A 57,671-nucleotide genomic window follows, 5' to 3' on the forward strand; every position below is an offset into this window, starting at 1 on the left:
AAACGCCCGGTTACATTCCGAACCCGGAAGCTAAGCCTTACAGCGCCGATGGTACTGCAGGGGGGACCCTGTGGGAGAGTAGGACACCGCCGAACAATTATTAGAGGGCTGGATCCGAAACTTAGGTTTTGGGTCCAGCCCTTTTTTATTGCCCGTCATCTGGCGTTCACGTGTCGCGCGCAGCATCCATGGCATGGGTACTGCTGCAATGCTCCGGGCCGCCGGCATAGGTGTCGGTGACGAGGTCGTCGTACCGGCCTTCGGAAACGTCGAGTTGGCCGAAGCCCTGGTGCTCGGGGGTGCGCTGCCCGTGTTCGCCGACATAGACCCGGTGACGTACTGCCTGGACGCCGCTGCCGTGGACGCGGTCGTCGGTCCGCGGACGGCCGGTGTCGTCGCCGTGCACCGCTTCGGGAGGACTGCTGATGTCGCGCGGCTGCGGGCCGTCGGGCGGCGGCATGGGCTGCTGGTGCTGGAGCAGGGGGAGTCCGAGGCGCCGTACGACGAGGTCGCGCAGCGCCGGCAGCGGGCGGCCTATCTGGACGCCAAGTTGAAGGGCGTGCTGGTGCCCGACGGGGGTGACGGGCACACCTATCAGCAGTACGTGGTGCGGGTGCCGGGGAACGGGCGGCCCGACCGGGACGCGTTCGCACGGGCCCTGCGCGTCAGGGGAGTCGAGTGCCGCGTGCCGGTGAAGACGCCGGTGCACCGGCTGCCCCAGTACCGGAGGTGTGTGTCCCTGCCGGAGACCGAGCGGGCCGCCGACGAGACTCTGGCGCTGCCCGTCGACGCCTCCCTCACCAAGCGGGAGTTGCAGCGCGTGGTGTCGGCCTGCAATGCGCTGGGCGGACTGCTCCAGCCCGCCTTCTGACGGAATTTGGGAGCACGGGCGCGTTCAGGGTACGATCTCTTTCGTTGCCGCGAGGGAAACCCCGCAAGGCAGCCGGCCCCTATAGCTCAGTCGGTAGAGCGTCTCCATGGTAAGGAGAAGGTCAACGGTTCGATTCCGTTTGGGGGCTCAGAAGATAAGGCCCCGCCCCTTCGGGCGGGGCCTTTTTCATGCCCGTCTTCCGTCTTCTCTCAGTCCTGGTGGACTTCCGGGACGCGCATGGCCAGGATCGCCATGTCGTCGGAGGGGGCGTCGGAGGCGAAGCGTTCGACCGCGCGCATGATGCGGGCGGCGACCGCGCCGGCCGTCAGGCCCGTGCAGGTGGTGAGGACGTCGGCGAGACCGTCGTCGCCCAGCATGCGGGTGCCTTCGCGGCGTTCGGTGACGCCGTCGGTGACGCACAGCAGGACGTCGCCCGGGTCGAGGGTGACCGTCTGCTCGTAGAGCTCCAGGTCCTCCATGACGCCCAGGAGCGGCTGGGGTTCGGCCGCCGGTTCGACCGTGCCGTCCTGGCGCAGGCGAAGGGGGAGCGGGTGGCCGGCGCAGACCACCTTCAGTTCCGCGCTGCCGTCCTCCTGCGGGCGCATCTCGCCGTAGAGGAGGGTCAGGAAGCGGCTGCGGGCTCCCTCGTCGAGGATCGCGGAGTTCAGGCGCTCCAGGACCGCGGGGCCGCTGAGGCCCTCACGGGCGAGCAGGCGCAGTGCGTGCCGGGCGAGGCCGGTGACCGCGGCGGCGTTGGGGCCGGTGCCGCAGACGTCGCCGATGGCGAAGCCGTAGGCGCCGTCGCTGATGGGGAAGAGGTCGTAGAAGTCGCCGCCGACCTCGTTGCCCTCGCCGGCGGCGCGGTAGATGACCTCGACCTCCACGCCGTCGATCTCGGGCAGCTCGGGCGGGAGGAGGCTGCGCTGGAGGGACTGGCTGATGGCCGTGCGCTCGGAGTAGAGGCGGGCGTTGTCCAGGGCGAGGGCGGCCCGTCTGCTGAGGTCCTCGGCGAGTTCGAGGATCTCCTGGCGGAAGTGCTCGTCGGTCGGCTTGCCGAGGGTCAGCATGCCGATGACGCGGTTGCGGGCGACGAGCGGCAGGACGACGGTCTCGCCGCCCACGGCGGAGGCGGTGGCGAGCGTGGGGCCGATGCCCGCGCTGACGCGGCGGACCGGTTCGCCGAGGCCGAGGCTGCGCATGGAGGTGCGCAGGGCGGCCTGGTGTGCCGACTCGGCGGGGGCCGACCAGACGCGGGCGCCCGGGGTGGGTACCGGGTCCGGCGGGGGGATCTTCGACAGCAACGACTTGATGCCGTCGATGAGTTCCTCGTCCTCGTGCAGGACGTACGACAGGTAGGGCTCGGAGGCCTGGTCGGCGATCGTGTAGACCGCGCACCAGGTGGCGAGGGTCGGGACCGTCATCTGGGCCATGAGGGCCAGGGTCTGGTCGCGGTCCAGGGTGCCGGCGAGCAGGTCGGACGCCTCGACCAGGAAGCTGAGGGAGCCTCTGCGCAGCCGTTCGAGCTCGCCGAGGCGGGCGGACTCGACGGCCAGGGCGATGCGGTCGGCGGCGAACTGGAGGCGCAGGGCCTCCTCGTTGGAGTACCGGCCGGGTCCCTCCGCGGCGACGCCGAGGGAGCCCGTGAGGCGGCCCTCGACCTTGAGGGGGACGGTGACCACGGAGCGCATGCCGGTGCCGCGCAGCAGGGGGACGGCGCCGGGCACCATCGTGAGGTCCTCGTGGACCGCGGGCATTCTGGCGGAGCCGTAGCGGCCGGGGCCGGCCTCGACCGGGACGCGGGCGAAGCGCTGGCGGGCGGAGGGCAGGCCGGTGGAGGCGCGGACCTCCAGTTCGGTCTCGTCGTCGGTGGCGAGCAGCAGGAAGGCGGAGTCGCCGTCGAGCATGTCGCGGGCGCGTTCCACGGTGCGCTGGAGGAGGCCGTCGAGGTCGTCGGGGGCGGGGGAGCCGATGAACACCTCGAACGGGTCGGTGCTCGTGGAGTCCGAGGAGGAGTCGCCGGCCGGTACGCGCAGGGGCGTCTGCAGGACGGCCCGCTCGTGGTTGCGGACCAGGAGACAGACGGTGGAGGGCTCGCCGTCGGTGTCGCGGACGCGCAGGTGGGAGGCGTACACGGGGGTGACGCGGCCGTCGGCGCCCCTTATGCCGTAGCTGCCCTCCCAGCGGGAGAGCTGGAGGGCCTCGGCGATGCCGGTGCTGGTGCCGGGGGTGTGCGGCCAGGCCGCGAAGTCGGTGAGGGGCTTGCCGACGACCTGCTCCGACGCGTAGCCGAAGAGGTCCTCGGCGTCCTCGTTCCACGAGGAGATGGCGCCGGTCCGGTCGATCTGCACCACGGCGACGCGGACGCGGCCGTCGGCGAGCGGAAGGAGGTCGAGGGGGAGCGCCGGCCCGGCGGCGCGGGTGCCGACGGGGCGCTCGGGAAGGTCGAGCTGGAACCAGACCTGCTTGTGGGTGGGGGAGTAGTCGACGCCCCAGCGGCCGGCGAGCGCCGCGCACAGCTGGAGGCCGCGGCCTCCCTCGCGGTCGGGGCTGCCCATGTTGACGGGGGAGCCCTGGAGCGGGATCTCGCGCTCCGGGTAGCGGTCGGCCACTTCGATCCGTACGCCGTCCTCGCTGCGCAGGCACAGGACGTCCGCGGAGGTGCCCGCGTGGACGACGGCGTTCGTCACCAGTTCGCTGGTGAGGACCACGGCGTCGTCGACGATGTCGGCGAAGCCCCAGCCCTGCAGGGTGTCGCGGACGAAGGAGCGGGCGCTCGCGACGGACCGCCCCACGGGCTCGAAGCTGGCTGCCGCGCGCGCGGTGATCACTGAACTCCTCGTCCGGTCGTCGACATGCAGGGCTTCGCGGCCGGCCGGGTCGTGCCGCTGGTGCGGCATCTGTCCGCCCGTCGGCCCGTCCGGGGTCGGTGCCCCCGGAATCAGTCCGGTGGTCATGTCCGGCTGCCCCTCCGTTGCCCGCTCGTGCTCCTCCTGCCACCGCCCAGGCCGGACGGACCGGCGCGGCTGGACAGCCGCATGCAAGGTTACTTACCTTCGCGGCCCCTGCGGATGCCGGTCTGCAGTGTTTCCGTCCGGAGGGTGTGCGGACGATGTGCGAAGCTGCCGAACTGTTATGGCCGGGTTCAGCCGGGGTGAAACACTGGGCAGGCTTCTGGTGAAGGTCCGGGCAGGCCGAGTGCGAGGCGGGTCCGGTGGGCAGCAGCCCCTGGTGCGGCCGGGTTCGTCCGGGCGGGCCACCCGGTGGACAACGGGTACGCGGAAGCAGCAGCACCGAGCACGACAGTGATGGTCGACCCCTGCGGGAGGGACACAGTGGAGTCTGGCGCAGCGACGCGGGGCACTAAGACGCGCGCGAAAGGCGGACAGTCCCTGAAGAGCGAACGCAAGAGTCGTGGCGGTACCACCGCGGTGGACACGGCGGCCCTGAACCGGCTGCTGGCGGCCCTGGTGTCGATGCGTGACGGGAACTTCCGCAAGCGGCTCACGGTGTCCGGGGACGGCGTGATGTCGGAGATCGCGGCCGTCTTCAACGAGGTGGCCGACCGGAATCTCCACCTCACGGGTGAGCTGGCGCGGGTGCGCCGGATGGTCGGCCGGGAGGGCAAGCTGACCGAGCGGCTGGAGACCGGGGCCTGTGAGGGTTCCTGGGCGGCCGCGGTCGACAACTCGAACGCCCTGGTGGACGACCTGGTCCGGCCGGTGTCCGAGGTCGGGCGGGTGCTGTCGGCGGTGGCCGAGGGTGATCTGTCGCCGCGGATGGAGCTGCGGACGCAGGCCTCGGACGGCACGGGGCATCCGCTGCGGGGCGAGTTCCTGAAGGTCGGCCGTACCGTCAACAATCTGGTCGACCAGCTGTCCACGTTCACCGACGAGGTCACGCGCGTGGCCAGCGAGGTGGGCACCGAGGGCAAGCTCGGCGGGCAGGCCCGGGTGCGGGGCATGTCGGGTTCGTGGAAGGACCTGACGGACTCCGTCAACACGATGGCGTACCGGCTGACCGCTCAGGTGCGGGACATCGCTCTGGTGACGACGGCGGTCGCCAAGGGCGATCTGTCGCGCAAGGTCACCGTGCACGTGGCCGGCGAGATGCTGGAGCTGAAGAACACCGTCAACACGATGGTGGACCAGCTGTCGTCGTTCTCGTCCGAGGTGACGCGCGTCGCCCGTGAGGTGGGTACCGAGGGCGAGCTGGGCGGCCAGGCGCAGGTGCCCGGTGTGGCGGGTGTGTGGAAGGACCTCACCGATTCGGTGAACCTGATGGCCGGCAACCTGACGGCCCAGGTGCGGGGTATCTCACAGGTGACGACGGCGGTCGCCAACGGTGACCTGTCGCAGAAGGTGACGGTGTCGGCGCGGGGCGAGGTCGCCCAGCTCGCGGACACGATCAACCAGATGACCGAGACGCTGCGGATCTTCGCGGACGAGGTCACGCGCGTGGCCAACGAGGTCGGCGCGGAGGGCCAGCTGGGCGGTCAGGCGAATGTGCCGGGCGCGGCCGGCACGTGGAAGGACCTGACGGACTCCGTCAACACGGTGTTCCGGAATCTGACCATCCAGGTGAGGGACATCGCGGCGGTCACGACCGCGGTGGCCAGTGGTGACCTCTCTCAGAAGGTCACGGTCGACGTGGCCGGCGAGATGCTGGAGCTGAAGAACACCGTCAACGGCATGGTCGACCAGCTGTCGTCGTTCGGCAGCGAGGTGACCCGGGTCGCGCGTGAGGTCGGTGTCGAGGGTGAGCTCGGCGGTCAGGCGCAGGTGCCGGGGGCCGCGGGGACGTGGAAGGACCTGACGGACTCCGTCAACACGGCGTTCCGGAACCTCACCGGACAGGTGAGGAACATCGCGCAGGTGACGACGGCGGTCGCCAACGGTGACCTGTCGCAGAAGGTCACCGTGGACGTGTCCGGCGAGATGCTCCAGCTGAAGAACACCGTGAACACGATGGTGGACCAGCTGTCGTCGTTCGCCGACCAGGTGACGCGGATGGCCCGGGACGTGGGCACGGAGGGCCGTCTGGGCGGTCAGGCCGTCGTACCGGGGGTGTCGGGCACCTGGAAGGAGCTCACCGACTCCGTCAACTTCATGGCCGGCAACCTGACGTCCCAGGTGCGGCAGATCGCCCAGGTGACGACGGCGGTGGCGCGCGGCGACCTGTCGCAGAAGATCGACGTCGACGCGCGCGGGGAGATCCTCGAGCTGAAGAACACCATCAACACGATGGTCGACCAGCTCTCCGGCTTCGCCGACCAGGTGACCCGGGTGGCCCGGGACGTGGGCACCGAGGGCCGGCTCGGCGGGCAGGCGCAGGTGCCCGGCGTCGCCGGTGTGTGGCGGGACCTCACCGACTCCGTGAACGGCATGGCCGGCAACCTCACGGCCCAGGTGCGCAACATCGCGCAGGTCGCGACCGCGGTGGCGCGCGGTGACCTCTCGCAGAAGATCACCGTGGACGCGCGCGGGGAGATCCTGGAGCTGAAGAACACGCTGAACACGATGGTGGACCAGCTGTCGTCGTTCGCGGAGGAGGTCACCCGGGTCGCCCGTGAGGTGGGCACCGAGGGCGAGCTGGGCGGTCAGGCCGAGGTGCAGGGGGTCTCCGGCACCTGGAAGGACCTCACCCAGTCCGTGAACTTCATGGCGAACAACCTGACCATCCAGGTGCGCCAGATCGCCGAGGTCACGACCGCGGTCGCCAAGGGCGACCTGTCCAAGAAGATCACCGTCGACGCCAAGGGCGAGATCCTCGAACTGGTGACGACCGTGAACACGATGGTCGACCAGCTGTCGTCGTTCGCCGAGCAGGTGACCCGGGTGGCCCGTGAGGTGGGCACCGAGGGCATCCTGGGCGGCCAGGCGCACGTCCCGGGTGTCACGGGCATCTGGAAGGACCTCAGCGGCAATGTGAACCTGATGGCGAAGAACCTCACCATGCAGGTGCGGAACATCTCGCAGGTCGCCGCCGCCGTCGCCAACGGCGATCTGACGCGGACGGTGACGATCGAGGCGCGCGGCGAGGTCGCGCAGCTCGCGGACACGTTCAACACGATGGTGAAGACGCTGAGTTCGTTCGCCGACCAGGTCACGAAGGTGGCCCGTGAGGTGGGAACGGACGGCATCCTGGGCGGTCAGGCGCATGTGCCGGGTGTGGCCGGCACCTGGAAGGACCTCACCGAGTCCGTGAACCAGATGGCGTCCAACCTGACCGGCCAGGTGCGCAACATCGCCATGGTGACGACGGCCATCGCCAAGGGCGACCTGACGAAGAAGATCGACATCGACGCCCGGGGCGAGATCCTGGAGCTGAAGACCACGATCAACACGATGGTCGACCAGCTGTCGTCGTTCGCCGAGGAGGTCACCCGCGTCGCCCGCGAGGTGGGCACGGAGGGGCAGCTCGGCGGCCAGGCACGCGTGCGTGACGTGGACGGCACCTGGCGCGACCTGACCGAGTCCGTGAACGAGATGGCCGGGAACCTCACCCGGCAGGTGCGCGCCATCGCGCGCGTGGCGACCGCGGTGACCCGCGGCGACCTGAACCTGAAGATCGACGTCGACGCGTCCGGCGAGATCCAGGAGCTCCAGGACTACATCAACAAGATGATCGCCAACCTGCGCGACACCACGATCGCCAACAAGGAGCAGGACTGGCTCAAGGGCAATCTGGCCCGGATCTCGGCGCTGATGCAGGGCCGCCGGGACCTGGAGGACGTGGCCTCGCTGATCATGAGCGAGCTGACGCCGGTCGTGTCCGCGCAGCACGGCGCGTTCTTCCTGGTGATGCCGCTGGTGGACGGCAAGGACATCAGCGCGGAGGGCGAGGACCAGTACGAGCTGCGGATGCTGGGGTCGTACGCCTACTCGATGGGGTCGATGCCGACCTCGTTCCGGCCGGGCGAGGGGCTGATCGGGACGGCCGCCCTGGAGAAGCGCACGATCCTGGTGGAGAACGCGCCCAGCGGCTATCTGAAGATCTCCTCCGGTCTCGGCGAGGCGCCGCCCGCGCAGGTGATCGTGCTGCCGGTGCTGTTCGAGGGCAAGGTGCTCGGCGTGATCGAGCTGGCCTCCTTCACGCCGTTCACGCAGATCCAGAAGGACTTCCTCAACCAGATCGCCGAGATGATCGCGACCAGCGTCAACACCATCTCGGTGAACACCAAGACCGAGGTGCTGCTGCGCCAGTCGCAGGAGCTGACCGAGCAACTGCGTGAGCGCTCCGCCGAGTTGGAGAACCGGCAGAAGGCCCTCCAGGCGTCCAACGCCGAACTGGAGGAGAAGGCCGAACTGCTGGCCCAGCAGAACCGCGACATCGAGGTGAAGAACACCGAGATCGAGGAGGCGCGGCAGGTCCTGGAGGAGCGCGCCGAGCAGCTCGCGGTGTCGATGCGCTACAAGAGCGAGTTCCTCGCCAACATGTCGCACGAGCTGCGCACGCCGCTCAACTCGCTGCTGATCCTGGCGAAGCTGCTCGCCGACAACGCCGAGGGGAACCTCTCGCCGAAGCAGGTCGAGTTCGCCGAGACCATCCACGGCGCGGGCTCCGACCTGCTCCAGCTGATCAACGACATCCTGGACCTGTCGAAGGTCGAGGCCGGCAAGATGGACGTCTCGCCGACCCGGATCGCGCTGGTGCAGCTGGTGGACTACGTCGAGGCCACGTTCCGGCCGCTGACCGCGGAGAAGGGCCTGGACCTGTCCGTGCGGGTCTCGCCCGAGCTGCCGGCGACGCTCCACACCGACGAGCAGCGCCTGCTCCAGGTGCTGCGGAACCTGCTGTCCAACGCGGTGAAGTTCACCGACTCCGGGTCGGTCGAGCTGGTCATCCGGCCGGCGGCCTCGGACGTGCCGCAGTCGATCCGGGAGCAGCTGCTGGAGGCGGGGTCGCTGGCCGAGGCGGACGCCCCGCTGATCGCGTTCTCGGTGACGGACACCGGCATCGGGATCGCGGCGAGCAAGATGCGGGTGATCTTCGAGGCGTTCAAGCAGGCGGACGGCACCACGAGCCGCAAGTACGGCGGTACGGGTCTGGGGCTGTCGATCTCGCGGGAGATCGCCCAGCTGCTCGGCGGGGAGATCCACGCGCAGAGCGAGCCGGGGCGTGGTTCGACGTTCACGCTGTATTTGCCTCTGCACCCCAGCGAACTGCCTCCGCAGGGGTACCAGCAGCAGCTGCCGCCGCTGGACCCGGGTGACCTGGTGGTGGCGTCGGCGGCCGATCTGGCGGAGCGGTCCGACGCCGAGATCGAGACGCCGGCCGAGGTGCGGTCGTACCGGGAGACGCAGAACGGCGCCGCCGCGCTCTTCCGGCGCAGGCGCCGGGCGGCGGAGCTGGAGCAGCGGCCCGCCCAGCCGGAGCTGCGCCCCGCGGTCACCGACGACGGCGTGACGGGCCGGACCCACCGGGGCATCCGCTTCGGCGGCGAGAAGGTCCTGATCGTCGACGACGACATCCGCAACGTCTTCGCGCTGACCAGCGTGCTGGAGCAGCACGGGCTGTCCGTGCTGTACGCGGAGAACGGCCGGGAGGGCATCGAGGTCCTGGAGCAGCACGACGACGTGGCGGTCGTGCTGATGGACATCATGATGCCCGAGATGGACGGGTACGCGACGACCACGGCGATCCGCCGGATGCCGCAGTTCGCCGGGCTGCCGATCATCGCGCTCACCGCGAAGGCGATGAAGGGCGACCGGGAGAAGGCCATCGAGTCGGGTGCTTCCGACTACGTGACCAAGCCGGTGGACCCCGATCACCTCCTCACGGTGATGAACCAGTGGATGAGGGAGCAGTGACAGGAACAGACCGGCGTGCCGTGGTTTTGTTGACTCAGGGTGCTCGAAGCTGTGTAGAAGTGCGGGATTCGGGGAACCTTCTGGTCTCCCACTACGTTTCTGCTACGTGCACAGTGACATCGCGGTGACAGGGTGTGGCGACAGGCGGGGTGCGGCTACCATGACCGGCACGAGGGCGGACGGCGTAAGGGAGCTGTCCCCTGGGGCGGAGCCCGGTGCACTGCCGGGGCGAGGAGGGCGGGCCATGGTGCAGAAGGCCAAGATCCTCCTGGTCGATGACCGGCCGGAGAATCTGCTGGCGCTGGAGGCGATCCTCTCTGCGCTCGATCAGACCCTGGTGCGGGCATCGTCCGGGGAGGAAGCGCTCAAAGCACTGCTGACGGACGACTTCGCGGTCATTCTGCTGGACGTCCAGATGCCGGGAATGGACGGTTTCGAAACCGCGGCGCACATCAAGCGACGGGAACGGACCCGGGACATCCCGATCATCTTCCTCACCGCGATCAACCACGGTCCGCACCACACCTTCCGCGGATACGCGGCGGGCGCGGTGGACTACATCTCGAAGCCGTTCGACCCGTGGGTGCTGCGGGCGAAGGTCTCGGTGTTCGTCGAGCTGTACATGAAGAACTGCCAGCTGCGCGAGCAGGCGGCACTCCTGCGGCTCCAGTTGGAGGGCAACGGCGGGAAGGCGGCCGGCGCCGAGTCCAAGGAGCCCGCCGGACTGCTCGCCGAGCTGTCGGCGCGCCTGGCGGCCGTCGAGGAGCAGGCCGAGGCGCTCTCGAAGCAGCTCGACGACGACTCGGCCGACGCGGCCGCGGTGGCCACGGCGGCCCATCTCGAACGCAAACTCACGGGTCTGCGGCGGGCGCTGGACGCGCTGGAGCCGGGCGCCGGAAACGCGTCGTCGGTGTCCTCGCAGAACTGACCGCGAGGCGGCCCCGGTTGGTGACGGGCGGCGCTATGTCCCGATGTGTGATCCGGCGTCAGTTCGCCGCCTCCGCACGGGCGACACGAACGGGTGAAGCAGTGGGCACACGTGTCCACTGTCACCTCCACCGGTAACCTCACCTCCATGGCCTCACGTTCCTCCGCAGCCAAGAAGCCGCCCGCGAAGAAGGCGGCCGCTCCGGCGAAGGCTCCGGCGAAGAAGGCCGCCGCCAGGAAAGCCCCCGCGAAGAAGGCGCCGGCGAAGAAGGCCGCGGCCCGCAGAGCCGCGCCCCCGCCCAAGCCCGCGCCCAGCCCCACGGGGGGCGTGTACCGGTTCGTGCGCGCGATCTGGCTCGGGCTCGCGCACGCCGTCGGCGCGGTGTTCCGCGGGATAGGGCAGGGCGCGAAGAACCTCGACCCCGCTCACCGCAAGGACGGCGTCGCCCTGCTGCTGCTCGGGCTGTCCCTGATCGTCGCCGCCGGGACCTGGTCCAATCTGCGCGGCCCCGTCGGGGACCTCGTCGAGATCATCGTGACCGGTGCCTTCGGCCGGCTCGACCTGCTGGTGCCGATCCTGCTCGCGGTCATCGCCGTGCGCTTCATCCGGCACCCCGAGAAGCCCGAGGCCAACGGCCGCATCGTCATCGGCCTGTCCGCGCTCGCCGTCGGCGTGCTCGGCCAGGTCCACATCGCGGTCGGCTCACCCGCCCGCAGCGCCGGCATGCAGGCCATAAGGGACGCCGGGGGGCTCATCGGCTGGGGCGCGGCGACCCCGCTGACGTACACCATGGGCGAGGTCCTGGCCGTCCCGCTGCTCGTGCTGCTGACCGTCTTCGGGCTGCTGGTCGTCACGGCCACCCCCGTCAACGCCATCCCGCAGCGGCTGCGGCTGCTCGGCGTGAAGCTGGGTCTGCTGCCCGACCCGGAGGACGACGAGGACTACACCGAGGACGACGAGCGCTACGACGAGCAGTGGCGCGAATCGCTGCCCGCCGCGCGCGGGCGCAAGCGGGGCCGGCCGCGTGAGGCGTACGACCCCGAGGACGCCGAGCAGGAGGCCCTCTCGCGGCGTCGCGGGCGCCCCAGGCGCTCCGCGGTGCCCCAGCCCGAGATGGACCGTCCCATGGACGCCGTGGACGTCGCCGCCGCCGCGGCGGCCGCGCTCGACGGCGCCGTGATGCACGGCATGCCGCCCTCGCCGATCGTCGCCGACCTCACCCAGGGCGTCAGCGTGGGCGACCGCGAGGACACCACGCCCGTGCCCACGCCTGTCCCTGCGGCGCGGCCCCAGCAGGACCGGCTGCCCAGGGCCAAGGCCGCCGACCTCACCAAGACGGAGGTCCCCGACCTCACCAAGGCCGCGCCCGTACCCGACGAGATCCGCGATCTGCCCCCGCGCGCGGAGCAGCTCCAGCTGTCCGGCGACATCACCTACGCGCTGCCGTCGCTGGACCTGCTCGAACGCGGCGGTCCCGGCAAGTCGCGCAGCGCCGCCAACGACGCCGTCGTCGCGTCCCTCACCACCGTCTTCACCGAGTTCAAGGTCGACGCCCGCGTCACCGGCTTCACGCGCGGGCCTACGGTCACGCGCTACGAGGTCGAGCTGGGCCCGGCCGTCAAGGTCGAGCGCATCACCGCGCTCACCAAGAACATCGCGTACGCCGTCGCCAGCCCCGACGTGCGGATCATCAGCCCGATCCCCGGCAAGTCCGCGGTCGGCATCGAGATCCCCAACACCGACCGCGAGATGGTCAACCTCGGGGACGTGCTGCGGCTCGCCGCGGCCGCCGAGGACGACCACCCCATGCTGGTCGCGCTCGGCAAGGACGTCGAGGGCGGCTACGTCATGGCGAACATCGCCAAGATGCCGCACGTCCTGGTCGCCGGCGCGACCGGCTCCGGAAAGTCGTCCTGCATCAACTGCCTGATCACCTCGATCATGATGCGGGCGACCCCGGAGGACGTCCGGATGGTCCTGGTCGACCCCAAGCGCGTCGAGCTGACCGCGTACGAGGGCATCCCGCACCTGATCACGCCGATCATCACCAACCCGAAGCGGGCCGCCGAGGCGCTCCAGTGGGTCGTCCGCGAGATGGACCTGCGGTACGACGACCTGGCGGCGTACGGCTACCGGCACATCGACGACTTCAACGAGGCCGTCCGCAGCGGCAAGGTGAAGGCCCCCGAGGGCAGCGAGCGCGAGCTCCAGCCCTACCCGTACCTGCTGGTCATCGTGGACGAGCTCGCCGACCTGATGATGGTCGCGCCGCGGGACGTGGAGGACGCCATCGTCCGCATCACGCAGCTCGCGCGCGCGGCCGGCATCCACCTGGTGCTCGCCACCCAGCGGCCGTCCGTCGACGTCGTCACCGGTCTGATCAAGGCGAACGTGCCCTCGCGGCTCGCCTTCGCCACCTCCTCGCTCGCCGACTCCCGGGTCATCCTCGACCAGCCGGGCGCCGAGAAGCTGATCGGCAAGGGCGACGGCCTGTTCCTGCCCATGGGCGCGAACAAGCCGACCCGTATGCAGGGCGCGTTCGTGACCGAGGACGAGGTCGCGGCGGTCGTCCAGCACTGCAAGGACCAGATGGCACCCGTCTTCCGGGACGACGTCGTCGTCGGGACCAAGCAGAAGAAGGAGATCGACGAGGAGATCGGCGACGACCTCGACCTGCTGTGCCAGGCGGCGGAACTGGTGGTGTCCACGCAGTTCGGCTCGACGTCGATGCTCCAGCGCAAGCTGCGGGTCGGGTTCGCCAAGGCGGGACGCCTGATGGACCTCATGGAGTCGCGCGGCGTCGTGGGGCCGAGCGAGGGATCCAAGGCCCGGGACGTCCTCGTGAAGGCCGACGAGCTCGACGGCGTGCTCGCGGTGATCCGTGGGGAGGCTTGATTGTGTCCCTCACGGAAAGACGGACCCTTGGTGGCGGACGGGCCGGGTAGGCGATGAGTCGATGCCTGATCGTGACTCACCCGTAGGGGATCATTGAGCAACCGTTTCCCTTCGACGTACGTCAAGTTGAGCGAAACGACAAACTCTTGGCCGCCATCGGCGTGTCCGGCCCTTCCGATGGCGTACAAAGTCCCACCGCCCGCTTGCCCCACCCTTTTGTCGCCCCCCTAGACTGAACCTCCAGCACAGGTGGCTCAACGCTCGAAAGGCGCCCCCGTGTCCATCGGCAACTCCCCTGAAGACGAGCGTCCGTTCGACGACGAGTCCGACGACTCCCGGCCCTCGATCGGGCATGCCCTGCGGCAGGCCCGTCTCGACGCCGGGCTGACCGTCGACGACGTCAGCACCGCCACCCGGGTCCGCATCGCCATCGTGCAGGCCATCGAGGCGGACAACTTCGCCCCCTGTGGTGGCGACGTGTACGCCCGTGGCCACATCCGGACCCTGGCCAAGGCCGTCCACCTCGATCCGGCCCCGCTGCTCGCGCAGTACGACGCGTCCCACGGCGGACGGCCGGCGCCCACCCCGGCGGCCCCCCTGTTCGAGGCGGAGCGCATCCGTCCCGAGCGGCGCGGGCCGAACTGGACCGCGGCCATGGTCGCCGCGATCGTCGCCGTGATCGGGTTCGTCGGCTTCACCGCCTTCAAGGGCGGCGACGACGAGGGCGGGAAGTCCGCAGTCGCCGAGGGCGGCTCCACGCCGTCGGCCGACAAGAGCACGCCGACCCCCAAGACCGACAAGCCGAAGGACCCCGAGCCCGAGCCCTCCGACAGCGCCATCGCCGCCGTTCCGCAGGACAAGGTGACCGTGCGGGTCAGCGCCGTCGACGGCCGCAGCTGGGTGGCCGCCAAGGACCACAACGGCCGGCTGCTCTTCGACGGCCTCCTCAAGAAGGGCGACAGCAAGACCTTCCAGGACAGCGAGAAGATCAACCTGGTCCTCGGCGACGCCGGCGCGATCGACCTGTACGTCAACGGCAAGAAGATCGAGGACGACTGGCAGCCGGGCGCCGTGGAGCGCCTGACCTACACCAAGGGCGACCCGCAGGCCGGATAGGTCCGGACCACAAGGGGAGCCGTCGACGGGGTTGGCCAGGATCGGCCAACCCCGTCGACGTGGGGCGTCAGTGAGACAAAGTAGTCTTGAGCCCATGCCTGAACGCCGTACCGTCGCACTCGTCACTCTTGGCTGCGCCCGCAACGAGGTGGACTCGGAGGAGCTCGCAGGCCGTTTGGAGGCGGACGGCTGGGACCTCGTGGAGGACGCCGCCGACGCGGACGTCGCCGTCGTCAACACCTGCGGCTTCGTCGACGCCGCCAAGAAGGACTCCGTCGACGCCCTCCTGGAGGCCAACGATCTCAAGGGCCACGGGAGAACCCAGGCCGTCGTGGCGGTGGGCTGCATGGCCGAGCGCTACGGCAAGGACCTCGCCGAAGCCCTTCCCGAGGCCGACGGCGTGCTCGGCTTCGACGACTACGCGGACATCTCCGACCGCCTCCAGACCATCCTGTCCGGCGGCATCCACGCCGCGCACACCCCGCGGGACCGGCGCAAGCTGCTGCCCATCAGCCCGGCCGAGCGCCAGGAGTCCGCGGCCGGGGTCGCGCTGCCCGGGCACGCCCCCGTCGACCTGCCGGAGGGGCTCGCTCCGGCCTCCGGGCCGCGGGCGCCGCTGCGCCGCCGCCTCGACGGCGCCCCCGTCGCCTCGGTGAAGCTCGCCTCCGGCTGCGACCGGCGCTGCTCCTTCTGCGCCATCCCGTCCTTCCGCGGCTCCTTCATCTCGCGCCGCCCGAGCGACGTGCTCAACGAGACGCGGTGGCTCGCCGAGCAGGGCGTCAAGGAGATCATGCTGGTCTCCGAGAACAACACGTCGTACGGCAAGGACCTGGGCGACATCCGGCTGCTGGAGTCCCTGCTGCCCGAGCTCGCCGAGGTCGACGGCCTCGAGCGGGTCCGCGTCAGCTACCTGCAGCCGGCCGAGATGCGGCCCGGCCTGATCGACGTCCTGACGTCGACGCCGAAGGTCGCCCCCTACTTCGACCTGTCCTTCCAGCACTCCGCGCCCGACGTGCTGCGCGCGATGCGCCGCTTCGGCGACACCGACCGCTTCCTGGAGCTGCTGGACACCATCCGCGGCAAGGCGCCCCAGGCCGGCGTGCGCTCCAACTTCATCGTGGGCTTCCCCGGGGAGACCGAGGCCGACCTCGCCGAGCTGGAGCGCTTCCTCAACGGGGCCCGGCTCGACGCGATCGGCGTCTTCGGCTACTCCGACGAGGAGGGCACCGAGGCCGCCACCTACGACCGCAAGCTGCCCGAGGACGTCGTCGCCGAGCGGCTGGCCCGGGTGTCCCGGCTGGCCGAGGAACTGGTGTCGCAGCGTGCCGAGGAGCGCCTCGGCGAGACGGTGCACGTGCTGGTGGAGTCCATCGACGAGGACGGCGTGTACGGGCGCGGTGCGCACCAGGCGCCGGAGACGGACGGCCAGGTGCTGCTCACGAGCGGCGCGGGCCTGAGCATCGGTCGTATGGTCGAGGCGAAGGTGGTCGGCACCGAAGGTGTCGATCTGGTGGCCGAACCGCTCCCGGGCACGCTCGCGTGTAGTGAGGAGTCGGGCAGATGACCGGAGTTCCGGCGTCCGCCGCGGGCGGCCCCTCCCCGGCGGGTGCGACGGGCAAGGTGAGCGCGGTGGGTACGACGGGGAAGGCGAACGCGACGGGTGCGTCCCAGGCCGGTGCGTCCCGGCCCGCGGGCGCCGACCAGGGTGCCGAGGGCGACGGCCGGCCCGCGCGCGGCGCCAAGATCGCGGCAGCGGCCGTCAACCAGGCGAGCATCTGGAACATCGCGAATCTGCTGACCATGCTCCGGCTGGTCCTGGTGCCGGCGTTCGTCGCCCTGATGCTGGCCGACGGCGGCTACGACCCCGCCTGGCGCTCGTTCGCCTGGGCGGCCTTCGCCATCGCCATGATCACCGACCTGTTCGACGGGCATCTGGCCCGGGCGTACGACCTGGTCACCGACTTCGGCAAGATCGCCGACCCCATCGCCGACAAGGCGATCATGGGGGCGGCCCTCATCTGCCTGTCCGGGCTCGGCGATCTGCCGTGGTGGGTCACGGGCGTGATCCTCGGCCGGGAACTCGGGATCACCCTGCTGCGTTTCATCGTCATCCGGTACGGCGTCATCCCGGCGAGCCGCGGTGGCAAGCTGAAGACGCTCACCCAGGGCGTGGCCGTCGGCATGTACATCCTGGCGCTGACGGGGTGGCTGGCCACGTTGCGCTGGTGGGTGATGGCGGCCGCCGTCGTGCTGACGGTGGTGACCGGGCTCGACTATGTGAGACAGGCCATTGTGCTGAGGCGGCAGGGAATCGCGGAGCGCAGGGCGGCGTTGGAGGAGACGGGAGCGTGAACTCTGGCGCCGCGGACGTCGTGCGACTACTCACGGTGAAGGGCGAGACGCTCGCCGTCGCCGAGTCGCTGACGGGTGGACTGGTCGCGGCGGACATCACCGGCGTTCCGGGAGCGTCCAAGGTCTTCCGTGGATCGGTGACCGCCTACGCCACCGAGCTCAAGCACCGGCTGCTCGACGTCGACGCCACCTTGCTGGAGCGGCGTGGAGCGGTGGACGCGCAGGTCGCGGCGGAGATGGCGGCCGGCGTGCGCAAGGCGCTGGGAGCCGACTGGGGCATCGCGACGACGGGTGTGGCCGGGCCGGACCCGCAGGACGGGCAGCCCGTGGGCACCGTCTTCGTGGCCGTGGACGGCCCTGTCCGTCCGGGTTCCGGTTCTGCCGGTGGCGGAAAAGTGGAGGCCCTGCGGTTGAACGGCGGCCGGGCGGAAATTCGTATGGAGAGTGTACGGAGCGTGCTCGCACTGCTTCTGAGGGAGCTGGCGGGCGAACACAGTGGGAATGAGCGGGCACAGGATACGGAACGGAACGGGGGGTTTTGATGTTTGCAGCCCTGAGTGAACACGACATCGCTCCCCGCACGGCCGCGGCGCAAGGCGGTACGGTGGGGCGTGAAGGATGCGGCTACGCGGTCCGAGGAGGGAGCCACCGATGATTCTGCTCCGTCGCCTGCTGGGTGACGTGCTGCGTCGGCAGCGCCAGCGCCAGGGCCGTACTCTGCGCGAAGTCTCCTCGTCCGCCCGAGTCTCGCTCGGCTATCTCTCCGAGGTGGAGCGGGGGCAGAAGGAGGCTTCCTCCGAGCTGCTCGCCGCGATCTGCGACGCGCTGGACGTACGGATGTCCGAGCTCATGCGGGAAGTGAGCGACGAGCTCGCCCTCGCCGAGCTGGCCCAGTCTGCTGCGGCCACCCCCAGCGAGCCTGTTCCCACGTCGGTCCGGCCGATGCTGGGTTCCGTATCGGTGACCGGTGTGCCACCGGAACGGGTGACCATCAAGGCGCCGTCCGAAGCGGTGGACGTGGTCGCCGCGTGACGGTGCCACCCGTGCGTGTGAACTGACCATGCGCTGAGGTGTGGTGTGAGGCCCCGGCCAGGGCTCCTCCAGTCGGATCTGGAGAGTGCGGGTCGGGGTTTCGTGCTGTCCGGGCTTCCGCGAGCCGTCGGGGCGCGCTTGCCGAGGTGCCGCGCGCCGGTCAGGGTGGGTGTGTGACGGCGCATTGACGCGCGGTGACGAGGTCGCCGGCGCCGTGTACGCCCCCTGGTGGCGCGAGGAGTGATCCGGCGCCGGGCTGGAGGTGAGCGGATGGCACGGCCCATAGCCCGCTGGGGGGCGGTCCTCGGGGGTTCCGCGCTGTGGTGGTGGGCCGTGGTGCGGCTCGTGTGCGTACCGGGCGCGGGAGCGCTGGAGGCGGCCGTCGCCGCCGGCGGGTGGGGGCTGAGCCTGCTGCCGGTGCACTGCGAACCGAAGCACCAGGCGGACGGAGCCGTCGACGCGAAGCAGTGGGTGAGGGCCTGGCGCGCGGGACGCGCTACCACGGCATCGCCACACCACCGTTCGGACGCAGGATCTGCCCCGTCGTGAACGACGAGGCGTCCGACGCCAGATGAAGCACCGTGTGCGCGACGTCCTCCGGTTCGCCCACCCGGCCCAGCGGTGACAGCCGCGCCATGGACGACTCCGTCCGCGCCTGTACGGCGTCGTCGTGCCGGTCGGTCATGGGGGTGCGGATCCAGCCCGGGGCGACCGCGTTCACGCGGATGCCGTGCGGGCCCAGCTCCGCCGCGAGGATCCTCGTCAGCTGGACCACGGCGGCCTTGGCCGCGCCGTACGCCAGGAGGCCGGGCACCCCGGAGTCGACGGCGCCCGAGGCCATCGTGACGATACTGCCGGGGACGGCCCGGTCGAGCATGACGCGGGCGGCCTCCTGACAGGCGTACAGCACGCCCTTGAAATTGACGTCAAGGACCCGGTCCAGATCCTCGTCACGGGTGTCCAGGACCGGGCTGCTGTGCATGATCCCGGCGATCGCCGCCAGCACGTCCAGCCGCTCGCAGGAGGAGACGACACGGTGGAGCGCCGCTCGGTCGGTGACGTCCAGGGGGTGGGTGCGGGCGCTGCCGCCGGCCGCCTTGACGAGGTCCGCCGTCTCCGACAGGCCCCGCGCGTCGCGGTCGGCGCAGTGCACCGTGGCACCGGCTCGGGCGAGCAGGACGGCCGAGGCGCGGCCGATGCCCCCGGCGGCGCCGGTGACGAACGCGGTGCGGCCGGTGAGGTCGTACGCCGTGACGGGCATGAGGGGACCGTAGAGCCGCTTCTGACGGGGCGTCAACTCTTCGCGCGGTCGCGGTCAGGGTCGCGGCCAGGGGCGCGGTCGCGGTCACCGGGGCGCGGGGGCGTGCCGGTCGGGGCGGGGCCCGCCTGGCAGTTCGGGCACCAGTAGGTGGGGCGTTCACGGGAGCCGTCGCCCTGCTGCGCCACGCGGATCCGGGTGCCGCAGCGCACGCAGGGACGCCTCGCGCGGCCGTACACGAACAGGTCCTGGCCGCGCAGGCCCGTCGTCCTGCGGATCGGGCGGTCGCGGTTGGCCTCCAGCAGCTTCTTGGTCAGCAGCGGCAGCTGGGCGGTGTGCTCGGCGGGGAGCGCGCCGACCGGCAGCCAGGGGGTGACCCGCAGCAGGAAGCAGATCTCGCTCTTGTAGACGTTGCCGACACCGGCGAGATTGCGCTGGTCCAGCAGGGCCTCGCCGAGCGGACGCCCGGGGTCGGCGAGCAGGTTGGCCAGGGCGCGGTCCGGGTCCCAGTCCGGGCCCAGCAGGTCGGGGCCGAGATGCCCGACCACCGTGTCCTCCTCGGCGGTGCGCAGGACCTCCAGGACGGGGAGGCGGTAGCCGACGGCCGTACGGGCCGGGCGCGCCCCGGCGGTGGCCGCGTCCGGGGCGGGGGCGGTGGTCAGGACCGCCCGGATCTGGTGGACGGGACCGCCCGTCCAGCGCTCTTCGTCGGTGAAGATCCGCCAGGAGCCCTCCATGCCGAGGTGCGAGTGGATCGTCACCCCGCCCTCGACGCGGGTGAGGAGGTGCTTGCCCCGCGCGGTGACGTCCAGGACGGTACGGCCCGACAGGTCGACCAGGGCGAACTTCGGCACCCGGAAGTCGCTCAGGGCCAGCACGCGGCCCGCGAGCGCGGCGTGGAGCCGCTTCGCCGATTGCCAGACCGTGTCACCTTCGGGCATGTCTCCAAGGGTGACACGAGGGGGCGGGGAGCACGCCGGGGAGCCGGTCCCGCGGTGCCTCGGGTGGCTGCGGTGCCGGCGGTGGCCGGGCCGTCAGGCACGGAGGCGGAGCCCTCGCGGGGTCGCGATGAAGCCGGCCGCCTCCAGGAGCGTGCCCACGGAGGAGGTCAGGGCCGCTGCACCGTTCACCCGCTCCACCGTGACCGTGCCGAGGGAACCCGCCGCGGCGGCGCCCGCCAGGGCTTCGGCGGCGGCCCGCAGCCGGACGTCGTCGGCGGGCTCGGTCTCCGGGGCCGACGGCCAGGCGAGCAGGGTCTTCCCACCGCGCTCCATGTAGAGCGTGAGCTCCCCGTCGACCAGGACGACGAGCGAGCCCGCCTTGCGGCCCGGCTTGTGCCCGGCGCCGGTGGGCGGCTCGGGCCAGGGCAGGGCGGCGCCGTACGCGTTCGCCGGGTCGGCCGCCGCGAGGACCACGGCCCGCGTGTCCGGGGCCGGTCTGTTGCGGCGGGCGCCGTTCGCCCACGGGGCGTTCGGTCCCCGGCGGGTGCCGGCGGCGGCCCGGTCCAGGGGGGAGACGTACTCGTCCGGCTTGAGCCGGTCCAGGTGCGCGTCGAGGAAGTCGTGGTCGAGGTCGGGGATGTCGTAGGACGGGCCGCCGTCCGGGTCGTCCGGGGTGCCGCCCGAGCCGTCGGTGCCGGGTGCGCGCGGGGCGGGCAGGTCCTCCCCGCGGTCGCGGGCGTTGGACACCGCGCGCAGCCGGTCCACCGCGCCGTCCATCGCGAACTGCGCCGCGCCCAGACCCTCCACCACATAGCCGCGCCGGGCCTGGCCGCTCTCCTCGAAGGCGGCCAGGATGCGGTACGTCGCCGAGAAGCCGCCCTCGACGCCCTCGGCGGCGACCGCGCCGCGCGTCACCACGCCGTGCCGATCCAGCAGGGTGCGGGCCAGGGCGTGGGCCCGCACGGTCGGATCCGGTTCGTGCGCGGGCAGCAGGGACCAGCGGCCCGCGACGGTCGGCGGGCCGGTACGGGAGGCGGTGCGGGCGGCGGCGGTCAGCGAGCCGTACCGACCGCGCGGGACCGTGCGCTTGGCGCGGTGGGCCGTGGAACCCGCGGTGCGGCCCGAGCCCAGCAGCGAACGCATCGGTGCGAGCGTGTCGTTGGTCAGCCGACCCGACCAGGCCAGCTCCCACAGGGCGTCCGCGAGCTGCGGGTCGGTGGCCTCCGGGTGGGTGGTGGCGCGGATCTGGTCCGCGATCTGACGGAAGAACAGGCCGTAGCCGCCGGACAGCGCGTCCAGGATCGACTGGTGCAGCGCCGTCAGCTCCAGGGGGTGGGGCTGCGGCAGCAGCAGGGGGGCCGTGTCCGCCATGTAGAGGGAGACCCAGCCGTCCTTGCCCGGCAGTGAGCCCGCCCCCGCCCACACGACCTCACCGGCGGCCGTCAGCTCGTCGAGCATGGCCGGCTGGTACCCGGCGACACGGGACGGCAGGACGAGCTTCTCCAGCGCGGACGCGGGCACGGAGGCACCCTGCAACTGCTCGATGGCGCGGACCAGTCCGTCGATTCCCCGCAGGCCGTGGCCCTTGCCGATGTGCTGCCACTGCGGCAGGAACTGCGCGAGCGCGCCCGGCGGCACCGGCTCCAGTTCGTGCCGCAGCGCGGCGAGGGAGCGGCGGCGCAACCGGCGCAGCACAGCGGCGTCGCACCACTCCTGGCCGATGCCGGCCGGATGGAACTCGCCCTGCACCACGCGTCCGTTCGCCGCCAGCCGCTGCAGCGCGCCGTCGGTGATCGCCACGCCCAGGCCGAACCGGGCCGCCGCCGTCGCCGACGTGAACGGGCCGTGGGTGCGGGCGTAGCGCGCGAGGAGGTCGCCGAGGGGGTCCTTGACCGGCTCGGTGAAGGCCTCCGGCACACCCACGGGCAGCGCTGTGCCCAGCGCGTCGCGCAGGCGGCCCGCGTCCTCGATGGCCGCCCAGTGGTCGGCGCCGCCGATCCGCACCTTGATGGCGCGGCGGGCACCGGCCAGCTCCCGCGCCCACGCCGGCTCCGCGCCGCGCTCGGCCAGCTCGGCGTCCGTGAGCGGGCCGAGGACGCGCAGGAGGTCCGCGACGCCCTCGACGTCCTTGATCCGGCGGTCCTCGGTGAGCCACTGCAGCTCGCGCTCCAGCTCGCCCAGCACCTCGGCGTCCAGCAGCTCGCGCAGCTCCGCCTGCCCGAGCAGCTCGGCCAGGAGCCGCGAGTCGAGCGACAGGGCGGCGGCGCGGCGCTCGGCGAGCGGCGAGTCCCCCTCGTACAGGAACTGGGCGACGTACCCGAAGAGGAGGGAGCGCGCGAAGGGGGACGGCTCGGGGGTGGTGACCTCGACGAGCCGCACCTTGCGGGCCTCCAGGTCGCCCATCAGCTCCACGAGCCCGGGGACGTCGAAGACGTCCTGAAGGCACTCGCGGACCGCTTCCAGGACGATCGGGAACGAACCGAACTCGCCGGCCACCTCCAGCAGTTGCGCGGCTCGCTGGCGCTGCTGCCACAGCGGGGTGCGCTTCCCGGGGTTGCGGCGCGGAAGCAGCAGGGCGCGCGCGGCGCACTCGCGGAAACGGGACGCGAACAGCGCGGAGCCCCCGACCTGGTCGGTGACGACCTGGTCGACGTCGCCCTTGTCGAAGACGACGTCCGCCGCGCCGACGGGCGCCTGGTCGGCGTCGTACTCCGTGCCGCCCTTCCTGGGCTCCTGGTCCAGCAGGTCCAGGCCCATGAGGTCGGCGTCCGGCAGACGCAGCACGATGCCGTCGTCGGCGTGCATGACCTGCGCGTCCATGCCGTAGCGCTCGGAGAGCTTCGCACCCAGCGCCAGCGCCCAGGGGGCATGGACCTGGGCGCCGAAGGGGGAGTGCACGACCACACGCCAGTCGCCCAGCTCGTCGCGGAAGCGCTCGACGACGATCGTGCGGTCGTCCGGGATGTGACCGCACGCCTCGCGCTGCTCGTCCAGGTACGACAGCACGTTGTCCGCGGCCCAGGCGTCCAGGCCCGCGGTGACCAGGCGGAGCCGGGCGTCCTCCTTCGACAGCGAACCGACCTCGCGCAGGAACGCGCCCACCGCGCGGCCCAGCTCCAGCGGGCGGCCCAGCTGGTCGCCCTTCCAGAACGGCAGGCGGCCCGGCACACCCGGGGCGGGGGAGACCAGCACCCGGTCACGCGTGATGTCCTCGATGTGCCACGAGCTGGTGCCCAGCGTGAACACGTCGCCGACACGGGACTCGTAGACCATCTCCTCGTCCAGCTCGCCGACCCGGCCGCCGCCCTTCTTCGGGTCCGATCCGGCGAGGAACACCCCGAACAGGCCCCGGTCGGGGATCGTGCCGCCCGAGGTGACCGCGAGACGCTGGGCGCCCGGCCGGCCGGTGACGGTGCCGGCGACCCGGTCCCACACCACGCGCGGGCGCAGCTCCGCGAAGGCGTCCGACGGATAGCGGCCGGCGAGCATGTCGAGGACCGCCGTGAACGCCGACTCGGGCAGCGACGCGAAGGGAGCCGCCCGGCGGGCCAGCGCGAGAAGGTCGTCGAACTGCCAGGTGTCCATCGCCGTCATGGCGACCAGCTGCTGAGCGAGGACGTCCAGCGGGTTCGCCGGGACGCGCAGGGACTCGATGGCGCCCGTGCGCATGCGCTCGGTGACCACGGCGGCCTGGACCAGGTCGCCCCGGTACTTCGGGAACACCACGCCCGTGGACACGGCTCCGACCTGGTGTCCCGCGCGGCCCACGCGCTGCAGGCCCGACGCCACGGACGGCGGCGACTCGACCTGGACGACGAGGTCGACCGCGCCCATGTCGATGCCGAGCTCCAGGCTGGAGGTGGCGACGACCGCGGGGAGACGGCCCGCCTTGAGGTCCTCCTCCACCAGGGCGCGCTGCTCCTTGGAGACCGAGCCGTGGTGGGCGCGGGCGATGACCACGGGCGCGCCCTGGGCGGCACCGGAACCGCCCATCAGCTCCGCCGGGGAGTGGTGCTCGTCCAGGGGCTCGCCGGTGGCCCGCTCGTAGGCGATCTCGTTCAGGCGGTTGCACAGGCGCTCCGCGAGACGGCGGGAGTTGGCGAAGACGATCGTGGAGCGGTGCGACTGGACGAGGTCGGTGATCCGCTCCTCGACATGCGGCCAGATCGACGGGCGCTCCTGGCCCTCGGAGCCGTCGGACACCGGGGAGCCGCCCAGCTCGCCCAGGTCCTCGACGGGGACGACGACCGACAGGTCGAACTCCTTGCCCGACTCCGGCTGGACGATCTCCACCTTCCGGCGCGGCGAGAGATAGCGCGCGATCTCGTCGACCGGGCGGACGGTCGCGGACAGGCCGATCCGCCGCGCCGGCTTCGGCAGCAGCTCGTCCAGGCGCTCCAGGCTGAGCGCGAGATGGGCGCCGCGCTTGGTGCCCGCCACCGCGTGCACCTCGTCCAGGATCACCGTCTCGATGCCGGTCAGCGCGTCGCGGGTCGCCGACGTCAGCATGAGGAACAGGGATTCGGGCGTGGTGATCAGGATGTCCGGGGGCCGGGTCGACAGCGCCCGCCGCTCCGCCGCCGGGGTGTCGCCGGAGCGGATGCCGACCTTGACCTCCGGCTCGGGCAGGCCGAGCCGGACGGACTCCTGGCGGATGCCGGTCAGCGGGCTGCGCAGATTGCGCTCCACGTCCACGGCGAGGGCCTTCAGCGGGGAGACGTACAGGACGCGGCAGCGCTTCTTCGGGTCGGCCGGCGGGGGCGCGGAGGCCAGCTGGTCCAGGGCGGCGAGGAACGCGGCCAGCGTCTTGCCGGAACCGGTCGGGGCCACGACCAGCACGTCCGAGCCCTGGTGGATGGCCTGCCACGCGCCTGCCTGCGCCGCGGTGGGCGCGGAGAAGGCACCCGTGAACCAGCCACGGGTCGCGGGGGAGAAGCCGTCCAGGGCTCGCTGCGGATCGCTGACCATGCGTCCATCCTGCACCCGGGGACTGACAAGACGGCTGACCTGCGCGGATGTCGCCGAGCCGGAACCGCCGGCGGGCCCCTTCGCACCCGGGGCGAGGGAGGAGCGCGGGTCGCGGACAATGGGGACATGGCGGGGCAGGGTGAGAAGGCGCGGCACTGGCGGTACGCCGAGCTGCCCGACGTCGACCTGCTGCGCGCCCGCTACATCCGCAAGGCGTTCGTGCGGCACACCCACGAGCACTTCGTGATCGCCGCGATCGCCGACGGCGTGGAGGTCTTCCACCACGGGGGCGCCGACCAGTACGCCGGGGCCGGGGCGCTCGCGCTGGTCAACCCGGACACGCCCCACACCGGGCGGGCCGGTGTCCCCGAGGGCTGGCAGTACGGGGCGGTCTACCCCTCGCCGCAGGTCGTCGCGGAGATCGCCGCCGAGACGACGTCGATCAGGGGGACGCCCGGGTTCGTACGGCCCGTGCTGGACGATCCGTACGCCGTGTCCCTGGTCCACCAGGTGCTGCGGGCCGCCGACGAGGGCAACGCGCTCGCCGCCGACACCCTCCTGCGGGTCGCCGTGACCCGGCTGCTGCGGCTGAACGGAGGGGAGCTGCCGCAGCGCGAGGTGCGGTCGGCCGGCGCCCGTGTCGCGGCACGCGCGCGCGAGGTGCTCGAACGGCGCATGGCCGAGCCGCCCAGCCTGGAGAGGCTCGCCGGCGACCTGGGCGCCAGCCCCTTCGCCCTGCTGCGGGCGTTCGGGGACACCTACGGGATGCCGCCGCACACCTGGCTGACCGACGCGCGCGTGCGGCGCGCCCGCCGGATGCTGGACGCGGGCGTCTCACCCGCCGAGGCCGCGCTCGCCGTGGGCTTCACCGACCAGCCCCACCTCAACCGGCACTTCAGCCGGATCGTCGGCGTGCCGCCCGGCGCCTACCAGCGCGAGCGCAAGAACGTACAAGACGCCTGGCGGGAGCCGTCCTAGCGTTGCGGACGTGTCAGAACGGAAAGCCCTCGCAGGACCCAGGACAGATCAGGCCCAGGACCCAGCACCGGACCGGGACCCGGACCGCGCCCCCGGGACGGATCCCGACGACGGGGACCGCGCCCCCGGGACGGATCCCGACGACGGGGACCACACCCACGGGACGGATCCCGACGACGGCCGGGGCAAGCCCGACGCCGCCGTGGTGCGCGACGCCCTCGGTGTGGGTGTCGCCGTCGGGCTGTCCGGCTTCGCCTTCGGAGTGACGTCCGCCGGCAGCGGACTCACCCTCGCGCAGACCTGTGCGCTCAGCCTGCTGGTCTTCACCGGGGCCTCCCAGTTCGCGCTCGTCGGGGCGCTCGCGGCGGGCGGCAGCCCGCTGACCGCGGCCGCCGGCGCCTTCTTCCTCGGCGTGCGCAACGCCTTCTACGGGCTGCGCCTGTCGCAGGTGCTGCGCCTCACGCGCGCGATACGGCCGTTCGCCGCCCAGTGGGTGATCGACGAGACGACCGCGGTGACGCTGGCGCAGCCGACCCGGCGCAGCGCCCGGATCGGGTTCCTGGTGACCGGGCTGAGCCTGTACGTGCTGTGGAACCTCACGACCCTGCTGGGTGCCCTGGGCGCCGAGGCCATCGGGGACACCGACGCCTGGGGGCTCGACGCGGCGGGACCCGCGGTCTTCCTCGCCCTGCTCGCGCCGATGCTGAAGTCCACGACCGAGCGCGCCGTGGCCGGTCTGGCCGTGGTGCTGGGACTCGGACTGCTGCCCGTCCTGCCCGCCGGTGTGCCGGTCCTGGTGGCCGCGCTGGCGGCGCCGGTCGTGCTGTGGGCGCGGGGCCGTCGGGGCGGCGCACCGGAGGAGGGACGATGAACGTCTGGATCGCGATCGCCGTCACCGCGATCGGCTGCTACGCCGTGAAGCTGATCGGGCTCCTCGTGCCCGCAGGTGCCCTGGAGCGGCCCCTCGTGCGGCGCCTGGCCGCCCTGCTGCCGGTCGCCCTCCTGGCCGCGCTGACCGCCCAGCAGACGTTCGCCGACGGGCGGGAGCTCGTCCTGGACGCGCGCGTGGGCGGGCTCGCCGCGGCCGCCGTCATGCTGATCCTGCGGGCACCCTTCCTGCTCGTCGTCGCGGCGGCCGTCCTCGTGACGGCGGGGGTGCGGGCCCTCGGAGGCTGACCGTGCCCTTGGGGGCGCGGGGTGCCGGTCAGCCGATGTGGCGGCCGTACGCCCGGAGGGTGCGCAGCGCCTCGATGGTCGCCATGGGGCGGGTCTCCAGCGCGATACCGGGCGCCCACCGGTGCCGGCGGGTCGGCCAGCCGCCGTCCTCCCGCTGCTCGCCGGTGAGCCGGTCGAGGGAGCGCTCCATCTCCTCGTCCGTGAACCACGCGCGCGCGAGGGAGTCCGGACGGGGCGCGTACTCGTGCGGGAAGTGGGACGCCCCCTCCGCGAGCGGGGAGCCGTCGGCGCCGCTCGGCTCCGGTGCCACCAGGCGCTGCCTGCGCACCAGCCGGCCCAGCCGGTCGGCGGCCGCCTCCGCGCGCGGGCGGTCCGGAGCCGAGTCCAGGAAGGCGACCGCCGCCTCCACCTCGTACGGATGCGACTTCTCCAGGGACTCGACGACCTGCCAGCAGAAGTCCGTCGCGCGGAACAGCCAGGCGTGCCAGACGTCGTTGCGATGCAGCAGGCCCACCACCGGCCCCGTGGCCAGGAGGGAGCTGGGCGCCGGCTCCACGACCGGCAGCGACGGTGCCGCGGGGTAGCCGCGCAGGCTGGGATGGACGGCCGGCAGGGCGCCGTCCGGGGCCGAGACCGAGGTGAGATGGCGGCAGACGCGGTCCACACGCTGTCCGCCGCACCGCCCGATCGCGTCCAGCACCTGGAGCGCGCGGCAGGCGTGCAGCGGCTGGCTGACCGGGCCCCGCAGGTCCGGGTCCAGACCGTGGCCGTACCCGCCGTCGTCGTTGCGGTAGGCGTCCAGCGCGGTCTCCACCGGGTCGGCGGGGCCGTTCAGGAAGTGGTAGGCGAAGAGGCGCTGTTCCAGCACGCGCGCGGTCAGCCAGACGAACTGCTCGGCGTTAAACAGCGGGGAGCGCGCCGGGGGAGGCGCCTGGCTGAGCGGGGAGGCTCCTGGTTCGGGCATGCGACAGACCGTAGGGCGGAATGCGGTCTCGGCAAGGGGTACCGGCCCAGGCCCACTCTCAGGGGCGGGATACCGGACGCGTCCGGTTGACGGTCGCAGCGGGTACTTGCCCGTGGACCGTGACCCCTCGTCCGGACTCACAGGTCTCCCGGCCCTCGATCATGCGCGCGCACGGCCCGTAGGATCGGGTGCCCTTGGGGGTGGTTATGGGGAGGCAGCGCCCTGGTTCGCCGACACTGGAAGAGGTCGCGGCCCTGGCCGGTGTCGGGCGGGGGACCGTCTCGCGGGTCATCAACAACGCGGCGGGCGTGAAGGATTCGACGCGCCGGACCGTCGAGCGGGCCATCGCCGAACTGGGCTATGTCCCGAACCTGGCGGCGCGCTCCCTGGCCGGCCGGCGCGCGGACGCCGTGACGCTGGTCATGACCGAGCGGGACTGGCGGCTGTTCGGGGAACCCTTCTTCGCGGAGATCGTCCAGTCGGTCGGCGACGCCCTCGCCGATGCCTCGGTCCAGCTGCTGCTCACCCTGGTCCGCACCGGCGCCGAGCGGCGGCGCCTGGTGGCGTACGCGCGCGGCGGACGGGTGGACGGGGTCCTGCTGATGTCCGTACGCAGCGAGGACCGGCTGCCGGACATGCTCGCCGAGGCCGGACTGCCCACGGTGCTGCTCGGGCGCCGCTCGGGCGACGAGAACGTCACGTACGTCGACGCGGACAACGTGGGCGGTGCCCGTGACGCGGTGAGGCACCTGGTGCGTGGCGGGCGCACCCGGATCGCCGCGGTCACCGGTCCGCTCGACATGTACGTCACCCAGTGCCGGCTGCGCGGCTACCGGGAGGCCCTCGCCGACGCGGGGCTGGAACCGCTGGTCGTCGAGGGCGACTTCACCGAGGGCAGCGGGCGCCGGGCGGCGGCCGAACTCCTGGAGCGGCACCCGGACGTCGACGCCGTGTTCGCCGCCTCGGACACCATGGCCGCCGGGGCGCTGGGCGTGCTGCGGGGCGCCGGGCGTCGGGTGCCCGAGGACGTCGCGGTGATCGGCTTCGACGACTTCCCGCTCGCCCAGCACACCGACCCGCCGCTGACGACGGTCCGCCAGCCGATGGAGGAGATCGGGCGGACCATGGTGCGGCTGCTGCTGGAGGAGATGGAGCGGCCCGAGGTGGCGTGGCGGCACGTCATCCTGCGCACGCGACTGGTGGTGCGCGGCTCCGCCTGAGCCCGATTTGTTACGCAACATTTCGGGAGCGCTCCCAAGGCGCCGGACGGCCTCAGACGCACCCTCGGGCTGACGTGCGGCTTCGAAAATCCGTCGCCGAAGTCCTTGCGCATGGGGTTGTCAGGGACATGTGAGGCTCCTACAGTCCGGACTCGGACGGTGAGTGGGAGCGCTCCCACCAGTGAGGGGTGGGAGCGCTCCCGAAATGAGCCGTCCGGCTCCCTCCGTGAGACGCGACCTGTCCGGATCTTCTTCCGAGAGGCACCCGCATGCGACCGTCACCGCACAGCCCTCGCACCGCGCGCGGCCTGTTAGCCGCGCTGCTCTCCGCCCTCGCCGCCGTCGCGGCGCTCCTCGTGGCGACCCAGCCGGCCCAGGCCGCCGACACCGTGATCTGCGAGCAGTTCGGCTCGGCCGTCGTCCAGGGGCGCTACGTCGTACAGAACAACCGCTGGGGCACCAGCGCCGCCCAGTGCGTCACCGCCACCGACACCGGCTTCCGCGTGACCCAGGCGGACGGCTCGGTCCCGACCAACGGCGCCCCCAAGTCGTACCCGTCGGTCTTCAACGGCTGTCACTACACGAACTGTTCGCCGGGGACCAACCTCCCGGCGCAGGTCAGCACCATCTCCAGCGCGCCCAGCAGCATCTCGTACGGCTATGTGTCGAACGCCGTCTACAACGCCTCGTACGACATCTGGCTGGACCCGACGCCCCGCACCGACGGCGTCAACCGGACCGAGATCATGATCTGGTTCAACCGCGTCGGGCCGATCCAGCCGATCGGCTCTCCGGTCGGCACCGCCTCCGTGGGCGGCCGCTCCTGGGAGGTGTGGACCGGGAGCAACGGCTCCAACGACGTGATCTCCTTCGTCGCCCCCTCGGCGATCGGCGGCTGGAGCTTCGACGTCATGGACTTCGTCGACCAGACCGTCGCCCGGGGCCTGGCACAGAACAACTGGTACCTGACCAGCGTTCAGGCCGGGTTCGAGCCCTGGCAGAACGGCGCGGGTCTGGCCGTGAACTCCTTCTCCTCCACCGTCGACCTCGGCGGCGGCGGTGACCCGGGCGGCCCCGGTGGTCCCGCCACGGCCTGCCAGGTGACCTATGCGACCAACGTCTGGCAGGGCGGCTTCACGGCGGACGTCACCGTCAGGAACACCGGTTCCGCCGCCGTGGACAACTGGCGGCTCGGCTTCACCCTGCCCTCCGGACAGCGCGTCACCAACTCCTGGAACGCCGACCTGTCCGGCTCCTCGGGCGCCGTGACGGCGAGCCCCGCGGCGCACAACGCGCGGATCGCCGCCGGGGGCAGTCAGACCTTCGGCTTCCAGGGCACTTACAGCGGCACGTTCACCAGGCCCACCGGATTCAGCCTGAACGGCACCGCCTGCACCAGCGCGTGACCGACGCCGGTGCGCCGCACCGGCGTTCGGGGCCTGCCCCGCCTTCCCGCACCGACGGGGGCAGGCCCTCTCCCCCCTCCGGCCCGCGCCCGGAAAGGCCCACCCCCCATGAGCCCGAGCCCCATCCTGCCGTTACGCGGCTCCGCGACAGCCGCAGTACTGCGCGCCGCGGCCCACGCCCCGACCGGTGAGGCCCCGACGGCCGCCGCCCTTCACTGGCAGTACTCCCGTCAGGCGGGCCGTCGCCCGGGACGGGCCGTCCTTCCCTGCCAGTACTCCCGTCAGGCGGGCCGTCGCCCGGGGCGGGCCGTCCTGCCCTGCCAGGACCCCCGCCAGCCGGGCCGCCGCCCGGGACGCCCTGTCGCCGGCCGCCACCACCTCATCCGGCCGCACCGCGCATGGGACCGGGCACCCCCGCTCCTGTCGCCACCGCCTCGGCCGGCTTCATCGCGAGCGGTACCGGGGGCACCCCCGCTCCTGTCGCCACCACCATCGTTCGGCTTCACCGCGAACGAGACCGGGGGACTCCCACTCCTCTCGCCCCCATCGTCCGGCTTCACCGCGAGCGGTACCGGGGGCACCCCCGCTCCGCGGTGCGCCGGGTCCTGACGCACGACCGGCACACACCCGCACCCACCACCGAGGAGGGCACGATGACCAATCCGACCAGAGCCGACGGCGCCGCGCTGCCGCGCAAGCGCCGACGACGGTCGGCAGCCCTGGCCACCGCCCTGGCCGCCCTGATGCTCGGGGCGGCGGGCCAGATCGCGGGACAGCCCGCCGCAGCGGCGGAAGCCCATGTCGACAACCCCTTCGCGGGGGCGACCTTCTACGTCAACCCCGACTACGCCGAGCTGGTGGACACGTCCATCGGGCAGACCTCCGACGCCACGCTCAAGGCGAAGATGGAGAAGGTCAAGAGCTATCCGACCGCCGTCTGGATGGACCGGATCGCGGCCGTCCACGGCGGTGAGGACAACGCGGGACGCAAGGGCCTGGCCGACCACCTCGACCTGGCGCTCGCCCAGAAGAAGCCCGGACAGCCGATCACCGCCACCTTCGTGGTGTACGACCTGCCGGGACGGGACTGCGCCGCCCTCGCCTCCAGCGGCGAACTCCCGCTCACGCAGGCGGGTCTGGACCGCTACAAGAGCGAGTACATCGACGTCATCGCGGACGTCATGAAGAACCCCAAGTACCAGGACATCCGCATCACCACGGTCATCGAGCCCGACAGCCTGCCCAACCTGGTCACCAACACCTCCGACCCCGAGTGCGCCCAGGCCAAGAGCAGCGGCCTGTACGTCAAGGGCGTCCAGTACGCCCTGGACAAGCTGCACGCGATCCCGAACGTGTACACGTACCTGGACTACGCGCACTCCGGCTGGCTCGGCTGGGACAACAACCTCACCCAGACCGTGCAGCAGTACACCGAGGTGGCCCGGGGCACCGCGGCCGGGCTGAGCAGCGTCGACGGGCTGATCACGAACGTCGCCAACTACACGCCGCTGGAGGAACCGTTCCTCACCAACCCTGACAAGACGGTCGGCGGCAACCCGGTCAAGTCCGGCAAGTACTACGAGTGGAACCCGAACTTCGACGAGGTGGATTTCACGAGGAACGTGCACCGGGCGCTGGTCTCGGCGGGCTGGCCCGCCTCCACCGGCCTGGTGATCGACACCTCCCGCAACGGCTGGGGCGGCACCGCGCGACCCACCGCGGAGAGCACCAGCACCACCCTCGACACCTACGTCAACGAGTCGAAGGTCGACCGCCGCGCCCACCGCGGACTGTGGTGCAACACGAGCGGAGCCGGACTCGGACAGCCCCCGCAGGCCGCGCCCTCGGGACACTCCGACTCGCACCTCGACGCCTTCCTGTGGGTCAAGCCGCCGGGGGAGTCCGACGGGGCCAGCAAGGACATCCCCAACGAGGAGGGCAAGCACGCGGACCCGATGTGCGACCCCGACTACACCGCGTCCAACGCGGGCAACAACAAGACCGGGGCGCTTCCCGACGCACCGCTGGCCGGCCACTGGTTCCACAACCAGTTCCTGATGCTGGTGCGCAACGCCTACCCCGCCGTGCCGACGGGCGGCACCGACCCGGGTGACACCACCGCCCCGACCGCCCCGACCGGACTGCTGGCCACCGCCAAGACGGCGAGCAGTGTCTCCCTGGCCTGGACCGCGGCCACCGACAACGTGGGCGTGACCGGGTACGACGTGTACCGCGACGGCACCCGGGTGGGTTCGCCGTCCGCCGGGACCACGTACACGGACACCGGGCTGAGCGCCGCCACGGCCTACAGCTACACCGTGCGGGCCCGCGACGCCGCGGGGAACGTCTCCGCCGCCTCCGCCGCGCTGAGCGTCACCACCGAGGCGGGCGGCGGCGGCCCCGACCCGGCCGGCGGGCTGAAGGTCTCGTACAAGAACAACGACTCCTCGGCCACCGACAACGCCATCCGGCCCGGCCTGCGGATCACCAACACCGGCAGCGCCGCCGTCGACCTGACCGGGGTGACCGCCCGCTACTACTTCACCCGGGACGGCGGCTCGTCCACGGTGAGCGCCTGGTGCGACTACGCGGCGGTCGGCTGCTCCAACGTCAAGCTCAGGGTCGTTCCGCTGACCTCACCGGTCGCGGGCGCGGACGCCTACCTGGAGGTCGGCTTCTCGGCCGGCTCCCTCGCCGCGGGCCGCGACACCGGTGACATCCAGCTCCGGATGGCCAAGAGCGACTGGTCCGCGTTCGACGAGACCGACGACCACAGCCGCGGCACCGCCACGACCTACACCGACGCCCCGGCGATCCCCGGCTACCTCGGCAGTGTCCTGGCCTGGGGCGCACCCCCCGCCTGATCCGCGCACCTCCCCCACACTCCCCCGCCCGCCCGGAGCGACCACGACCCCGGGCGGGCCGGGGGCCCCACAGCGGACAGCCACGGAACGACAGGAGGCACCATGGTTCGACGCAGAAACCGGCTCTTCTCCTGGGCGGCGGTGCTCGCCACCCTGCTCGGCGGGCTCGGCCTGGCCCTGCTCGGGCAGGGCAGCGCGCAGGCGCACGGGGTGGCGATGATGCCCGGATCGCGGACCTATCTCTGCTATCTGGACGCCAAGACCGGTACCGGCGCCCTGGACCCGACGAACCCGGCGTGCAAGGCGGCGCTGGCGGAGAGCGGATCGACGGCGCTCTACAACTGGTTCGCCGTGCTCGACTCCAACGCGGGCGGGCGCGGCGCGGGGTACGTGCCGGACGGCAAGCTGTGCAGCGCCGGCGACCGCTCCCCGTACAACTTCACGGGCTACAACGCCGCCCGCTCCGACTGGCCCCGCACGCATCTGACCTCCGGGAAGAGCATGCAGGTCCGGTACAGCAACTGGGCGGCGCACCCGGGCGACTTCCGGGTCTATCTGTCCAAGCCCGGCTACTCGCCCAGCACCGAGCTGGGCTGGGACGACCTGGAACTCATCCAGACCGTCACCAATCCCGCGCAGTCGGGCTCGCCGGGCAGCGAGTCCGGGCACTACTACTGGAACCTGAACCTGCCCGCGGGCCGCTCGGGTGACGCGGTGCTGTTCATCCAGTGGGTGCGCTCGGACAGCCAGGAGAACTTCTTCTCCTGCTCCGACATCGTCTTCGACGGCGGCAACGGCGAGGTGACGGGCATCCGCGGCTCGGACGGTACGCCGACTCCGACTCCGACTCCCACGCCGACCGACCCGCACACCGGCTGCATGGCCGTCTACTCCGTGACGAACTCCTGGAGCGGTGGCTTCCAGGGCTCCGTCGAGGTGATGAACCACAACACGGCCGCGCTCACCGGCTGGGCCGTGCGCTGGCAGCCGGGCACCGGAACGCGGCTGAGCAGTGTGTGGAACGGGACGCTGAGCACCGGAAGCGACGGCACGGTCACCGTCAGGAACGTCGACCACAACCGGAGCATCCCACCGGACGGCAGCGTCACCTTCGGCTTCACCGCCACCTCCACCGGCAACGACCTGCCCGTCGGCTCGATCGGCTGCGTCACCCCGTAACGGGCCCTTTCCCGGCGCCGGCTCCCGTCCTCCGGGGGTCGGCGCACTCGCGCGTGCCGGTGGGGTCCAGGCTTTACTCTGCGTAGAAGCGGGGGCGTGAAGAATGGGAAACGTGCAGATGATGGCGGGTATGGAGCGGGACTCATGCGGTTGACGGTCTTCTGGCAGCGGATGGCGGAGCACTTCGGAGCGGGGTACGCCGAGACGTTCGCGCGCGACCATGTCATGACGGAACTCGGCGGACGCACCGTGCACGAGGCGCTGGGGGCCGGCTGGGACGCCAAGGACGTGTGGCGCGTGGTGTGCGAGGTCATGAACGTCCCGGGGGAGAAGCGCTGACCCGTCACAGAGATCGCAGGCCCGGGTCCGATTGTCACCGCCGTGGGCGAGACTTGCTCCGTGGCACGCACTGAGGAGACCGGGCAGCTCACCCGGCAGGAACCCCCGTCCGGCACGACCCCGCCCGGCCCGCCCCCGACCGAGGCCGGTGGCGGGGCGGACGCGCGCATGCCGCGCTGGCTGCCGCGCGCCCTGGTGCTGACGCTGGCCCTCGTCGGTGTGTTCCAGCTCGGCAGCTGGGCCTTCCACCAGCTCACCGGGCTGCTGATCAACATCCTCATCGCGTTCTTCCTGGCGCTCGCCATCGAGCCCGCGGTGAGCTGGATGGCCTCCCGCGGCATGCGCCGGGGACTGGCCACCGCCTTCGTCTTCCTCGCCGTGATGATCGTCTCCGCAGGGTTCGTGACCCTGCTGGGGTCGATGCTCGCCGGGCAGATCATCAAGATCGTCGAGGACTTCCCGCAGTACCTCGACTCCGTCATCAACTGGATCAACACGCACTTCGGCACCGAGTTGCGGCGCGTGGACGTCCAGGAGGGGCTGCTGCGCTCCGACTGGCTGCGCAACTACGTGCAGAACAGCGCGACCGGCGTCCTGGACGTCTCCGCCCAGGTGCTCGGCGGTCTGTTCCAGCTGCTGACGATCACGCTGTTCTCGTTCTACTTCGCCGCGGACGGCCCGCGCCTGCGGCGGGCGCTGTGCTCCGTGCTGCCGCCGGCCCGCCAGGCCGAGGTGCTGCGGGCCTGGGAGATCGCTGTCAACAAGACCGGCGGCTACCTGTACTCGCGCGGCCTGATGGCGCTGATCTCGGGCATAGCGCACTACATCCTGCTGGTCGTTCTGGACGTGCCGTACGCGCCCGTGCTCGCCGTGTGGGTGGGTCTGGTCTCGCAGTTCATCCCCACCATCGGCACCTATCTCGCGGGCGCCCTGCCCATGCTGATCGCGTTCACGGTCGACCCCTGGTACGCGCTGTGGGTGCTGGCCTTCGTCGTGGTCTACCAGCAGTTCGAGAACTACGTCCTCCAGCCCAAGCTGACCTCCAAGACCGTCGACATCCACCCGGCGGTCGCCTTCGGCTCGGTCATCGCGGGCACGGCCCTGCTCGGCGCGGTGGGTGCCCTGGTCGCCATTCCGGCGGTCGCCACGCTGCAGGCGTTCCTGGGTGCCTATGTGAAGCGGTACGACGTGACGGACGACCCGCGTGTCCACGGGCACCGGGACCGGGGCGCCGGGCGCGGGCTCGTCGGGCGGATACGCGAGGCGTGGAACCGCAAAACCGAGAGCGCGGGAGACTCGGGGAACTCTGGTGACTCGGGGGACCCGGGGGACCCGGGGGACCAGGAGAACCTCGGGGGATCCGGGACGGGGCCTTCCTGAGGGGCCTGCCCGGGGAGGGTGTGGCGCGCTTGACACAAAAATCGAACATCTATTCTTATGGAGGCTCCGGCAGGCCACTCGGTGGGCGTTTCGCCACAGTTCAGGGGGAGATGTCCCCGAGTTATCCACAGGCTGGACGGGCGTCGGGGCGCGTTGTCAGTGGCAGGCGTTAGCGTCTTTGACGTGAAGCGATCGACTCAAGCAAACCGGGTGGAACCCATGGCAGGAACCGACCGCGAGAAGGCCCTGGATGCCGCTCTCGCACAGATTGAACGGCAATTCGGCAAGGGCGCGGTCATGCGCATGGGCGAGCGGTCGATGGAGCCGATCGAGGTCATCTCGACCGGATCGACCGCCCTCGACGTCGCCCTCGGCGTCGGCGGCCTGCCGCGCGGCCGTGTGGTGGAGATCTACGGACCGGAGTCCTCCGGTAAGACGACCCTGACCCTGCACGCCGTCGCCAACGCGCAGAAGGCCGGCGGCCAGGTCGCCTTCGTGGACGCGGAGCACGCGCTCGACCCCGAGTACGCGAAGAAGCTCGGCGTCGACATCGACAACCTGATCCTGTCCCAGCCGGACAACGGCGAGCAGGCACTCGAGATCGTGGACATGCTGGTCCGCTCCGGCGCCCTCGACCTCATCGTCATCGACTCCGTCGCCGCGCTCGTCCCGCGCGCGGAGATCGAGGGCGAGATGGGCGACAGCCACGTCGGTCTCCAGGCCCGTCTGATGAGCCAGGCCCTGCGGAAGATCACCAGCGCCCTCAACCAGTCCAAGACCACGGCGATCTTCATCAACCAGCTCCGCGAGAAGATCGGCGTGATGTTCGGCTCCCCGGAGACCACGACCGGTGGCCGGGCGCTGAAGTTCTATGCCTCGGTGCGTATCGACATCCGCCGCATCGAGACCCTGAAGGACGGCACGGAGGCGGTCGGCAACCGCACCCGCTGCAAGGTCGTCAAGAACAAGGTGGCGCCGCCCTTCAAGCAGGCTGAGTTCGACATCCTCTACGGCCAGGGCATCTCCCGCGAGGGCGGCCTGATCGACATGGGCGTGGAGCACGGCTTCGTCCGCAAGGCCGGCGCCTGGTACACGTACGAGGGCGACCAGCTCGGCCAGGGCAAGGAGAACGCCCGCAACTTCCTGAAGGACAACCCCGACCTCGCCAACGAGATCGAGAAGAAGATCAAGGAGAAGCTGGGCGTCGGCGTGCGTCCGGAGGAGCCCGCGGCCGAGCCCGGCGCGGAGGCCGCTGCCGCCACCTCGGACGACGCCGCGAAGTCGGTGCCCGCGCCGGCGGCCAAGGCAGCCAAGACCAAGGCCGCGGCTGCCAAGAGCTGATCCGTGACACGGCGAACGGACTGGGCCGGGTACACCGACCACCCGGAGGCCCCGCGCGGGTGGGGGAGAGCCGACGCGGGCTCCTCCGGGACGGGCGGGTACATCCCCGACGGGGATCCGGCCCATGAAGCGGACGAGGGGATCGACAGCGGGGCCCGGCGAGAGGGCGGCACGGCGTACGACGGTGCCGCCGCCTCCCGTGGAGGCTCCCGCCGCCGACGGAATCGCGGCGGGGCATGGGGTTCGGGCGGGCCGGAAGGTCCGCGCGGACGACGCCGGCGCGGACGTACGGAGCCGTCCGGCGAGGACGGTGGCGCCCCTTCCTCGTCGAGGGCCGAGGAGGGGACGCCACCGGGGGACCCGGTCGAGCGGGCACGGGCGATCTGCCTGCGCCTGCTCACCGGGACTCCGCGCACGCGCAAGCAGCTCGCCGACGCCCTGCGCAAGCGGGAGATCCCGGACGACGCCGCCGAGGAGGTGCTGTCGCGGTTCGAGGAGGTCGGGCTCATCAACGACAGCGCGTTCGCGGACGCCTGGGTGGAGTCCCGGCACCACGGCCGCGGGCTCGCCCGACGGGCGCTCGCCAGGGAGCTGCGTACCAAGGGCGTGGACTCCGCGCTGATCGACGAGGCCGTCTCCCAGCTCGACTCCGAACAGGAGGAGGCGACGGCCCGCGAACTCGTCGCGCGCAAGCTGCGCTCCACCCGGGGACTCGACCGCGACAAGCGCCTGCGCCGCCTTGCGGGCATGCTCGCCCGCAAGGGCTACCCCGAGGGCATGGCGCTGCGGGTGGTCCGGCAGGCACTGGAGGAGGAGGGCGAGGACACCGACTTCCTGGGGGACGAGGGGGGCTGACTTCGCGGGGGAGGAGGGGGCCTGACTCGCGGGGGAGGAGGTGCCCGGCGTCCGCTGGGAGGGCGGACGTGCGGCATGTGTGGAAGGTGCGCGAGGTGCCGAACGCGGTGGACGTGCGGGGGCGCCCATCGCGTACGGGGTCGCTTCCGGGTCCACGTCCGGGTCCGGGTTCGCTTCTGGCTTCGGGTCCGCGTCCGGGGTCGCGTCTGGCTCCGGGGATCGGCTCGGGAGCCAGCCGGGGCCGGTCGGAGGTAGCCGGGCCCGGTCGGCCGGGAGCCTAGGAGGCGCCCTGGCTCTCCGAGCCCGGCGTCACCGGTAGCCCCGCCGCACGCCACGCCTGGAAGCCGCCGACCAGGTCGGTGGCCCGGTGCAGACCCAGGCGATGCAGCGACTCCGCCGCCAGGCTCGACGCGTAGCCCTCGTTGCAGAGCACCACGACCCGCAGGCCATGGCTCGTGGCCTCGGGGAGGCGATGGCTGCCCTGAGGGTCGAGCCGCCACTCCAGCTCGTTGCGTTCGACGACCAGCGCGCCCGGGATCAGACCGTCCCGTTCACGCAGGGCCGCGTACCGGATGTCGACCAGCAGGGCCTCACCGTTCTCGGCGGCCGCGTAGGCGTCCCGTGGCTCGATCCGCTCGTAGCCGGACCGCACCCGCTCCAGCAACGCGTCGATGCCGACGGGCCGTTCACCCCTGCTCTCCGTACCGCTCATCGCCGTTCCCCTCCACTCGGTGCTCGCTCACTGCCAGTCTTCGGGCTGCTCGACCTGTTCCAGGCGCAGCACCGGGCCGCTGCGGCTGAACCGGCGGATGAGCGGGAGAGGCGGGTAGTAGGCGTGCACGGAGATCGCGTGCCGCTCGGTCGACTCGTTGAGGACCTCGTGCACATGGTGACGGCCGAAGGCGCGGCCCTTGCCGGCGGACAGGCGGCGTGAGCGGTCCACGTCGTCGGCCAGTTCCAGGGTCTTCCAGCCGCCGGCCGGGAGCCGGACAGCGAGCGAGTGCTCGGTGAGTTCACCGGAAGCCGTGACGAACGCCCCGACCGACTCGGCGTGGTCGTGCCAGCCGGTGCCGGTACCGGGAGGCCAGCCGATCAGCCAGGCCTCGCTGCCACCGGGACCTTCGAGCCGTACCCAGGTGCGGCCCTCGGGGTCGAGCGGGAGCGAGGCGATCAACTCTGCGTCGGCGGCGGCGCGCCGGACGAAGTCGAGCAGGTCCGCCTGCGTCGGCGCGGAGGCAGAGGAGGAGGCGTCGGCCGCTGAGTTCTGCTGCGAGGAGGCAACGGCGGCAGGGGAGACAGACAAGGGGCACCGTCCTGAAGGGAGTTCGCGAAGAGCGCGCGGCAGCACGAGCGAAGGTCGCGGCGCACGCGGAGGGAGAAAGAGGCGAAGTCAGCAGGACGGACGACACACGCAGCCCGCATAGCGGACGAGGTCCATATGGACCCTCCGCCACAGGCGCACACAGGTGTCGGTCACGATCGGGAGTACACCACGCGGGTCGGGACCGGTCAACTCACCGTCACTATGCGGACCCCACAGTGACGGTGAGTGCCGTTCCCGTGTACCAAGCCGGCACACGGGAGGGCGGGGGTGATCTCAGCGGGAAGCAGCTCCGGCCCGTTCCGCACCGGCCTGTGTCCGTCCCCCGGCTTCTGCCCGGTCCTGGGCCTGGGGCGGTCCGCCCAGGGCGGCCTCGGCCGCCGCGTAGAGGTCAGCGGGTCGCACCCCGCCGAGGGCGGTCACGAGATGCCCGTCGGGGCGTACCAGCAGGACCGAGTGCGCGGCCGCGCCCGGATAGCTCTCCGCGACGAGCAACTCGGCCCGGTACGGCAGCGCCGTCACCGCCGCCGCCAGGCGCGGCATGATGCCGGCGGTCGCCCAGTGCTTGCGGTCCCACACACCCGTGCCCGGCGCGATGAGGACGACCAGCAGCGCACCGCGCCCGAGCCGGTCCCGGAGCCGGGCGAAGGAGCCGTCCTCGGCGGTGACCCGGACGTCCGCGACCGGAGCGCCGCGCGGCGTGTCGACGGGGACCTCGCCCTCCAGCGGGCCCGGGGCGAGCGGTGAGTCGGCGTACGTCCCCGGCGCTCCGACGGTTCCCTGGCCGAGGTGCCCGTCCATCAGCAGGGCCTCATGACCGCGGGCCGACCCGGGCACGAGCGTGCGCAGACCGCTGCCGGAGCGCAGCAGCGGAAGTGCCTGGTCGGCGGCGCGCAGCCGGGCGGCGACGGCTGTGCGCCGCTCGGTCTGGTAGGAGTCGAGCAGCGCTTCGTGCGTGCCGTGGTGCCAGGCGGGTGCCAGTTTCCAGGCGAGGTTGTCGGCGTCGCGCAGCCCCTCGTCGAGGCCGTGGGTGCCGAGGGTGCCGAGGCAGTGGGCGGCGTCGCCCGCGAGGAAGACGCGGCCGGTGCGCCAGCGGCGGGCGAGCCGGTGGTGCACGGTGTGCACACCGGTGTCGAGCAGGTCGTACGGCGGTGTCGCCCCCTCGCACCAGCCCGCGAGGGTCTCCCGGATGTGCGTGACCAGCAGCTCGGGGGTGACGAGGTCCTTGCCCGGCGGCAGCAGCCAGTCCAGGCGCCACACGTCGTCGGGCAGTGGGCGTCCGGTGATCTCGCCGGCCGAGGGCGCGGACGTGCGCCAGGGTGGCATGCGGTGGAGCAACGCGTGGCCCTTCCAGGGGAGTTCCACGCGGAGTGCGGCCACGGCGTGCCGTTCGACGGCGGTGCGGCCGGGGAAGCGGATGTCCTGGAGCTTGCGGACGGTCGAGCGGGGGCCGTCGCAGCCGACCACGTAACTGCCGCGCCACCACGTGCCCTGGGGGCCGCGGGTGTGCACGGTGACGCCGGAGGGCTCCTGTTCCATCGCGTCCAGGCGGCTGTCCACGGCGAGCTTGACGAGGGGTTCGTGCGCGAGGGCGGTGCGCAGGGCGCCGGTCAGGGCGTGCTGGGCGATGTGCAGCGGGGCGGGGCTGGGGTGCCCTTCGGGCTGGGCGGAGGCGTCCTCGAAGGAGACCTCGCGTGTCACCTGCTTGCGCCGCATCGACCGCCATCCGGCCCATCGGGTGCCGAGCGCGCCGAGCGGGGTGCCGGTGAGGCGTTCCACGAGGGCGGTGGTGTCCTCCCGCAGGACGACGGTGCGGGCGAGACGGGGTTCGTCCTTGCCGGGGCCCTCGTCGAGCACGACGCAGGGCACCTCCTGACGGGCCAGTGCCAGGGCGAGGGTGAGCCCGACGGGCCCCGCGCCGACGATGATCACCGGGTCCACGGCGTGGCGCCCCCTGCCCGCAACGGTGTCCCGAGGGACGCGAGTGAACAAGAAGATGGAGCAGGGTGCACGATCACAGAACGTATGCAACCCATTGCCAGTGTTTGCGTCAAGCGACGGAGGGCTGTGGCGATCATGTCATCGCATGTGGGGTGGTTCGGGTGGGGCGCCAGGGTGCGGGAGAGCGAAGAGGGCAGTGGCGATCACGCCACTGCCCTCTCTGCTTGTGAGATATGACCAGAAGTCAGATGGACCCTCCGGCCCCGGTCCCGAAGGTGCCACCCGTAGCGGCCGGGTTGAGCTCCTCCATGTCCTCGGCCCCGAGGACGGCGCCCGTGCTGCGCTTGCTCCGCCGCAGCCGCTTCTCCAGCCAGCTCGCGAAGCTGGTGAGGGCGAAGTTCAGGACGATGAAGATGATCGCCACGACGACGAAGCTGGGGATGACGTTGCCGTAGAAGGCAGCCAGCGTCGAGCGCGAGTTGAGCAGTTCGGTGAACCCGATCATCACGCCGCCCAGCGCGGTGTCCTTCACGATGACCACGAGCTGGCTGACAATGGCCGGCAGCATCGCCGTCACGGCCTGCGGCAGCAGGATGGTGGTCATGGTCTGGCCCTTGCGCAGACCGATGGCCTGTGCGGCCTCGGTCTGCCCCTTCGGGAGGGCCAGGATGCCTGCGCGGACAACCTCGGCCAGGACCGATGCGTTGTAGAGCACCAGGCCCGTGACCACCGCGTAGAGCGGACGCTCATCGCTCGGGATGCCCGTGGAACGGACGTAGAACTCGTTGGCGAACAGCATCAGCAGCAGGACGGGGATGGCGCGGAAGAACTCGACGACCACACCGGCAGGAACCCGTACCCACTTGTGGTCCGACATGCGTGCGATACCGAAGGCGGCGCCCAGCGGAAGAGCGATGACCATGGAGAGCGCCGCAGCCTTGAGCGTGTTGGCCAGTCCCGGCCACAGATACGTCGACCAGGCCTCGGACTGGGTGAACGGCTTCCACAGGGACCACTCGAGCTGGTTCTTCTCGTCCATGGTCTTCCAGACCCACCACAGCAGCGCGGCGAGCAGGACGACGAAGACCACAGAGAGGACTATGTTGCGCCGCTTGGCGCGAGGGCCGGGAGTGTCGTAAAGGACCGAGCTCATCGCTTCACCGCCAGTCGCTTGCTCAGCCAGCCGAGGAACAGGCCGGTGGGCAGGGTCAGTACCACGAAACCGAAGGCGAAGACCGCGCCGATCAGCACTGTCTGAGCTTCGTTCTCGATCATTTCCTTCATCAGCAGAGCTGCTTCCGCGACGCCGATCGCGGCCGCCACGGTGGTGTTCTTGGTCAGGGCGATGAGCACGTTGGCCAGGGGACCGATGACCGCACGGAACGCCTGCGGCAGCACGATGAGCCTGAGTGTCTGGCTGAAGTTCAGGCCGATGGCGCGCGCGGCCTCCGCCTGTCCCAGCGGCACGGTGTTGATGCCGGAACGGATCGCTTCGCAGACGAACGCCGCGGTGTAGGCGGCCAGGCCCAGAACGGCCAAGCGGAAGTCCCGGGTCTCGAACACCTTGGAGCCCATCGTCACGCCGAAGATGTCGGCGAGACCGAGAGAGGTGAAGAGGATGATGACGGTCAGGGGGACGTTCCGGACGACGTTGACGTAGACCGTGCCGAAGCCGCGCATCAGTGGCACCGGACTGACCCGCATGGCGGCCAGGAGGGTGCCCCAGATCAGGGAGCCGACGCCGGACAGGAGGGTGAGTTTGATCGTCACCCAGAAGGCGCCCAGCAGGCTGGGGTCGTTGTAGTCAGAAAGAAAGTCGAACACGATCTCCCGCGCTTCCGGGTGGGTGACGTATATGGACAAGACGACGTGCCGCCGCCTCGATCGCGGTCGGCGACGGCACGCCGGTGAACCCTCGCGTTACTTGACGATGGTGCCGGTCTTCGGCGCGGGCTCGTTCTTGTAGTTGGCCGGACCGAAGTTGTCCTGGACGGCCTTGTCCCAGGCGCCGTCCTTGACCATCTTCTCGAGCGCGGTGTTGATCTTGTTCACGGTCTCGGTGTCACCCTTCTTCACACCGATGCCGTAGTTTTCGTTGCTCAGCTTGAGGCCGGCAAGCTTGAACTTGCCCTTGTACTGGCTCTGCGCGGCGAAGCCGGCGAGGATCGAGTCGTCCGTGGTGACCGCGTCCACAGCGCCGCTCTGCAGGGCGGCGATGCACTCGGAGTAGCCGCTGTACTGCTTCAGGTTGGCCTTGGGAGCGATGCTCTCCTTGACGTTCTGAGCGGAGGTCGAGCCGGTCACCGAGCACAGGTTCTTGCCGTTGAGGTCGGTGCCCTTGGAGATGTTCGAGTCGGCCTTGATCAGCAGGTCCTGGTGGGCCAGCAGGTACGGACCCGCGAAGTCCACCTTCTCCTTGCGCTCGTCGGTGATCGAGTACGTCGCCGCGATCATCTTGACGTCACCACGCGCAAGCGCGTTCTCGCGGTCCGCGCTCTTCGTCTCGACGAACTCGATCTGGCCGGCGTCGTAGCCGAGCTCCTTGGCGACGTACGTGGCGACGTCCACGTCGAAGCCGGAGAACTTGCCGCCCGGCTCCTTCAGACCCAGACCAGGCTGGTCGTACTTGATACCGATCTTGATCTTGTCGCCCCCACCGGAGCCCGACCCGCCCTCGCTGTCGCCGTCGCCGCCGCAGGCGGTGGCGGTGAGGGTGAGGACGAGTGCCGTGGCGGCCGCGGCGGAGACCTTGCGGAGCTTCATGGTGAACATCCTTTGTGTGATGAAGAGACACGTGCCCTGAAGACGGGCCGGCGGGTGACGCAGGGCGTCGGCTGCGATGCGCAGTCCGTCAGTGGTGCAGGATCTTGGACAGGAAGTCCTTCGCCCGGTCGCTGCGCGGGGCGCTGAAGAACTGGTCGGGCACGGCCTCCTCGACGATCTTGCCGTCGGCCATGAAGACGACCCGGTTGGCCGCCGAACGCGCGAAGCCCATCTCGTGGGTGACCACGATCATGGTCATGCCGTCGCGGGCCAGCTGCTGCATGACCTCCAGGACCTCGTTGATCATCTCCGGGTCGAGCGCCGACGTGGGCTCGTCGAAGAGCATGACCTTGGGGTCCATGGCCAGGGCCCGGGCGATGGCGACACGCTGCTGCTGCCCGCCGGAGAGCTGCGCGGGGTACTTGTCCGCCTGGGTCGCCACGCCCACGCGGTCCAGCAGCTGCCGGGCCTTCTCCTCGGCCTTCTTCTTGTCCGCCTTGCGGACCTTGATCTGCCCGAGCATCACGTTCTCGAGCACGGTCTTGTGCGCGAAGAGGTTGAAGCTCTGGAAGACCATGCCGACGTCGGCGCGCAGCCGGGCCAGCTCCTTGCCCTCCTGGGGCAGCGGCTTGCCGTCGATGGTGATCGAGCCGGAGTCGATCGTCTCGAGGCGGTTGATGGTGCGGCACAGGGTGGACTTGCCGGACCCGGAGGGCCCGATGACGACGACGACCTCACCGCGGGTGATCGTCAGATCGATGTCCTGGAGCACGTGCAACGCGCCGAAGTGCTTGTTCACATCTTTCAGGACCACAAGGTCGCCGGACGCGGCCACGTCGTCCTTGGCCACCGATACTTCGGTCATCGCTCTCAGGCTCCGTCCTCCTCGGTTTCGGAGGACAGTAGTGACCGTTCCCGACCTGCGTCATTACTTCTGAGGTGAATCTGAGCATCACGATCCGATAGCAATCGGACACGTGTCGTAGTACCGGCGAACGGGCGCGTACCGGCTGCATAACGGAAACAGCGAGCAACCGGAACCCTCTTGACGGCGTCCTCGTCCATCAGCGTGACTGCCATGTGCACGCGCGGGTCCCCCCAGGATCCATACCTGTCCGAACCGTACGCCCGGTGAACCGAAGGAGGCACGGATGAGACTGCTTCTCGTCGAGGACGACAACCACGTCGCCGCCGCGCTGTCCGCGGTGCTCGCCCGGCACGGTTTCGACGTCACGCACGCCCGCAGCGGCGAGGAGGCTCTTCAGGCGCTGGTCCCGGAGGGCAACGGCTTCGGCGTCGTCCTGCTCGACCTCGGCCTGCCCGACCAGGACGGCTACGAGGTCTGCGGCAAGATCCGCAAACGCACGAGCACCCCGGTGATCATGGTGACCGCGCGCTCCGACGTCCGCTCCCGCATCCACGGGCTCAACCTCGGCGCCGACGACTACGTCGTGAAGCCGTACGACACCGGGGAACTGCTCGCCCGCATCCACGCCGTCAGCCGTCGCAGCGTGCCCGAGGACGCCACGACGGGCGGCGAGGGCGTGCTGCGCCTGGGCGCCGTGCACATAGAGCTGCCCACCCGCCAGGTCAGCGTGGACGGCTCGGTCGTCCAGCTCACGCGCAAGGAGTTCGACCTGCTCGCCCTCCTCGCGCAGCGGCCCGGCGTGGTCTTCCGCCGGGAGCAGATCATCAGCGAGGTCTGGCGGACGAGCTGGGAGGGCACCGGCCGCACCCTTGAGGTGCATGTGGCGTCCCTGCGGGCCAAGCTGCGCATGCCGGCGCTGATCGAGACCGTGCGCGGGGTCGGGTACCGGCTCGTGGCCCCGGCGGCGTAGCGGGCCAGGGTGCGCACTCGGCTTCTCCCGCTGCTCATCGTCCTCATGGCGGCCGTGCTGCTCGCGCTCGGCGTGCCCCTCGCGGTCAGCCTGGCCGCCGCACAGCAGCAGAAGGTCGTCGTCGACAGGATCGACGACACGGCGTACTTCGCGGCCATCGCGCGCCCCGCCACCGACACCGCCACCGGCTCCCGAGACGTCCTGCGCGTCCTCAGCCGGGAACTGGAGAACTACTACGAGGTCTACGGCATCCGCGCCGGTGTCTTCCTGCCCAACGACACCCCCCTGGCCAGCGGCCCGACCACCTGGTTCCTGCCCGGGACCGGCGAGGTGCGCGACGCCTTCGAGGAGTCCCTGCTCAGCCGGCGCAGCCACGACCCGCAGCAGGTCTGGCCCTGGCAGCGCGGCCGGCTGGTGGTCGCCTCGCCGGTGATCCGGGACGGTGACGTCGTCGCCGTCGTGGTCACCGACTCGCCCACCGGGCCCATGCGGTCCCGCATCCTGCACGGCTGGCTGATCATCGGCGCCGGTCTGACCGCCGCCATGCTGGTGGCCGTCGGAGCGGCGCTCCGGCTGACCGGATGGGTACTCAGACCGGTGCGGGTCCTCGACGTCACCACGCACGAGATCGCGAGCGGACGCCTGAAGTCGCGGGTCGCCGTGGCCAGCGGGCCGCCGGAACTGCGGCGGCTGGCGCGGTCGTTCAACGAGATGGCAGACAACGTCGAGGACGTCCTGGAACAGCAGCGCGCCTTCGTCGCCGACGCCTCCCACCAGTTGCGCAACCCGCTCGCCGCCCTGCTGCTGCGCATCGAACTGCTCGCCTTCGAACTGCCCGAGGGCAACGAGGAGATCGCCTCGGTCCAGGCCGAAGGGCGGCGCCTGGCGCAGGTCCTCGACGACCTGCTCGACCTGGCCCTCGCCGAGCACACCGAGGCCGACATCCGGCTGACCGACATCGGCGCGCTCACCGCCGAGCGCGTCGCGGCGTGGGCGCCGACCGCCGAGGCCAAGGGCGTACGGCTGCACGGGACCTGCCCGGCCACCACCGCCTGGGCCGACCCGGTGGCCCTGTCCAGCGCCCTGGACGCCGTGATCGACAACGCGGTGAAGTTCACCCCGCGGGACGAGAGCGTCGAGGTGACCGTCGCGTCCGACGGCGACGCGGCGACGATCGAGGTGGCCGACCGCGGACCGGGCCTCACCGACGAGGAGCTCGCCCGCATCGGCGACCGCTTCTGGCGCAGCGGACGCCACCAGAACGTCAAGGGCTCGGGTCTCGGCCTGTCGATCTCGCGGGCCCTGCTCGCGGCGGGGGGCGGCACGATCGCGTACGCCCACCACGAGCCGCACGGCCTGCGGGTGACGGTGACCCTGCCCAGAAACGGCCCGGTCGACTAGGACGCGTTTCGCCCTGGTGCCACGGGACAGCTCTTAGGGCTTCACTGACCGGTAGTACCGCCGCGCGCCCTCGTGGAGGCCCAGCGGGTCCGTATAGATCGCCGTGCGCAGGTCCACCAGCTGCGCGGAGTGCACGTGCGCGCCGATGCCGTCGCGGCTCTTGATCACCGTCCGGGTCAGCCACTCCGTGAGCCGGGGGTCCATGTCCTCGCGGGTGATCAGCAGGTTGGAGACGGCGATGGTCGGCACCGTGCTGCCGTTCTGGACGGTGGGATAGGCCGACTCCGGCATGTTCGTCGCGCGGTAGAAGTGCGCCGCGTCACCCTGCGCGTGCACCTTGGCGACCAGGTCGGCGTCGATGGGCACGAAACGGAACGAGGACGTCTGCGCGATCTTCTCCAGGCCGTCCGTCGGCACCCCGCTCGACCAGAAGAACGCGTCGAGCTCGCGCCCGAGCCGCTCGGGGCCGGTGTCGATGCCGTCCGAGCGGGCGGTGATGTCCTTCTCCGGGTCGATGCCCGCCGCCTCCAGCACTCGGGTGGCGATCAGCCGCACCCCGGAGTCCGGCAGCCCTATGGCCACCCGCTTGCCCTTGAGGTCGGCGACGGAGCGGATGTCCGAGTCCGGCGGCACGACGAGCTGGACGTAGTCGTCGTACAGGCGGGCCACCCCGCGGAGCCGGTCCATGACGGGCTTGCCGCCGATCCGGTAGGTGTCCACGGCGTCGGCGGCGGCGATCGTGAAGTCGGCCCGGCCGGTCGCCACCCGCTGGACGTTCTCCTGCGAGCCGTCGCTCGTGAGCAGCCGCACCTTCAGCTGGGGCATGTCCTCGGCCAGCTCCTCGCGCAGCAGCTCGCCGTACTCCTGGTACACACCCGCGCGTGTGCCGGTGCTGAACGTGATCGTCCCGCTCGGCGGGTCCTCGCCCAGGGGCAGCATCCACCACAGCAGCAGCCCGAGGGCCACGACGCCGGCGGCCGCGCCCTGGAGGGCCCGGCGCCTGCTCATGCGGGTCAGTGCGGTGGACATGGCCGCGATCCTGCCAGTCGCCGCACCCGCTGACCAGGGCCGGGGTCACAGGCGGGGGCCGGACCGGTGCCGGCCGCTCGCTACAGTCGGCCGCATGAGTCCCTCTCCCGCCGACCTGGTCCGCGAGTTCCACCTGGCCTTCGGGCTCGACGCCCGCACCGCCCCGACGGAGGTGGCGCCGGAGCTCGCCGCCCACCGGGGAGAGCTGCTCGCCGAGGAGGCCGCGGAGGTCGCCGAGGTCTCGGTCACCGGCCCCCTCGACCGGCTCGCGCACGAGCTGGCGGACGTCGTGTACGTGGCCTACGGCACCGCCCTCGTGCACGGCATCGACCTGGACGCCGTCCTGGCCGAGATCCACCGCTCCAACATGACCAAGCTCGGCCCGGACGGCCAGGTCGCCCGCCGGGCCGACGGCAAGGTCCTCAAGGGCGACCACTACGAGGCGCCGGACGTGGGTGCCGTACTGCGCCGCCAGGGATGGAAGGGCGGCACCGCCTAGGCGTACGGGACACCGGGGAGAGGGGTCCGGACGACCGCATACCCTTGTCCCATGAGCAGCAGCGACCGGAGCCAGGCAGTGGGCGTCAGGACATATGAGGTACGCACCTACGGGTGCCAGATGAACGTCCACGATTCCGAGCGATTGTCCGGTCTGCTGGAGGACGCCGGGTACGTCCGCGCGCCCGAGGGCTCCGACGGTGACGCCGACGTCGTCGTCTTCAACACCTGCGCGGTGCGCGAGAACGCCGACAACAAGCTGTACGGCAACCTCGGCCACCTCGCCCCGAAGAAGGCGAGCCGGCCCGGCATGCAGATCGCCGTCGGCGGCTGCCTCGCCCAGAAGGACCGCGACACCATCGTCAAGCGGGCCCCCTGGGTCGACGTGGTCTTCGGCACGCACAACATCGGCAAGCTGCCCGTCCTGCTGGAGCGCGCGCGCGTGCAGGAGGAGGCGCAGGTCGAGATCGCCGAGTCGCTGGAGGAGTTCCCCTCCACGCTGCCGACCCGGCGCGAGAGCGCCTACGCGGCCTGGGTGTCGATCTCCGTCGGCTGCAACAACACCTGCACGTTCTGTATCGTCCCGGCCCTGCGCGGCAAGGAGAAGGACCGCCGTCCCGGCGACATCCTCGCCGAGGTCGAGGCGCTGGTCGCCGAAGGCGTCAGCGAGATCACGCTGCTCGGGCAGAACGTCAACGCGTACGGCTCGGACATCGGCGACCGCGAGGCGTTCAGCAAGCTGCTGCGGGCCTGCGGGAACATCGAGGGCCTGGAGCGCGTCCGCTTCACCTCGCCGCACCCGCGCGACTTCACCGACGACGTGATCGCCGCCATGGCCGAGACGCCGAACGTGATGCCGCAGCTGCACATGCCGCTCCAGTCCGGTTCGGACACCGTGCTGAAGGCGATGCGCCGCTCCTACCGCCAGGAGCGCTACCTCGGGATCATCGAGAAGGTCCGCGCCGCCATCCCGCACGCCGCGATCACCACCGACATCATCGTGGGCTTCCCCGGCGAGACCGAGGAGGACTTCGAGCAGACGCTGCACGTCGTCCGCGAGGCGCGCTTCGCGCAGGCGTTCACGTTCCAGTACTCCAAGCGCCCCGGCACCCCGGCGGCCACCATGGACGGCCAGATCCCCAAGAAGGTCGTCCAGGAGCGCTACGAGCGGCTGGTCGCCCTCCAGGAGGAGATCTCCTGGGAGGAGAACAAGAAGCAGGTCGGCCGCACCCTGGAGCTGATGGTCGCCGAGGGCGAGGGCCGCAAGGACGACGCCACGCACCGCCTCTCCGGCCGCGCCCCCGACAACCGCCTCGTGCACTTCACCAAGCCGGACCAGGAGGTCCGCCCCGGTGACGTGGTGACCGTCGAGATCACCTACGCCGCCCCGCACCACCTCCTCGCCGAGGGTTCCGTCCTCGACGTGCGCCGCACGCGCGCGGGCGACGCCTGGGAGAAGCGCAACGCCGCCGAGCAGGCCAAGCCGGCCGGTGTGCTGCTGGGCCTGCCCAAGGTGGGCGTGCCCGCGCCGCTGCCGGTGGCCACCTCGGGCTGCGCGATCGACTGACGGCGCCGCCGGAGCCGCCCCGGGCACGCCGCGGGAGCTGTCCCGGGCCGCCGTACGGCGCCGCAGTAGGCTGCCGATCATGCTTGTCGCCGCCGCAGTCTGCCCATGCCCGCCCCTCCTCGTGCCCGAGGTCGCGGCGGGCGCCGCCCCCGAGCTGGACGCCGCGCGTGCCGCGTGCGCCGACGCGCTCGGGGTGCTCGCCGCCGCCCGGCCCGACCTGCTGGTGGTCGTCGGGCCCGCCGGGGAGACCGGGACCTTCCCCGAGGGCACGCCGGGCTCCTTCCGGGGCTTCGGCGTCGACGTCGCCGTACGTCTCGGCGCGAGCGCCACGAGCGCCACGAGCGCGCCTGGGGCCCTGGGAGCCGCGCGAGCGGAGCCACAGGGTGTCCTGCCGCCGTCCCTCGCCGTCGCCGCCTGGCTGCTGGAGCGCACCGGATGGTCGGACGCCCCGATCGAGGGACTCGGCATCGCGGAACCGACAACCGCCGAGCGGTGTATCCAGACGGGGAGGGAGCTCGCCGCCCAGGCCGGCCGGGTGGCGCTGCTGGTGATGGGCGACGCCAGCGCCTGCCGCACGCTCAAGGCGCCCGGCTATCTGGACGAGCGGGCGGCGCCCTTCGACGCGTCCGTCGCGCGTGCGCTGGGTTCCGCGGACGTGCCGGCCCTCCAGGAGCTCGACATCGCGCTCGCCCGGGAGCTGCAGGCGTCGGGCCGGGCCCCGTGGCAGGTCCTGGCCGGAGCCGCGGAGGCCGCGGACCTGGCGGGCGCCCTGCTGTACGAGGACGCGCCGTACGGGGTCGGCTACCTGGTGGCCACCTGGTCCTAGGGGCTGTCTGACACCGCGGACAGCCGCGCGCCCGAAGGCCGCGAGACCGTCCGCGAAGGTGCCGGAGGTGCCGGTCAGGTGGTCGGCGGCGGGGCGTCCGGCGGTGGTGTGCCGCCGCCCGTCGCCGGGTCGTCGCCCTTGTGCGCGAGGCGGCCCATGGCCCCGTGTGCCTTGCCCGTCCCCGAGTGGATCTTGTCGCGGTACTTGCCCTTGGTCCGCTCGTCGACGACCTTGGCGGCCTTGTCGAGGCCGTGATGCACCTTGTCCTCGTGCCGCTGTGCGAAGTCGGAGACCTTGTCCTTGGCCGGGGCGATCCTGGCTTTCAGGTTGTCCATCAGACCCATGCTTCACCTTCCCGCGCGGGGCAGTTACCTGCGGGCGCCCTCACCGGCCTCGCTGTCGGCGGCCTTGTCGGCGGACTGCTGCTTGGGGATCTCGACGCCGTCGTCGGTGCCGGTCCCGTCGGTGTCGGCGGCCGCCGCGGAGGCCGTCTCCTCCGCCTCGGCATCCGACGGACCCGAGGGCTCCGCCGCCTCAGCAGCGGGCCCGGCCGTCTCCGTACCGGCCTCCGCCTCGACCTCGACCTCGGCGGACGAGGCCTCCTCCGAGCCCTTCGACCTGCCAAAAATCCGTGCGAAAACGCCCATATCCACTCCATACGGTACTCGTGCGGGCGAAATCCCGCGTCGTCCGGTGCGTCCGTTTGCGCCCCCGGGTCGCCGCCCCCACCGAATCGGCGGCGAAAACCTCGCAACAGGCAACGACCCCGCACACGGGCCGTCACGTAACTCGTTCGAGACCACCCTCTGAGGTTTGCGAGACTGGGGCGGTGAGCAGTGCACCCCCCTCCCCGCGCGTCATCGCCGTCGTCGGACCCACCGCGGCCGGAAAGTCCGATCTGGGCGTCTTCCTGGCGCAGCGACTCGGCGGTGAGGTCGTCAACGCCGACTCCATGCAGCTCTACCGGGGGATGGACATCGGCACGGCCAAGCTGACGCCCGAGGAGCGCCAGGCGGTGCCGCACCACCTGCTGGACATCTGGGACGTCACGGTCACCGCCTCGGTCGCCGAGTACCAGCGCCTCGCCCGCGCGCGCATCGACGCCCTGCTCGCCGAGGGCCGCTGGCCCGTCCTGGTCGGCGGATCGGGACTGTACGTCCGGGGCGCCGTCGACAACCTCGAGTTCCCCGGCACCGACCCCGAGGTCCGGGCCCGGCTGGAGGAGGAGCTGGCGCTGCGCGGGTCCGGAGCGCTGCACGCCCGTCTGGCCGCCGCCGACCCCGACGCCGCCCAGGCGATCCTGCCCAGCAACGGCCGCCGTATCGTCCGTGCCCTGGAGGTCATCGAGATCACCGGACGGCCCTTCACCGCCAACCTGCCGGGCCACGACTCCGTGTACGACACCGTCCAGATCGGCGTCGACGTCGCCCGCCCCGAACTCGACGAGCGCATCGCCCGCCGCGTCGACCGGATGTGGAACGCCGGGCTCGTCGACGAGGTGCGCGCACTGGAGGTGAAAGGGTTGCGCGAGGGGCGTACGGCCTCGCGCGCGCTCGGCTACCAGCAGGTGCTCGCGGCGCTCGAGGGGGAGTGCACCCTCGACGAGGCCCGCGCGGAGACCGTCCGTGCCACCAAACGCTTCGCGCGCCGTCAGGATTCATGGTTCAGACGCGACCCGCGGGTGCACTGGCTCAGTGGGGCTGCGGCAGATGTCACAGAACTTCCGCAGCTGGCCCTGGCGTTGGTCGAACGAGCGGTTACAGCCTGATCACGTGATGGCATCGGGACGCCCCGGTCGTCATCCGGGCCTGCGCCACCGTGCCATCATCGAGCTTCGATCGACCAAGTGGAGTCCGAGTTGGGAGGGCGCGTGGCGATGGAGGCCGGCCCTCGCGACACCGCACAAGGCACGGGGAACCGCACCACCGGCACCGGTGAGCGGGAGCCCGACGGCGAGCGGCTGGGCCCGGACGTGACCGACGACGCCGACGTCGACGGCGGCGTGACCGACGACGGGCCCCCGCCGGAGGAGATGTACACCGGCGGCCCCGAGGTCGAGGTCGAGCTCCGCCCGCAGCGCAGGCTGCGCCTGTGGCAGCTCGCGCCCATCGTGGGCCTGGCCGCGCTCGGCTCCCTGATGTTCGCGTTCCCGCTCGCCTTCGACTTCGGCGACAGCGGTGCCGTGATCGCCATGCTGGGGCTGCTCATCTGCCTCTGCGCGGCCGGCTGGGGCATGATGGCCGCCCGCCGCGTGGGCTACACCTGGCCCGGCCTGCCGCCGCGCGGCTCCGGCCGCAGACCGGACTGGCGCGTCCTCGGGGCGTACTGCCTGCTGGTCGTGGCGATCGTCGCCCTGGCCGTGTGGCGCGTGGCACGCCTGCGCTGAGCCGGGCCCCGCACGCCGTCACCGCCGTACTGGGCCGGTCCTCGCGCGCCGCGACCGCCGTACTGGGCCGCGCGCCGCGACCGCCGTACGGGATGTCCGACCCGCACCGTACGATCGAGGAATGAGCACGCGGATCGCCTTCCTCAAGGGCCACGGCACCGAGAACGACTTCGTGATCGTCCCCGACCCGGAGAACGTCATCGAGCTGCCCCCGGCCGCCGTCGCCGCCCTGTGCGACCGCCGCGCGGGCATCGGCGGCGACGGCCTGCTGCACGTCGTGCGCTCCGCGGCCCACCCCGAGGCCCGGCACCTGGCGGCCGAGGCCGAATGGTTCATGGACTACCGCAACGGCGACGGCTCGGTCGCGGAGATGTGCGGCAACGGCGTGCGGGTCTTCGCCCGCTACCTCCAGCGCGCCGGGCACACCGGCGAGGGCGATCTCGCCGTGGCCACGCGCGGCGGCGTGAAGACCGTGCACATCGACAAGGACGGCGGCATCACCGTCGGCATGGGCAGGGCCCGCCTCCCCGAGGGAGACGTCACCGTCGCCGTCGGCGACCGCAGCTGGCCCGCCCGCAACGTGAACATGGGCAACCCGCACGCCGTGGCCTTCGTCGACGACCTCGGGGACGCCGGCGCGCTCCTCGAGGCGCCGCCGGTCAGCCCGGCCGCCGCCTACCCCGACGGGGTCAACGTCGAGTTCGTCGTGGACCGCGGCCCCCGGCACGTGGCGATGCGCGTCCACGAGCGGGGCTCCGGCGAGACCCGGTCCTGCGGCACCGGCGCCTGCGCGGTCGCCGTGGCCACCGCCCGCCGCGACGGCGCCGACCCGGCCGTCACCGGCGCCCCGGAGACGTACACCGTCGACGTCCCCGGCGGCACCCTGGTCATCACCGAGCGGCCGGACGGCGAGATCGAGATGACCGGCCCCGCCGTGATCGTGGCCGAGGGCGAGCTCGACGCGGAATGGCTGGAATCGTTCGGCCGCTGAGGTGCTCCGGCCGCTCCGGTGCCCGGGCCGAGCGGCCCTCGCCCCCGCCGTTCCCGGGGAAGCGCCGTCCCGCCGCGTTCGACGGCGGGAACCCGCCCCTGCCGGATGGCGCAAACCGTAAACATGCGAAGCCTCGCTCGAATGGGTGATCCGTTTCACGCTCGGCCGGAGGCGGCCGGAAGCACGTGATGGGCTCGGTAGCATCAAGCACCGGCCCGGACGGGGAGAAGTCGCCATCCCCTGCGCCGAGTCCGTCATGGGGAACCCCGTCCGCCGGTCCACGCAGCCGGAGGTGCCCATGAGTGCGGAGGCCACGAATTCCGCGACGCCAGGCCCGGTATCGGGCGCCGTGACGCCCGCCGTGCCCCGCAGGAAGTCCCGCGCCCGCATCGACCTGCGCCGCCTCGGCCGCGCCGCGCTGCTCGGCCCCACCGCGCGCGGCCGGCTGCCCGACGCCATCAGCCACGTCGTGGACGCGCACCGCGCCCACCACCCCGACGCCGGCCTCGAACCCCTGCGCCGCGCCTACGTCCTGGCCGAGTCCTCGCACCGCGGCCAGATGCGCAAGAGCGGCGAGCCGTACATCACCCACCCGCTCGCGGTGACCCTCATCCTCGCCGAACTCGGCGCCGAGACCACGACGTTGACCGCGTCCCTGCTCCACGACACCGTCGAGGACACCGATGTGACGCTCGACCAGGTCGGCGAGCAGTTCGGCGAGGAGGTCCGCTTCCTCGTCGACGGCGTCACCAAACTGGAGAAGGTCGACTACGGCGCCGCCGCCGAGCCCGAGACCTTCCGCAAGATGCTCGTCGCCACCGGCAACGACGTGCGCGTGATGTCGATCAAACTCGCCGACCGGCTGCACAACATGCGCACCCTCGGTGTGATGCGCCCCGAGAAACAGGCCCGCATCGCCAAGGTCACCCGGGACGTCCTCATCCCGCTCGCCGAGCGGCTCGGCGTCCAGGCGCTCAAGACCGAGCTGGAGGACCTGGTCTTCGCGATCCTGCACCCCGAGGAGTACGAGCACACCCGGGAGCTGATCGCCGAGAACGCCGCCCGCGCCGACGACCCGCTCACCGAGATGGCCGACGAGATGCGCACGGTCCTGCGCGAGGCCGGCATCCAGGCCGAAGTCCTCATCAGGCCCCGGCACTTCGTCTCCGTACACCGTGTCTCCCGCAAACGCGGCCGGCTGCGCGGCGCCGACTTCGGGCGGCTGCTGGTCCTGGTGAACGAGGACGCGGACTGCTACGGCGTCCTCGGCGAACTGCACACCTGCATGACCCCGGTGGTCTCGGAGTTCAAGGACTTCATCGCCGTCCCCAAGTTCAACCTGTACCAGTCGCTGCACACCGCCGTGGCCCGCGAGGACGGCCAGGTCGCCGAGGTGCTCATCCGCACCCACCAGATGCACAAGGTCGCCGAGGCCGGTGTGGTCGCGCTCGGCAACCCCTACACCGGCCCCGCGGAGGAGCAGACCGCCGCGGGCGACGGCGAGCGCGCCGACCCGACCCGCCCCGGCTGGCTCTCCCGCCTGCTGGACTGGCAGGAGGCCGCGCCCGACCCCGACACGTTCTGGTCGACCCTGCGGGAGGACCTCGCCCAGGACCGCGAGATCACCGTCTTCCGGCCCGACGGCGGCACCCTGGGCCTGCCCGAGGGCGCCACCTGCGTGGACGCCGCCTACGCCCAGTACGGCGAGGACGCGCACGCGTGCATCGGCGCCCGCGTCAACGGCCGGCTGGCCACCCTCAGCACCGTCCTGCGCGACGGGGACAGCGTGCAGCTCCTCATGGGACAGGACCCGGCCTCCGAGCCGTCCCGCGAGTGGCTGGAGCACGCGCACACGCCCGGCGCCCGCATCGCCATCCAGCGGTGGCTCGCCTCCCATCCCGCGCCGGGCGAGCCCGGCCCCGAGGACGGCCGGGAGGGGGCGCCCTTCCGGCAGCCCGCCGAAGGAGCCGGGAGCCAGGCGGGTCCCGCGTTCCGGCCCGGCGCCGAGGGGGCGGGCGGCCGTCCCACCGCAGCCGGTGTCCTGGCCGACCGGCCCGGCGCCGCCGTACGGCTCGCCGGGTGCTGTACGCCCGTTCCGCCCGACGAGATCACCGGGTTCGCCGTGCGCGGGGGAGCGGTCACCGTCCACCGCGCCGGATGCTCCGCCGTGGCGCGGATGCGTGGCGCCGGGCGTGCGGAGGTCGGCGTGCGCTGGGGGGACACCGCGGAGTGCCGGG

Annotated in this window: 45 protein-coding genes, 1 tRNA gene and 1 rRNA gene (1 of these 47 running past the window's edge); 31 read left to right on the forward strand and 16 right to left on the reverse strand. The window is 71.7% G+C overall.

Annotation, left to right across the window (positions count from 1 at the left end; translation table 11 throughout):
• The 3 genes from rrf to ADL34_RS05680 form a co-directional block, all read left to right on the forward strand.
• Positions 1–95, forward strand: a 5S ribosomal RNA gene (gene rrf / locus ADL34_RS05670); the annotation flags it as partial.
• A gap of 113 nt (positions 96–208) precedes the next feature.
• Positions 209–871: a DegT/DnrJ/EryC1/StrS family aminotransferase gene (locus ADL34_RS05675; RefSeq protein WP_062673050.1), complete on the forward strand. Its 663-nt coding sequence runs from the start codon at positions 209–211 to the stop codon at positions 869–871.
• A gap of 75 nt (positions 872–946) precedes the next feature.
• A tRNA-Thr gene (locus tag ADL34_RS05680) sits at positions 947–1,019 on the forward strand.
• A gap of 61 nt (positions 1,020–1,080) precedes the next feature.
• Here the strand turns inward: ADL34_RS05680 and ADL34_RS05685 are convergent.
• Positions 1,081–3,825 carry a SpoIIE family protein phosphatase gene (locus tag ADL34_RS05685; protein WP_062673052.1) on the reverse strand — a complete coding sequence of 915 codons (2,745 nt, stop codon included), beginning with the start codon at positions 3,823–3,825 and terminating at the stop codon, positions 1,081–1,083.
• Positions 3,826–4,203: 378 nt separating this feature from the next.
• Between ADL34_RS05685 and ADL34_RS05690 the strand changes: the two genes are divergently transcribed.
• The 8 genes from ADL34_RS05690 to ADL34_RS05725 all read left to right on the forward strand — a co-directional run bounded on the left by ADL34_RS05690 (position 4,204) and on the right by ADL34_RS05725 (position 18,004).
• Positions 4,204–9,681: a HAMP domain-containing protein gene (locus ADL34_RS05690; RefSeq protein ID WP_107115744.1), complete on the forward strand. Its 5,478-nt coding sequence runs from the start codon at positions 4,204–4,206 to the stop codon at positions 9,679–9,681.
• Positions 9,682–9,925: 244 nt separating this feature from the next.
• Entirely contained in the window at positions 9,926–10,609 is a 684-nt protein-coding gene (locus ADL34_RS05695; RefSeq protein WP_062673055.1) for a response regulator, read from the forward strand.
• Positions 10,610–10,756: 147 nt separating this feature from the next.
• Entirely contained in the window at positions 10,757–13,504 is a 2,748-nt protein-coding gene (locus ADL34_RS05700) for a DNA translocase FtsK (RefSeq protein ID WP_234374946.1), read from the forward strand.
• Between the two features lie 276 nt (positions 13,505–13,780).
• Positions 13,781–14,620 carry a helix-turn-helix domain-containing protein gene (locus ADL34_RS05705; RefSeq protein ID WP_062673059.1) on the forward strand — a complete coding sequence of 280 codons (840 nt, stop codon included), beginning with the start codon at positions 13,781–13,783 and terminating at the stop codon, positions 14,618–14,620.
• A gap of 94 nt (positions 14,621–14,714) precedes the next feature.
• On the forward strand, positions 14,715–16,184 hold the full coding sequence (gene rimO / locus ADL34_RS05710) for a 30S ribosomal protein S12 methylthiotransferase RimO (protein ID WP_079034411.1): 1,470 nt from the start codon (positions 14,715–14,717) through the stop codon (positions 16,182–16,184).
• Positions 16,181–16,972 (forward strand): CDP-diacylglycerol--glycerol-3-phosphate 3-phosphatidyltransferase, encoded by a 792-nt coding sequence (pgsA, locus tag ADL34_RS05715; protein WP_062673063.1) that lies wholly within the window; start codon positions 16,181–16,183, stop codon positions 16,970–16,972. Before rimO ends, pgsA begins: the two co-directional genes overlap by 4 nt.
• On the forward strand, positions 16,969–17,514 hold the full coding sequence (locus ADL34_RS05720) for a CinA family protein (protein WP_062673065.1): 546 nt from the start codon (positions 16,969–16,971) through the stop codon (positions 17,512–17,514). Before pgsA ends, ADL34_RS05720 begins: the two co-directional genes overlap by 4 nt.
• Before the next feature lie 109 nt (positions 17,515–17,623).
• Positions 17,624–18,004 carry a helix-turn-helix domain-containing protein gene (locus ADL34_RS05725; RefSeq protein WP_019756312.1) on the forward strand — a complete coding sequence of 127 codons (381 nt, stop codon included), beginning with the start codon at positions 17,624–17,626 and terminating at the stop codon, positions 18,002–18,004.
• Between the two features lie 496 nt (positions 18,005–18,500).
• Here ADL34_RS05725 and ADL34_RS05730 read toward each other — a convergent pair whose 3' ends face one another.
• The 3 genes from ADL34_RS05730 to ADL34_RS05740 form a co-directional block, all read right to left on the reverse strand.
• Positions 18,501–19,265, reverse strand: coding sequence for an SDR family NAD(P)-dependent oxidoreductase (locus ADL34_RS05730; RefSeq protein ID WP_062673067.1), 765 nt, complete (start codon positions 19,263–19,265; stop codon positions 18,501–18,503).
• Positions 19,266–19,297: 32 nt separating this feature from the next.
• Entirely contained in the window at positions 19,298–20,203 is a 906-nt protein-coding gene (locus tag ADL34_RS05735; RefSeq protein WP_062673069.1) for a DNA-formamidopyrimidine glycosylase family protein, read from the reverse strand.
• Positions 20,204–20,296: 93 nt separating this feature from the next.
• A complete protein-coding gene (locus ADL34_RS05740; RefSeq protein ID WP_062673071.1) occupies positions 20,297–25,171 on the reverse strand; it encodes an ATP-dependent helicase in 4,875 nt (1,624 codons plus the stop codon).
• 126 nt (positions 25,172–25,297) lie between these two features.
• Between ADL34_RS05740 and ADL34_RS05745 the strand changes: the two genes are divergently transcribed.
• From ADL34_RS05745 to ADL34_RS05755, 3 genes are all read left to right on the forward strand, one after another.
• The gene (locus ADL34_RS05745; RefSeq protein WP_062673073.1) at positions 25,298–26,149 is read left to right on the forward strand and encodes an AraC family transcriptional regulator; all 852 of its coding nucleotides are present in this window, start codon (positions 25,298–25,300) and stop codon (positions 26,147–26,149) included.
• 202 nt (positions 26,150–26,351) lie between these two features.
• Complete coding sequence (locus tag ADL34_RS05750; protein WP_079034413.1) at positions 26,352–27,020, forward strand: AzlC family ABC transporter permease; 669 nt, start codon at positions 26,352–26,354, stop codon at positions 27,018–27,020.
• Positions 27,017–27,325, forward strand: a complete 309-nt coding sequence (locus tag ADL34_RS05755) for an AzlD domain-containing protein (protein WP_062673075.1) — start codon at positions 27,017–27,019, stop codon at positions 27,323–27,325. Before ADL34_RS05750 ends, ADL34_RS05755 begins: the two co-directional genes overlap by 4 nt.
• A gap of 28 nt (positions 27,326–27,353) precedes the next feature.
• Here the strand turns inward: ADL34_RS05755 and ADL34_RS05760 are convergent, their stop codons facing one another.
• Positions 27,354–28,289, reverse strand: a complete 936-nt coding sequence (locus ADL34_RS05760; RefSeq protein ID WP_062673077.1) for a hypothetical protein — start codon at positions 28,287–28,289, stop codon at positions 27,354–27,356.
• Between the two features lie 206 nt (positions 28,290–28,495).
• Between ADL34_RS05760 and ADL34_RS05765 the strand changes: the two genes are divergently transcribed.
• The 8 genes from ADL34_RS05765 (at position 28,496) to recX (ending at position 38,873) form a co-directional block, all read left to right on the forward strand.
• On the forward strand, positions 28,496–29,509 hold the full coding sequence (locus ADL34_RS05765) for a LacI family DNA-binding transcriptional regulator (RefSeq protein ID WP_062673078.1): 1,014 nt from the start codon (positions 28,496–28,498) through the stop codon (positions 29,507–29,509).
• A gap of 269 nt (positions 29,510–29,778) precedes the next feature.
• Positions 29,779–30,915 carry a GH12 family glycosyl hydrolase domain-containing protein gene (locus ADL34_RS05770; protein WP_062673080.1) on the forward strand — a complete coding sequence of 379 codons (1,137 nt, stop codon included), beginning with the start codon at positions 29,779–29,781 and terminating at the stop codon, positions 30,913–30,915.
• Between the two features lie 653 nt (positions 30,916–31,568).
• Positions 31,569–33,779, forward strand: a complete 2,211-nt coding sequence (locus tag ADL34_RS05775) for a glycoside hydrolase family 6 protein (protein WP_062673092.1) — start codon at positions 31,569–31,571, stop codon at positions 33,777–33,779.
• A gap of 102 nt (positions 33,780–33,881) precedes the next feature.
• Positions 33,882–34,958 (forward strand): lytic polysaccharide monooxygenase auxiliary activity family 9 protein, encoded by a 1,077-nt coding sequence (locus ADL34_RS05780; protein WP_062673082.1) that lies wholly within the window; start codon positions 33,882–33,884, stop codon positions 34,956–34,958.
• Between the two features lie 144 nt (positions 34,959–35,102).
• Complete coding sequence (locus ADL34_RS05785; protein WP_062673084.1) at positions 35,103–35,297, forward strand: DUF3046 domain-containing protein; 195 nt, start codon at positions 35,103–35,105, stop codon at positions 35,295–35,297.
• Positions 35,298–35,357: 60 nt separating this feature from the next.
• The gene (locus ADL34_RS05790) at positions 35,358–36,677 is read left to right on the forward strand and encodes an AI-2E family transporter (protein ID WP_079034414.1); all 1,320 of its coding nucleotides are present in this window, start codon (positions 35,358–35,360) and stop codon (positions 36,675–36,677) included.
• Positions 36,678–36,896: 219 nt separating this feature from the next.
• On the forward strand, positions 36,897–38,018 hold the full coding sequence (gene recA, locus ADL34_RS05795) for a recombinase RecA (RefSeq protein WP_062673087.1): 1,122 nt from the start codon (positions 36,897–36,899) through the stop codon (positions 38,016–38,018).
• Positions 38,019–38,021: 3 nt separating this feature from the next.
• Positions 38,022–38,873: a recombination regulator RecX gene (gene recX, locus ADL34_RS05800; protein WP_062673088.1), complete on the forward strand. Its 852-nt coding sequence runs from the start codon at positions 38,022–38,024 to the stop codon at positions 38,871–38,873.
• A gap of 277 nt (positions 38,874–39,150) precedes the next feature.
• On the opposite strand, the gene ADL34_RS05805 is transcribed toward recX, so the two are convergent.
• The 8 genes from ADL34_RS05805 to ADL34_RS05835 all read right to left on the reverse strand — a co-directional run bounded on the left by ADL34_RS05805 (position 39,151) and on the right by ADL34_RS05835 (position 45,763).
• Positions 39,151–39,585 carry a rhodanese-like domain-containing protein gene (locus ADL34_RS05805; RefSeq protein ID WP_062673334.1) on the reverse strand — a complete coding sequence of 145 codons (435 nt, stop codon included), beginning with the start codon at positions 39,583–39,585 and terminating at the stop codon, positions 39,151–39,153.
• Between the two features lie 27 nt (positions 39,586–39,612).
• Entirely contained in the window at positions 39,613–40,176 is a 564-nt protein-coding gene (locus ADL34_RS05810; RefSeq protein WP_062673332.1) for a cysteine dioxygenase, read from the reverse strand.
• A gap of 87 nt (positions 40,177–40,263) precedes the next feature.
• Positions 40,264–40,452, reverse strand: a complete 189-nt coding sequence (locus ADL34_RS37190) for a putative leader peptide (protein ID WP_400093141.1) — start codon at positions 40,450–40,452, stop codon at positions 40,264–40,266.
• 18 nt (positions 40,453–40,470) lie between these two features.
• Complete coding sequence (locus ADL34_RS05815) at positions 40,471–42,135, reverse strand: FAD-dependent monooxygenase (RefSeq protein ID WP_062673330.1); 1,665 nt, start codon at positions 42,133–42,135, stop codon at positions 40,471–40,473.
• 244 nt (positions 42,136–42,379) lie between these two features.
• A complete protein-coding gene (locus tag ADL34_RS05820; protein ID WP_062673328.1) occupies positions 42,380–43,288 on the reverse strand; it encodes an amino acid ABC transporter permease in 909 nt (302 codons plus the stop codon).
• The gene (locus ADL34_RS05825) at positions 43,285–43,959 is read right to left on the reverse strand and encodes an amino acid ABC transporter permease (RefSeq protein WP_062673340.1); all 675 of its coding nucleotides are present in this window, start codon (positions 43,957–43,959) and stop codon (positions 43,285–43,287) included. Before ADL34_RS05825 ends, ADL34_RS05820 begins: the two co-directional genes overlap by 4 nt.
• A gap of 96 nt (positions 43,960–44,055) precedes the next feature.
• Positions 44,056–44,898, reverse strand: coding sequence for a glutamate ABC transporter substrate-binding protein (locus ADL34_RS05830; protein ID WP_062673327.1), 843 nt, complete (start codon positions 44,896–44,898; stop codon positions 44,056–44,058).
• Positions 44,899–44,986: 88 nt separating this feature from the next.
• Positions 44,987–45,763, reverse strand: a complete 777-nt coding sequence (locus ADL34_RS05835) for an amino acid ABC transporter ATP-binding protein (RefSeq protein WP_062673325.1) — start codon at positions 45,761–45,763, stop codon at positions 44,987–44,989.
• 286 nt (positions 45,764–46,049) lie between these two features.
• Here ADL34_RS05835 and ADL34_RS05840 point away from each other — a divergent pair, with 286 nt between their 5' ends.
• Positions 46,050–46,736, forward strand: a complete 687-nt coding sequence (locus tag ADL34_RS05840; RefSeq protein ID WP_062673323.1) for a response regulator transcription factor — start codon at positions 46,050–46,052, stop codon at positions 46,734–46,736.
• Positions 46,737–46,745: 9 nt separating this feature from the next.
• A complete protein-coding gene (locus ADL34_RS05845) occupies positions 46,746–48,137 on the forward strand; it encodes a sensor histidine kinase (RefSeq protein WP_062673321.1) in 1,392 nt (463 codons plus the stop codon).
• A 33-nt stretch (positions 48,138–48,170) separates the two neighbouring features.
• Here the strand turns inward: ADL34_RS05845 and ADL34_RS05850 are convergent, their stop codons facing one another.
• Entirely contained in the window at positions 48,171–49,166 is a 996-nt protein-coding gene (locus ADL34_RS05850; protein ID WP_062673319.1) for a TAXI family TRAP transporter solute-binding subunit, read from the reverse strand.
• A gap of 94 nt (positions 49,167–49,260) precedes the next feature.
• On the opposite strand from ADL34_RS05850, the gene ADL34_RS05855 reads away from it, so the two are divergent.
• The 3 genes from ADL34_RS05855 (at position 49,261) to ADL34_RS05865 (ending at position 52,057) form a co-directional block, all read left to right on the forward strand.
• Positions 49,261–49,665, forward strand: coding sequence for a MazG nucleotide pyrophosphohydrolase domain-containing protein (locus ADL34_RS05855; RefSeq protein WP_062673316.1), 405 nt, complete (start codon positions 49,261–49,263; stop codon positions 49,663–49,665).
• Between the two features lie 51 nt (positions 49,666–49,716).
• Positions 49,717–51,231 carry a tRNA (N6-isopentenyl adenosine(37)-C2)-methylthiotransferase MiaB gene (gene miaB / locus ADL34_RS05860; RefSeq protein WP_062673314.1) on the forward strand — a complete coding sequence of 505 codons (1,515 nt, stop codon included), beginning with the start codon at positions 49,717–49,719 and terminating at the stop codon, positions 51,229–51,231.
• Between the two features lie 79 nt (positions 51,232–51,310).
• Positions 51,311–52,057 (forward strand): class III extradiol dioxygenase subunit B-like domain-containing protein, encoded by a 747-nt coding sequence (locus tag ADL34_RS05865; RefSeq protein WP_199835526.1) that lies wholly within the window; start codon positions 51,311–51,313, stop codon positions 52,055–52,057.
• Between the two features lie 74 nt (positions 52,058–52,131).
• On the opposite strand, the gene ADL34_RS05870 is transcribed toward ADL34_RS05865, so the two are convergent.
• Positions 52,132–52,401, reverse strand: a complete 270-nt coding sequence (locus ADL34_RS05870; RefSeq protein ID WP_062673310.1) for an antitoxin — start codon at positions 52,399–52,401, stop codon at positions 52,132–52,134.
• A gap of 24 nt (positions 52,402–52,425) precedes the next feature.
• Positions 52,426–52,704, reverse strand: a complete 279-nt coding sequence (locus ADL34_RS05875; protein WP_062673308.1) for a hypothetical protein — start codon at positions 52,702–52,704, stop codon at positions 52,426–52,428.
• Between the two features lie 182 nt (positions 52,705–52,886).
• On the opposite strand from ADL34_RS05875, the gene miaA reads away from it, so the two are divergent.
• The 4 genes from miaA to ADL34_RS05895 form a co-directional block, all read left to right on the forward strand.
• Positions 52,887–53,825: a tRNA (adenosine(37)-N6)-dimethylallyltransferase MiaA gene (gene miaA, locus ADL34_RS05880; protein WP_062673306.1), complete on the forward strand. Its 939-nt coding sequence runs from the start codon at positions 52,887–52,889 to the stop codon at positions 53,823–53,825.
• Between the two features lie 108 nt (positions 53,826–53,933).
• Positions 53,934–54,443, forward strand: coding sequence for a hypothetical protein (locus tag ADL34_RS05885; protein WP_062673304.1), 510 nt, complete (start codon positions 53,934–53,936; stop codon positions 54,441–54,443).
• Positions 54,444–54,564: 121 nt separating this feature from the next.
• A complete protein-coding gene (gene dapF, locus ADL34_RS05890; RefSeq protein ID WP_062673302.1) occupies positions 54,565–55,434 on the forward strand; it encodes a diaminopimelate epimerase in 870 nt (289 codons plus the stop codon).
• 298 nt (positions 55,435–55,732) lie between these two features.
• A protein-coding gene (locus ADL34_RS05895; protein ID WP_062673337.1) for a RelA/SpoT family protein crosses the window boundary here: on the forward strand, positions 55,733–57,671 show its 5' portion. The gene runs 245 nt beyond the window's last position; 1,939 of the gene's 2,184 nt are visible here — the first part of the coding sequence; the start codon lies at positions 55,733–55,735; its stop codon lies beyond the right edge, outside the window.

The sequence above is a fragment of the Streptomyces sp. NRRL WC-3605 genome (genome assembly GCF_001509795.1).
Lineage (GTDB): Bacteria > Actinomycetota > Actinomycetes > Streptomycetales > Streptomycetaceae > Streptomyces > Streptomyces viridochromogenes.

What these genes read in the sequence shown, in the direction of transcription:
- ADL34_RS05675 (WP_062673050.1), top strand. Translation starts at nt 209, where the DNA reads ATGCTCCGGGCCGCCGGCATAGGTGTCGGTGACGAGGTCGTCGTACCG.
- ADL34_RS05685 (WP_062673052.1), bottom strand. Translation starts at nt 3,825, where the DNA reads ATGACCACCGGACTGATTCCGGGGGCACCGACCCCGGACGGGCCGACG.
- ADL34_RS05695 (WP_062673055.1), top strand. Translation starts at nt 9,926, where the DNA reads ATGGTGCAGAAGGCCAAGATCCTCCTGGTCGATGACCGGCCGGAGAAT.
- ADL34_RS05700 (WP_234374946.1), top strand. Translation starts at nt 10,757, where the DNA reads ATGGCCTCACGTTCCTCCGCAGCCAAGAAGCCGCCCGCGAAGAAGGCG.
- rimO (WP_079034411.1), top strand. Translation starts at nt 14,715, where the DNA reads ATGCCTGAACGCCGTACCGTCGCACTCGTCACTCTTGGCTGCGCCCGC.
- pgsA (WP_062673063.1), top strand. Translation starts at nt 16,181, where the DNA reads ATGACCGGAGTTCCGGCGTCCGCCGCGGGCGGCCCCTCCCCGGCGGGT.
- ADL34_RS05725 (WP_019756312.1), top strand. Translation starts at nt 17,624, where the DNA reads ATGATTCTGCTCCGTCGCCTGCTGGGTGACGTGCTGCGTCGGCAGCGC.
- ADL34_RS05730 (WP_062673067.1), bottom strand. Translation starts at nt 19,265, where the DNA reads ATGCCCGTCACGGCGTACGACCTCACCGGCCGCACCGCGTTCGTCACC.
- ADL34_RS05735 (WP_062673069.1), bottom strand. Translation starts at nt 20,203, where the DNA reads ATGCCCGAAGGTGACACGGTCTGGCAATCGGCGAAGCGGCTCCACGCC.
- ADL34_RS05740 (WP_062673071.1), bottom strand. Translation starts at nt 25,171, where the DNA reads ATGGTCAGCGATCCGCAGCGAGCCCTGGACGGCTTCTCCCCCGCGACC.
- ADL34_RS05745 (WP_062673073.1), top strand. Translation starts at nt 25,298, where the DNA reads ATGGCGGGGCAGGGTGAGAAGGCGCGGCACTGGCGGTACGCCGAGCTG.
- ADL34_RS05755 (WP_062673075.1), top strand. Translation starts at nt 27,017, where the DNA reads ATGAACGTCTGGATCGCGATCGCCGTCACCGCGATCGGCTGCTACGCC.
- ADL34_RS05760 (WP_062673077.1), bottom strand. Translation starts at nt 28,289, where the DNA reads ATGCCCGAACCAGGAGCCTCCCCGCTCAGCCAGGCGCCTCCCCCGGCG.
- ADL34_RS05765 (WP_062673078.1), top strand. Translation starts at nt 28,496, where the DNA reads ATGGGGAGGCAGCGCCCTGGTTCGCCGACACTGGAAGAGGTCGCGGCC.
- ADL34_RS05770 (WP_062673080.1), top strand. Translation starts at nt 29,779, where the DNA reads ATGCGACCGTCACCGCACAGCCCTCGCACCGCGCGCGGCCTGTTAGCC.
- ADL34_RS05775 (WP_062673092.1), top strand. Translation starts at nt 31,569, where the DNA reads ATGACCAATCCGACCAGAGCCGACGGCGCCGCGCTGCCGCGCAAGCGC.
- ADL34_RS05780 (WP_062673082.1), top strand. Translation starts at nt 33,882, where the DNA reads ATGGTTCGACGCAGAAACCGGCTCTTCTCCTGGGCGGCGGTGCTCGCC.
- ADL34_RS05785 (WP_062673084.1), top strand. Translation starts at nt 35,103, where the DNA reads ATGCGGTTGACGGTCTTCTGGCAGCGGATGGCGGAGCACTTCGGAGCG.
- recA (WP_062673087.1), top strand. Translation starts at nt 36,897, where the DNA reads ATGGCAGGAACCGACCGCGAGAAGGCCCTGGATGCCGCTCTCGCACAG.
- ADL34_RS05805 (WP_062673334.1), bottom strand. Translation starts at nt 39,585, where the DNA reads ATGAGCGGTACGGAGAGCAGGGGTGAACGGCCCGTCGGCATCGACGCG.
- ADL34_RS05820 (WP_062673328.1), bottom strand. Translation starts at nt 43,288, where the DNA reads ATGAGCTCGGTCCTTTACGACACTCCCGGCCCTCGCGCCAAGCGGCGC.
- ADL34_RS05830 (WP_062673327.1), bottom strand. Translation starts at nt 44,898, where the DNA reads ATGAAGCTCCGCAAGGTCTCCGCCGCGGCCGCCACGGCACTCGTCCTC.
- ADL34_RS05835 (WP_062673325.1), bottom strand. Translation starts at nt 45,763, where the DNA reads ATGACCGAAGTATCGGTGGCCAAGGACGACGTGGCCGCGTCCGGCGAC.
- ADL34_RS05840 (WP_062673323.1), top strand. Translation starts at nt 46,050, where the DNA reads ATGAGACTGCTTCTCGTCGAGGACGACAACCACGTCGCCGCCGCGCTG.
- ADL34_RS05850 (WP_062673319.1), bottom strand. Translation starts at nt 49,166, where the DNA reads ATGTCCACCGCACTGACCCGCATGAGCAGGCGCCGGGCCCTCCAGGGC.
- ADL34_RS05855 (WP_062673316.1), top strand. Translation starts at nt 49,261, where the DNA reads ATGAGTCCCTCTCCCGCCGACCTGGTCCGCGAGTTCCACCTGGCCTTC.
- miaB (WP_062673314.1), top strand. Translation starts at nt 49,717, where the DNA reads ATGAGCAGCAGCGACCGGAGCCAGGCAGTGGGCGTCAGGACATATGAG.
- ADL34_RS05865 (WP_199835526.1), top strand. Translation starts at nt 51,311, where the DNA reads ATGCTTGTCGCCGCCGCAGTCTGCCCATGCCCGCCCCTCCTCGTGCCC.
- ADL34_RS05870 (WP_062673310.1), bottom strand. Translation starts at nt 52,401, where the DNA reads ATGGGTCTGATGGACAACCTGAAAGCCAGGATCGCCCCGGCCAAGGAC.
- ADL34_RS05875 (WP_062673308.1), bottom strand. Translation starts at nt 52,704, where the DNA reads ATGGGCGTTTTCGCACGGATTTTTGGCAGGTCGAAGGGCTCGGAGGAG.
- ADL34_RS05885 (WP_062673304.1), top strand. Translation starts at nt 53,934, where the DNA reads ATGGAGGCCGGCCCTCGCGACACCGCACAAGGCACGGGGAACCGCACC.
- dapF (WP_062673302.1), top strand. Translation starts at nt 54,565, where the DNA reads ATGAGCACGCGGATCGCCTTCCTCAAGGGCCACGGCACCGAGAACGAC.